Source organism: Rhizobium mongolense USDA 1844 (assembly GCF_000419765.1).
Classification (GTDB): Bacteria; Pseudomonadota; Alphaproteobacteria; order Rhizobiales; family Rhizobiaceae; genus Rhizobium; species Rhizobium mongolense.
This window is the reverse complement of sequence record NZ_ATTQ01000002.1, coordinates 114,220-170,597: the sequence shown is the minus strand read 5'-3', so window position 1 is coordinate 170,597 and position 56,378 is coordinate 114,220. Positions and strand designations below refer to the sequence as shown.

Genomic DNA, 56,378 nt, shown 5'->3' with positions numbered 1-56,378 from the left:
GATCTTGTTCACACCCGGCGTGCCGTTCGATGTCTGTGAAACGTTGTCCCTGATCAGGCCGGCAAGCGCGATCGAGCCGCCGGAGGGAAGCTCGACGGATGTCTCGGCAGAACGGCGCTGAAAAGTGGGCCGCGATCCCGAAGCGGACGCCGTCGGCTCCGATACATTCGTTGTGACTTCGAGACTGATGCGTCCCGAAGACAGAACCACGGGCTTGAAGGCCAGGTTGATGCCGTAGCTGTAAGGAACAATTGTCACGTTGCCGTCGTTGTCTGTTGTCGAAAACAGAATCTGGCCGCCGGAATTGAAGGTTGCGGCCTGACCGGAAATGGCGGTCAGGGTCGGTTCCGCCAAAGTTCTCACCACCTTCGCCTGTTCCAGGGCGCTCAGATATGTCGATATGTCGTATTTGCCGATCGAGCTCTTGAAAAGAGCGGCAAGTCCGCCGCCGACCGTCGCAGTGGCGCTATCCGTCGCAGGTGTTCCGAGTTGCGCTACGGTCATACCCGAGGAATTCGATACGAGATTGTCGAAGCCTAGCTGTTTCAGGATTTCGCGACGGACTTCGGCGATCGTCACCTTGAGCGTGACCTGATCCTCGCCCTCAATCTGCAGCAGGTTGACGACCTGCGATTCCTGGCGCGCCTCGGCGAAAAGCGCGACATCGCCCTGCTCTGCGCTACTGGCGGCCGTCTCGGTTCGCGTCGTCGCTTCGCCGCCCTTCAGAAATGCCAGGGCAAGGTCGGCGGCCTGCTTGGCATCCTGCGGCGTACGGACGGTGCCGGTCAGCACGATGTTGTCGGACACGATCTCGACCTTGATATTGGAGTCGACGATGAAGCGCTTCAGGTTCGTCTCGAGGCCAGAGACATCGCGTTCGATTTCGAGGTCGAGGCTCACAACCTCCTGGCCATCGCTCCCGAAAATGAAGATGTTCGTTTGGCCGACCTTCTTGCCGAAGAGATAGATACGGCGCGAGGTTCGCGTTACGGCATCCGCCATCGACGGATCGGAGACGAGGATATCATGTGCATCTTCGGGCAGGTCGACGACGAGTGCCTTGTTGAGACCGAGTTTCAGGCGGCGGTGGGCGCCGGGACCCGTCCGCGAGATCTGGATGACGCCCTCCGATTCCGCATGGGCAATCCCTGCGCCAACGAGTGGCGCGAAGGCAGGAGGGGTCAGCCCCGAAACGACGATCGCCAGTGTGAGAAAGCCTGCGAGGAAAGACTTGCTGCGCCGCATTGTGTTGACCATTAATTTCCCCTCACTCGGCCTTTGGCGCACTGCTGTCTGTGACGATCGAACCGGACTTGATGACCTGAACCAACGCGCTTCCATTGTCTCCATTCAGGAGATAATCAGCAGCGCTCGTGTCCTGCTCCTGCGCGTCGGCTACGGAACGCAAGGCAAGCGACAGCTTGTCGGCCATCTGCTGCGCGACCGTCAGAACCTTGGTTTGATCGGGCGTCAGTTCCAGGGTCGCCGTCGTGCCTACGACAGCCTTGGAACCATCGTCTTTCTCTTGGATCTGCTGATCGATGGCGAGAACGCGGACATTGCTCAGCACGGCCTCCGTCAGGAACTTGTCGCTTCCCTGCGCCCTGCGGACCATGATGACGTCGACACGGTCGTTCGGAAGGATGAAGCCGCCGGCGCCGGTTGCGACCGAGATTTCCGTCGCGACGGCGCGCTTGCCGGCCGGCAGAAGTGCAGAGAGGATGCGGCTGTTGGAATCGGCGATTTTTTCCGGCCGTATCGGCTCGCCTTCGAAGATCGGCAGGCGGACCACCGCGCCCAGCATGTCCTTGACCGCATCCGGCTTGTCGGCTTCGGTGATGAAGCCCTGTATGACACCGCCCCGCGGCCAGGGCATCCAGTGAACCGCCTTGTCGTCAATGCGGGCGCCGACCGGTAGATTGGCGCTCGAGACCAGCACATTGACCGTCGGTTCCTTTTCGACCACCGACTGAACCTGCGTGACGACACCGCCCCGCCCCGCAAGCTTCATCGCCAGTAGACCGGCGAGGCCAGCAGCGACGACGGCCACTGAAAGTATCATCAAACGGGCGGGCTTCATTATTCAGTCCTCGGGAGACGGCGTGTTCACCCCGAAGAATGCTCAGGAATTGGTGTAATTATAGTTAACGGAACACTTACATTTTAAGTTAACGGACGTTTAAACCGCCGTTACTTCAACGTTTCCAGCGCATTGGTCAGCATCGGCGAATAGGGAAATGCCATAAAACCGCCAATCGCGATTGCGATGCCGTAGGGGATTTTCTTTGCGAGCAGGAGTGAATTCGGAACAGGCAGGCCTATGGCTAGGATCGTGTTGGATCGCGATCGTATCATCAGAATGGCAAACGTCAGCAAGCCGCCGATCACGCCGACGCAGCAGATGAACAGGATCAAGCTTTGATTGAAGCCGAACCAGAGGGCGGTCGCTGTGAGAAGCTTCGCGTCCCCTCCGCCCATGACGTTCAAGGCAAAGAGCGCGAAACATCCGCAGAATACAGCAAGACCCGCAGCAAGATGCATGCCGATCACCGGAATTGGCATCCCCGTGAAAGGTGCGATGATCAGAAACGAAATGCTGAGAATGAGCGACACACGGTTGGGAATCGTCATCGAGATAAGATCGGCGAAGGCAGCAATCGCGAGACAGAGAGGGAAAACCACAAAAATTGCTGCTGCTGTCATCCGCGCCTCCTATGCCAAATAGGAAAAGGCTCACCGCTTCGAGCTGTGAGCCTGATCTCATCACTCATTGCCGCCGGCAACCATCACGGGATGGTGACGTTGCCCTTTGCGGCAGCACCGTTCATCGTCGCCGAGAGGTTGGTGAACGTGTTATTGAGCGTGCCGCCGAGGCTGGTGGCACCGGCGATGAGCGCTACGGAAATCAGCGCTGCGATCAGACCGTATTCGATTGCGGTCGCGCCGGATTCGTCCTTCAGAAAACGGCTAAAAAGCTTGGTCATGGTTACTCCTAACTCCAGTTGAGGTTCAGCACGTCCGCCAACTGTTGCCGTTGATCGGATGCCACAACCTAGCGAGGGGCTGTTTCAATCGGCTTAAGGAAGAGGGTTACCGGATCGTAAATGCTAAAGTAGAAACATCCATGGTAAGTATTACGTTACTCGGATATATTCAATTTTATCTATATTGCGAATCCTATAAAACATCGGTCTTCGGGATGCACCGAAACATTACATAGGCTGCGCCATTACAGATCACCATGCCTCACGAAACTCTCCTTACCTGACCCAATTTGGATAAACACGTGCCATCATCAGGCAGGGCCGGCAATTCTTAAAGCTTCATTCACCATTTTTTTCCATTCTGTCTTGAGATTTCTGCCGGACTCTGATCCGGATCCAATAAAGAGAACGCTATGCCATCGAGCGGCAAGACTATCTCCTTTACCGCGGCAGCAATCCTCGTGCTTTGCGGGCTTCAGGCTCCCGTGCGCGCCGAGGAAGACGTGCTGCGCGTCTATATGGATCACGCGCGTGTTTTGAAGCTCGACCGACCAGCCAGCAAAGTGATCATCGGCAATTCCAAGGTTGCCGACGCGACCGTTGCCGATCCAAAGACGATCGTGCTGACAGGCCGCAGTTTCGGAACGACCAATCTGGTGCTGCTCGATGCCGATGGCAATGCGATACTCGATGAGACCGTCCTCGTTTCCATCGACGAAGGCAACACGGTTCGCGTCTACCGGCAGACCGATCGCTCCGTCCTTTCCTGCACGCCGAACTGCGAACAACACACGCAGCAGAACAATGCGGCAGATGCCGGCGGCTGACGCAAGATCGTCGTCATCCGTTAAATTGTTGACCCGCCCTGAAACGGAAAATCAACGAACGCACTTTACGATCATTGCATGAACGTTCCATCGGATGGCGCCGTCGCGGCCAATGATCACCAGGCAGATAGAACCTGCACGCCGCCCGGCAGGCGGGGCGGATGGCGGACTTTTGCGCGCTCACGCGACGGATCGGCAGCGATAGAATTCGCACTGCTTGCCATTCCCTATTTCATGGTGATCTTCGCAATCCTGGAGACCTTCATCGCCTTCGCCGCGGAAGAACTGGTCTCCAACGCCGTCGACACCATGAGCCGCAAGCTGCGGACCGGACAGATCACCAATGTCGTCGGGCAGACGACCTATAAGGACCGGACGGCATTCCGGCAGGACTTTTGCGAGGAAGTCTCGATCCTGATCCAGTGCTCCGCCACCGAAATCGCCACGCCGAACAAACTTTGGCTCGATGTCCGTACATTCAGCAAGTTCTCCGATATCCCCGTCACCATTCCGATGAATGCGACAGGCCTCGATACGACAGCGATGCAATATTCACCCGGCGGCTCAAGCTCGATCAACATGGTTCGTGCCTACTATCACTGGCAGGTCGTCACCGATCTAGTCCGGCCCTATATCACCCCGTACCGCACAGCCGACGGATCGAGGCTGAACGACTACCTTATCGTCGCCACAGCCGCCTTCCAGAACGAGCAATACTGATGGCGGTGAGCAGAACCCTGATGCGGTTGAAAGAAAAGCTCCTCCGGCTCGGGCGCGATCGCAGCGGCGTTGGCGCAATCGAATTCGCCATCCTCTTTCCCGTCCTGGTGATGCTCTATATCGGCGCCTTCGAAATCACGATCGGACTGAGCGTCAGCAAACGCACCAGCCGCGCTGCCGGCTCGATCGCCGACCTGATCACGCAGCAGAAGAATGTGACCAGGAGCTCGCTGAGCGATATCAGTTCTCTTGCCGGCGCGATTTTCGCTCCCTTCGATTCGACCGGCATGCAGATCAAAGTCACCGGCATCACCATCGATGCCGGTGCCAATGCCAAGGTTCTATGGTCTTGGGCAAACGACGCGACGACGGCGCCCTACGCGGCAAATTCCACCGTGACGGGCGTTCCGACCGACATGCAGAAGGCAGATAGCTTTCTCGTGCGGGCCGATCTCAGCATCCCCTACAAGCTGTTCGCGTTCGGCCCCGATTTTCTTCCAGGCGACATGCAGGAAATCACCATCCACCGCACCTACTATTACCGCCAGCGGCAGGGCGACAATGTCGCTTGCAACGATTGCTGATCGCGATCCATTGAAATTTGCCAAGCCTGCGGCGGCATTATATGCCTGAGCAGAATTGCGGCTTCTTAGCCGCCTAGCTTGATGGTTTGCGATGGCACGTGCATTTCTCTTCGTTCTTGATTCCTTCGGCGTCGGCGGCGGGCCGGACGCGGCGCACTATGGCGACGAGGGTTCGGATACGCTTGGCCATATCGCGGAATTTTGCGCGGCCGGCGCTGCCGACAGGCAAGGCTTGCGGTCTGGCCCGCTTTCGCTTCCCAATTTGTCGGCACTCGGCCTGATGCAGATTGCCAAGACCGCGACCGGGCGCGCTCCAGCCGGCATGCCGGTTCCAGATAAAGTCTACGGAATTCATGGCTGCGCCAATGAGATCTCCCGTGGCAAGGATACGCCGTCGGGCCATTGGGAAATCGCGGGAACGCCGGTGACATTTGATTGGGGTTATTTTCCCACGGAAGGCGAGGCCTTTCCGTCGCAATTTATCGAGGCGCTCTGCAACGCGGCAGAGGTTCCGGGCATTCTCGGCAATTGCCACGCCTCAGGCACGCAAATCATCGCCCGGCTGGGCGAGGAGCATATCCGCACCGGCAAGCCAATCTGCTATACCTCGTCCGACTCCGTCTTTCAGGTCGCGGCACATGAGACGCATTTCGGTCTCGACCGGCTGCTCGGCTTTTGCCGCATCGCCCGCGCACTCCTCGACAGCCACAACATAGGCCGGGTGATCGCCCGGCCCTTCATCGGCGAAACTTCCTCAACATTCGAGCGCACCGGCAATCGCCGCGATTTCTCGGTGCCGCCGCCGGAGCCGACGCTGCTCGATCGTCTCGTCAAGGCGGAGCGCAAGGTTCATGCCATCGGCAAGATCGGCGATATCTTCGCGCATCAGGGTGTTTCAAGGGTCATCAAGGCGAATGGCAACGACGCCCTGATGGACGCGTCGCTCGCCGCAATGGAAGAGGCCAAGGACGGCGACCTCGTCTTCACCAATTTTGTCGATTTCGACATGGTCTATGGCCACAGGCGCGATGTGCCCGGCTATGCCGCCGCGCTCGAAGCCTTCGATGCGCGGCTGCCGGACGTGCACCGCAAGCTTGCCCCCGGCGATCTCGTCATCCTTACGGCCGACCACGGCTGCGACCCAACCTGGCGCGGCACGGATCATACACGCGAGCGCGTGCCGATCATCGCTTACGGTCCGGGGCTGAAGTCGCGCAATATCGGCATTCGCAGCACATATGCCGATATCGGCGAGACGGTTGCCCGGCATCTCGGCATCGCCGCCGGGCAGCATGGGAGAAGCTTTCTGTGACGTCACATTTGAAGAAGGTCGAGCTGCACTGCCATCTGGAGGGCGCGGCACCTCCGGCGCTGACAGAAGCCCAGGCGAGAAAATACAAGACCGACATCAGCGCTTATCTCCGCGACGGAGCATATGTCTGGCATGATTTTGCGAGCTTCCTCGAATGCTACGACAAGGTTTCCGAGGTCTACCAGACCGACGAGGACTATGGGCTTCTTACCGAGACCTATCTGCAGGAGCTTGCGGGGATCGGTACGATCTATAGCGAACTCATCGTTTCACCCGACCACGGCGAGCGTATCGGGCTTGGCGCAGATGCCTATATCGCCGGCATCTGCGAAGGCATTCGCCAGGCCAAGGCAAAGAATGGCATCGAAGCGCGGCTGATCGTCACCGGCGAGCGGCATTTCGGGCCTGAGCGCGTGATCGCGGCTGCGAAATACGCGGCCAAGGCCAACAACCCGCTGATCACCGGCTTCAACTTGGCCGGCGAGGAGCGCATGGGGCGCGTTGCCGATTATGCCCGCGCCTTCGATATCGCCCGCGACGCCGGTCTTGGCCTCACCATTCACGCCGGCGAAGTCTGTGGCGCCTTCAGCGTCGCCGATGCGCTCGACGTCGTGCGTCCATCGCGCATCGGGCATGGCGTTCGTGCGATCGAGGAAGCAGACCTCGTCAGGCGGCTTGCCGATCTCGGCACCGTTCTCGAGGTTTGCCCTGGCTCCAATATTGCGCTGAACGTCTTTCCCGATTTCGCTTCGCATCCCCTGCGCAAGTTCAAGGAAACAGGCGTTCGCGTGACAATCAGTTCAGACGATCCGCCCTTTTTTCATACTTCATTGAAGCGCGAGTATGAGCTCGCCGCCGATGCGTTCGGTTTCAGCGACAGCGAAATCAACGAGCTGACGCGGACCGGCATCGAAGCGGCTTTCGTCGATGAAGCAACCCGCATGGCGCTGCTCGCCCGGCTTTGAGCCGCCCGGGGCTTGAAGATCATGCCGTGAAAATCGCCTCCACTCTTGCAGTTGAGGCGCTTTCCATGAAAGAAACGTCCGATAAGAACAATTAAAGGAAGGCCAGGCCATGGAAGGCGTCATCGTCATCGATCACCCGCTTGTGCAGCACAAACTCACCATCATGCGGCGCAAGGAGACATCGACGGGCAGTTTCCGCCGGCTGCTCCGCGAGATTTCGACGCTGCTCTGCTACGAGGTGACGCGCGATCTCGAACTGACGATGGAAACCATCGAAACGCCGCTACAGACAATGGAATCGCCGATCCTGGAAGGCAAGAAACTCGTCTTCGCCTCGATCCTGCGCGCCGGCAATGGGCTGCTCGAAGGCATGCTCGATCTCGTGCCTTCTGCCCGCGTTTCCCATATCGGTGTCTATCGCGATCACGAAACGCTGCAGCCTGTGGAATATTACTTCAAGGCGCCGGAGGACGTGGCAGAACGTCTCATCATCGTCGTCGATCCGATGCTAGCGACCGGCAATTCCTCGATTGCCGCAATCGACAAGCTGAAGGAACGTGGCGCACACAATATCCGCTTCCTCTGCCTGCTCGCTGCTCCCGAAGGCATCAAGAATTTCCGTTCGGCGCATCCCGATGTGCCGGTCTTTACGGCAGCGATCGACAGCCATCTGAACGAAAAGGGCTATATCATGCCCGGCCTTGGTGATGCAGGCGACCGCATGTACGGTACAAAGTAACTTCAGCTCTCCTTTACCAAATCCAACGATATCGAAGGCCCGGAGCATTAATCCGGGCCTTTTTAACTTCGCCATTAGCGACTTATCAGCAATTGCGGCGTAGAGATCTTAAAGAGTCAAGCCCGCATGAGGCGTGGTTTAAACAGGCAGGATTTCTGTTTCATGCTCATGCGTATCGTCATTTTCGCGAGCATTATCGCCGCACTCGCCACGCAAGTCCCCTCCTTCTTCGAAGGCAACGACGGCCAGCCGACTACCGAGACCGGTTCGGCCAACATCGTCTCAACCGCGACCGACCAGCCTACGACACCCGCGCCGGTTCCCGCTAACGGCCGCATGCGTCTTCAGGCCAATGCGCAGGGGCACTATACAGGCGACTTCAAGATCAACGGCCGGCCCGTGAAGGGCCTGATCGATACCGGCGCGACCTATGTGGCGCTGAACGAAAGCCTTGCCCGCCGTCTCGGCTACAGTGCCAATCAGCTCGATTTCCAGTATGCCGTGAACACAGCCAACGGCCAGACCAAGGCCGCACATGTCACGCTCGATCGCATGGAGATCGGCGGCATCCGCGTGCAAGGCGTGGAAGCCTTCGTGCTCAAGGATGATGCGCTTTCGACGACTCTGATCGGAATGAGTTTCCTGAAGAAACTCGAGTCTTATTCCGTTGCCGACGGCTCACTGAATCTGAAGCAATAATCAAATGCGGCCGGAAATAACCGGCGGCAGCGAAGGCGCGTTGCCGCAGATGCGGTAGCTTGACGCGATCGAGGCTGCTGCCTTTTGCGCCGCCGCCTCGCTTGCAGCATGCACGATCGCGAGGGTATCGCCCTTCTCAACGCGCGTGCCGAGCGGCAGCAGAGCGGCAAATCCGACCCGATGGTCGATCTTGTCTGCCGGACGGCGGCGCCCGCCACCGAGATCGATAACGGTCATGCCGATCTCGCGCGCATTGCAAGCTGAAAGCCATCCGCTCTCACTGACGAGAACCGGCCTTTCGATCGGCGCTTTCACCAGATATTTTGCGGGCTTTTCGACAAAATCCGCCGGACCGCCCAGCATATGCACCATGCGGGCAAAAACCTCCTCCGCCTTGCCAGACGTCAGCGCCTCGCGGGCTTTCACTTCGCCATTTTTCAGAGACGGGCAAATACCGGAGCTCACCAGCATCTCGGCTGCGAGGGCCACAACGACGGTCTCGAGCCGGGTTCCAGCTTTTCTGCCGGCCAGGAAATCCAAGCAGTTCCATATCTCCACGGCGTTGCCTGCTGCGTCCGCCAGCGGCTGGTTCATATCGGTGATCAACGCGGAGGTCTTGATCCCTGCTCCATTTGCCACATCCACCAGAGATTGCGCCAGAAGCTTTGCCTGCTCGTGATCTGCCATAAAGGCGCCGTTGCCGGTTTTCACGTCGAGCACCAAGGTCTGAAGCCCAGCGGCGAGTTTCTTGGAGAGAATGGAAGCCGTGATCAGCGGAATGGAATCGACCGTCGCCGTGACATCACGCACGGCGTATAGTTTGCCGTCGGCAGGCGCCAACGAGCCCGTCTGTCCAATGATGGCGCAGCCGGCTTCGTTGACGACGTTGCGGAAAAGAGCAGCATCCGGCCTGATTTGATAGCCGGGAATGGATTCCAACTTGTCAAGCGTTCCGCCGGTGTGGCCTAGGCCGCGGCCCGAGATCATCGGTACCGCAAGACCGCAAGCAGCCGCAATCGGCGCCAGCATCAGCGAAACATTATCGCCGACGCCGCCGGTCGAATGCTTGTCGGCGATCGGATGATCGATCCCGGGCCACGTCAGCATGTCGCCGGAGCGCGCCATGGCGAGCGTCAGCGCAACGGTCTCCCCGCGCGACATGCCCTTGAACCAGACGGCCATCGCAAAGGCACCGATCTGCCCCTCTGATAATTCACCGGTGGAAAGGGCCGCAATGAACGACTGAATCTCATCCGTGGAAAGGACACCGCCATCCCGCTTTTGCCGGATGATCTCCTGCGGGATCATGCTCAATAGCTCGAGGCCTTGGCGGGCGCTGACTGGACGCCGCTGAGAACAGCGAGAATGTCATCGAGCAGACCGGAGGCCCCGAAGCGGAAAGTCGACGGCATCGGCCAATCCGGCGTCATGATCGTTTCGGCAAGGCTGAGATAAAGGGCGGCATCGGCGACGGAGCCAATGCCACCGGCCGGCTTGAAGCCCACCTTGCGGCCGCTGTGACGGATCGCGCGGATCATGATATCCGCAGCTTCGAGCGTCGCGTTCACGGCGACCTTGCCGGTGGATGTCTTGATGAAGTCCGCGCCCGCGTCGATTGCAAGTTCGGACGCACGGCCAATGAGGCCGGGGTCCTTGATCTCACCCGTCTCCAGGATGACTTTCAACAATGTGCCACCGGTGCATTCCGCACGCACCGCCGTCACCATGTCGATTACGGCCTTTTCGTTTCCGTCGCGGAATTTGCGGTAGGGAATGACCAGATCTATCTCATCCGCACCGTCCGCAATTGCCTCCCGCGTTTCAGCGGCGACATCGGCCACTTCCATATCGCCGGACGGGAAATTGACGACCGTTGCGATGCGGACCGGATGACCTTTGCCGAGAACCGTGCGGGCATGTGCCACGAAGCGTGGCCAGATGCAGATCGCGGCACTATTTCCGTAAGGCGTCTGCGCGCGGGCGCAAAGCGTATCGATCTGCTCTTGCGTGCAATCGTCCTTGAGATTGGTGAGATCAAGCAGCGACAACGCGACAGCTGCCGTTTCCTTCTGCGAGTGATTATTCATTATCGCTTCCTCCACCCGCAATCACGTCTTTCAAGATTGCGGCGAGACGCGCGCCGCCGACGGGCGCCATGTCCTTTGTTTCTTCGTGGCTGAGTTCAGAACCCGTCATGCCAGCTCCATAATTGGTGATTACCGAAGCTGCGGCAACCCTCAAACCCAGCATTCGGGCGATGATGACCTCCGGTACGGTCGACATGCCGACGGCATCCGCACCGAGAATCCGCGCCATGCGGATTTCCGCAGGCGTTTCAAAGCTTGGTCCCGAAAACCACATATAGACGCCGTGAAAGAGCTTGATGCCAAGCTTCTCGGCCGCCTTGCGCATGGACACGGAAAGGTCCCCATCATAGGCGCTCGTCATGCCGACGAAGCGGCGGTCGCTTTCTTCGCCGATCAGCGGATTCACGCCGGAATAATTGATGTGGTCGGTGATCTGCATCACCGAGCCCGGCGCCATCTCCTCAAGCAGCGAGCCTGCGGAATTGGTTAGGAATAGCGATTGCACGCCAAGGCCTTTCAGCACCTCGATCGGCAGCCGCATGGCGTTGGCATCGCCTTTTTCGTAATAGTGGACACGGCCCGACAGCATGACGACAGGCACGCCGCCGAGACGACCGGCGACGACCTCGCCCGCATGCCCGGAGACGGCGCTGACAGGAAAACCCGGCAGATCCCGATAGGGAATTCGCACCGCATCCGTCAGTTCGCTTACCAGCGAGCCAAGGCCCGAGCCGAGCACGATGCCGTGACGCGGCACAAGCCCACCGAGTTGGCCGACGAGCAGATCGATTGCGGCGTTCATCCGAGTTCGGTCTCGAAGCTGAAGGGAAGAAGCTCTTCCATCGTCATGGTCTTCTTCACGCCCATCTCATCGCAAAGATAAATCTTCGTATCCTTCGACGCAAATTCAGAAATCTTCTGCCGGCAGCCGCCGCAAGGCGGGCAAAGCGGCAGCTTCTCGGCGATGACTGCCATTTCGACGATTTTCTTCGCTCCGCCCATGATCATGGCGCTGATGGCCGTCGGCTCGGCACACCAACCCTGCGGAAAGGAGAGGTTTTCGATATTGGCGCCGGTATAAACCTTGCCGTCCTCGGCGCGGATCGCCGCACCGACCGGGAACTTGGAATAAGGTGCGTGGGCAAAGGCCATGGCACTGCGGGCGGCTTCGAAAAGGTCGTGTGACATGTTTTCAACGCTCCTTCGTATAGGGGACGCCACCAGCCTTCGGCGGAGTTGCAACGCCGATGAATCCAGCAAGCAAGATGCAGGTGAGAATATACGGCAAAGCCTGGAATATCTGAACCGGCACTGCGCCGATCAGCGGCACCTGCTTGCCCTGCATGAAGTTCGCCAGCGCATCGAGGAAGCCGAAGAGCAGACAGGCGAACATCACCGGCACCGGTTTCCATTTCGCAAAGACCAGGGCGGCAAGGGCGATATAGCCCTTGCCCGCCGACATATCCTTGATGAAGGCCGCCGACTGCGCGATCGCCAGATAGGTGCCCGAGAAGCCACAGAGAATACCGGCGCATATGACGGCACGATAGCGCAGCCAACTGACCGAGATACCGGCTGTGTCGACTGCTCCCGGATTTTCGCCGACGGCGCGAAGGCGCAGCCCAAAGCGCGTCCGGTAGAGGATCCACCAGGAAAGCGGAACTGCCAGGAATGCGAGATAGGTCAGGACGTTATTGCCGGAGATCACGTTCGAATAGAGGGGACCGATGACCGGAACCTCTCGCATCGCGTCTGCGCCCGGAAGCGTAATTGGCGAGAACCGGCTTGCCGGGGAGAGCTGCGGAGTGCGGCCGCCCTGACCGAACCAGGCCTGGCCAAGTACAATGGTGATACCGGCGATGAAGAAGTTGATGGCAACGCCCGAGATAATCTGATTGCCCCGATTGGTGATCGATGCAAAGCCATGCACCAAACTCAACGCGACAGAGCAGAGGATACCCGCGACGAGACCGAGCCAGGCCGAGTCGGTGATATATGCAACGCAGGCGGCGGCAAAGGCCGCGCCCAGCATCTTGCCTTCGAGACCGATGTCGAAGACGCCGGCGCGTTCGGAAAAAAGGCCAGCAAGGGCGGTAAAGATCAGCGGGATCGACAGTCGGATCGTCGAACTCAGAACGTTGATAAGGATGTCGTAGTAATCCATCGTCCGCCCCTCACTTGGCCTTGAACTGTTGGTAGACGCGGACGAGCGCCGGGCGGAACATATATTCGAGCGCGCCTGCAAAGAGAATGACCAGACCCTGAATCACGAGGATCATTTCGCGGGTAATGTTCGGCATCTCGAAGGAGATCCAGTCGCCGCCCTGATAGAGGATGCCGAAAAGGATCGCCGATAAGATGATCCCGACGGGATGATTGCGTCCCATCAGCGAGACGGCAATGCCGACGAAACCGGCGCCGCCGACGAACTCGACCTGCAGGCGGGCGGAAGAGCCCATGACCGGGTTCAGCGCCATCATGCCGGCCAGCGCGCCAGAGAGCAGCATAGCGATCATGACCGTGCGGGCATAGGGAATGCCTGCATAAGAGGCGGCAGTGGGGCTGACGCCCAGCGTGCGCATCTCAAATCCAAGCTTCGTTCGCCAGATGAGCAGCCAGACGAAATAGGCGGCGACAAGGGCGATGATGAAGGAAACATTGAACGGTGCGGCCCCGAGCTTCGCACCGAAGAGGTTCATCACCCCTCCGAGCTTCGGCAACTGGCCGCCTTCGAGGAAGGTGCGTGTTTCCGGCGCCATCTTGCCGGGGACGATCAGCACGTGGACCAGCAGGTAAACCATCAGCGCCGCACCGATGTAGTTGAACATGATAGTCGTGATGACGATGTGACTGCCGCGTTTTGCCTGGAGGAAGGCCGGAATGGATGCCCAGGCGGCGCCGAAAAGGCCGGCACCGACGACGGCAACCGGCATGGTGACATACCAGGGCACGAAGCGGTCGAGCGCCAGCGCAACCAGCGCACAGCCAAGTCCGCCGAGATAGGCCTGACCTTCCGAGCCGATGTTGAAGAGACCGGCGTGGATCGCAACCGCGACCGAAAGGCCCGTGAAAATGAAGCTTGTGGCGTAATACAGTGTGAACCCAATGCCTTCGCCGCTGCCGAGCGCACCCTCGATCAGCAGAGAAAGAGCACCAAGCGGACTTTCGCCGATCAGCCAGACGACAACGCCGGAGATCAGGAAGGCAACGATCAGGTTCAAAACCGGGATGAGACCGTAGGTGATCCAATTTGGAAGAGAAACGGAAGCAGTGCTCATTAAGGCCTCACGCGGCAATGCCGGCCATCATCAGGCCGAGGGTCTGTTCACCGGCATCGGGCGTCTTCTCGCCGACGACATGGCCGGCAAACATGACAAGGATACGGTCTGAAAGGGCGCGGATTTCATCGAGTTCGACGGAGACGAGCAGGATCGCCTTGCCCGCGTCGCGCATCTCGATGATGCGGCGGTGGATGAATTCGATGGCGCCGATATCGACGCCGCGTGTCGGCTGGCCAATAATGAGCACGGCAGGGTCGCGCTCGATTTCGCGGGAAACCACGATTTTCTGCTGGTTGCCGCCCGAGAAATTGGCGGTCTTCAGCCGCGGGTTCGGCGGGCGGATGTCGTATTTCTCGATCTTCTCCATGGCATCCTTGCGGATCGCATCGAGATCGAGTAGCGGGCCTCTGCTGTAGGCAGGCTTGCGGTGATAACCGAGAACCGAGTTCTCGTATTCCTCGAACTTCAGCACGAGACCCATATGGTGGCGGTCTTCAGGAATATGGGCTAGGCCCAGCTCGCGCAGCCGCGCCGCGTCGGCCTTGTCGATCGGCTGGCCATCAAGGAAAATCTCGCCGGAATGCGGCTTGCGAATGCCCGCGATCGCCTCCAGCAGCTCCGACTGGCCGTTGCCCGCAACGCCTGCAATGCCGACGATCTCGCCGGCCCGGACATCGAAGGAGACGTTGTCGACCATCGTCACGTCGCGATTGTCCTTGACTGTCAGGTTGCGGACCGACAGCAGCACATCGCCGGGCGTCGCCTCGCCCTTCTGGACGCGCAAAAGAACACGGCGACCAACCATGAGCTCGGCGAGCTCTTCGACCGTCGTTTCCGCGGTCTTACGGGTCGCGACCATTTCACCGCGGCGCATCACCGAGACGGTGTCGGTGATGGCCATGATTTCGCGCAGCTTATGCGTGATGAGGATGACGGTCTTGCCCTGGTCACGCAACACCTTGAGGATGCGGAACAGGTGGTCGGCTTCAGCCGGTGTCAGGACGCCGGTCGGCTCGTCGAGGATCAGGATTTCGGCGCCGCGATACATGGCTTTGAGGATTTCGACGCGCTGCTGCAGGCCGACCGGGAGCTGCTCGATCAGCGCATCCGGATTGACCTCGAGGCCGTATTCCTTCTCCAGCCGTTTCAATTCGGCGCGAGCAGACGCAACGCCCTTTGCCAGCAGTGCGCCGCCTTCGGCGCCGAGCATGACGTTTTCCAGGACCGTGAAATTATCGACCAGCATGAAGTGCTGGTGAACCATGCCAATACCGGTTGCGATCGCCGCCTGGCTGTCGCGGATGGTCACCGGCGTGCCGTTGACGCGGATTTCCCCGGCATCGGCGTGATAAAAGCCGTAGATGATCGACATCAACGTCGATTTACCGGCACCGTTTTCCCCGATGATACCGTGGATCGTGCCCTTGGCGACGGTAAGGTTGATGTCCTTGTTTGCGTGAACGGCACCGAATTTCTTATCGATGCCCACAAGTTCAATAGCGGGCGTGTCTGTCACTGCAGGCTCCAAATACGAAAAGGGCGTATGGCGGAAAAATCTGGCCGCCATACGCCCATCTCAGTCGCGGATCACTTCGGGCAAGAGTTGTCCGTCGTGTAATCGTGAACCTTGATGGTTCCTGCGATGATGTCGGCCTTTGCCTTGTCGACGGCGGCCTGCATTTCCGGCGTGATCAGCGGCTTGTTGTTGTCGTCGATCGCAGCGCCGACGCCGTCTTCCTTGACGCCGAGAGCCTGCACGCCACCGGTGAACTTGTCGTTCTTCGTATCGGTGTAGGCATTGTAGACGGCGAGATCGACGCGCTTGACCATCGAGGTCAGCACGGAGCCCGGATGCAGATGGTTCTGGTTGGAATCGACGCCGATCGAAAACTTCTTGTTGTCGGCAGCCGTCTGCAGAACGCCGAGGCCGGTCGCGCCTGCAGCGGCGTAAATGACGTCGGCGCCCTGGTCGATCTGGTTTTTGGTGAGCTCGCCGCCACGAACCGGGTCGTTCCACGCAGCACCGGTTGTGCCGGTCATGTTCTGAAAGACTTCGATGTCCGCCTTGACGGAGCGGGCGCCCTGCTCATAGCCGCATTCGAACTTGCGGATCAACGGAATATCCATGCCGCCGACGAAACCGACCTTACCGGTCTTGGAGGCCATGCCGGCGAGAACGCCGACGAGGAACGAACCTTCTTCTTCCTTATAGACGACCGAGCGGACATTCGGCTTGTCGACGACTGAATCAACGATGATGAACTTGGTGTCCGGGAATTCAGCAGCGACCTTTTCGATTGCCGAGGTCCATGCGAAGGACACGGCCACCACCGGGTTGAAACCGCGGCTTGCGAAATTGCGGATCGCCTGCTCACCCTGTGTGTCGCCGGTCGGCTCGAAGTCGCGATAGGCTATGCCGGTTTCAGCCTTGAACTTCTCAGCGCCATTATAGGCTGCTTCGTTGAAGGACTTGTCGAACTTTCCGCCAGTGCCGTAAACCAGAGCCGGCTTGACGTCGGCAGCGAGCGCCGTCGTGGACATCGCGGCCACGGCCAGGAAAGAAAGAAGGGTTTTTTTCATAGTGCAGCCCTATTGTTGCTATTTGTCTGGGTCCTCCCGCAAGCCTTTGGCAGGCATGTCTGCGGAACCACCGGCCTCCCCCCGGAGGCCTGGCTGCGCGCATCCTTGCATGGCTCAAGGAAAAATTCACGAGAAATTTTTCGGCTGGTAAAAATTCCGCGTAGATGCTGAAAATCAGTCCAGATGGGCTGATTTTTGCGCAAAATGAGCTGATAGAATGCGATTTTACTAACCAATCGGGCAGCTCATGCCCGTTCCGCCAAGACCGCAATAACCATCCGGATTCTTCGCCAGATACTGCTGGCAATAGTTCTCGGCATAGTAGAATTCACCTGCCGGAGTTCGGGGTGATCTTCGACGGGCGGCCGGCAGATTTGAGCGCCGTCTGGAACGTGTCGCGCACGCGCTATGCCATGGCTAGCTGTTGCGTCGTCGCCGTGGATACGGGCCTCAAAGCTAATACGCCAGGGCCCGCGCGTTTTGTTACGCGGTAAAGCGGCCCGCCACCGGCGGCTTCTTGTAGCCGATCATCCAAAGCAGCAGCGCGATCGCCAGAAAGACGGCAAAAGCGGGCTGCAGCATCAGCCATTGGAATACGAAGGCATAGAAGCGCGGGTGCACGTAGTAGGAAACGGACGACTGCAGTGCCAAAAGCGACGAAGGGCTCAATTCCTGCCAGGCATCGCCCATGGGTGTCACCACGACTGCCGACGCCGCAACGGATTGAATTGAATCGATCGTTCCTGCAATCACGGCTACAGCAAGCGCGACAAGGCTAGCCAAACGCAACAAGAAACGCATCAATACCTCCGACGCCCTACCGCCGGATTTTCCGGTCAGCCGCGCCATTCTCCACCCTAGCCAATAAATAATTATCTCACGGCCAAAGCGCAATGCACAGCGCGGGCGGAGTTTTATCGGAAGAAGTCAAAAAACTGTTAGATTTAGGTTGATCAGCGAAAATTCATCGGTATATATCGCGCCGTTCCGACGATTTGCTCCTCTCCGGGTGCGAAACGCAAATGGACAGGTGGCCGAGTGGTTGAAGGCGCACGCCTGGAACGCGTGTGTACGTGAAAGCGTACCGAGGGTTCGAATCCCTCTCTGTCCGCCATTTCTTAATAAAATCAAAGATTTCCTATTGTAGAGAGCGCGCCTCAAAGCGAATCTTCCTCCCAGCCGAAGACGCTTCTGCCGCCCCAGTCGGGTGAGTTTCGGAATTCGCCGGCGACGATCTCCTTGAGGTCTGGACCTGTGACATATCGTTCGAGCTGGCGGGACTGGTCGTCGAGACGTTTCAGCGCCTGCAGTTCCTCCTCGCGGCCGAGCCTGCCCTTCTGCACGGCCGACTTCATCACCTTGATCGTCTCATCATAGACTTTCAGCGGGACGGGAAAGGGATGCCGGTCCTTGCCGCCGTGGGCAAGCGAGAAACGCGCGGGATCGGAAAAGCGGCAGGGCGCACCATGAACCACTTCGGCAACCATCGCCAGCGCCTGTACCGTTCGGGCTCCGACCCCGCGCACGAGCAGAAGCTGCTCAAAATCCTCCGGTCCGCGGTCGGCGGCGGCTGCAAGATTGCCGTGCAGGCGCTTCATGTTGACGTCCTTTTCGCGAACGTCGTGATGGGCGGGCATGATGAGATGCGGCAGAAGCGGCTGGTCGGGCTGCGGCGCGGGCTTTGCGATATCGAGTGCCAGAGCTGCCGCTTCGCGCAAAATACGATCCGGACCGAGCGTTGCTAGAAGATCAAGCTGCCCGGTGCGCGAACGCTCAGCACGCCTGTCGGCCAGATTGATGATACTACCCTGGCTGCGGCCCTCGATTGCCGTGTGCGGCGAATTGACGAAGCTCTCGAGACCTTCCGAGAGCCAGTGATAACGCCGGGCCTGACGCTTGTCGCCATTCATGCCTTGCTGCACCACGACCCATTTGCCGTCATCCGTGACGATGAAGCCATGGAGATAGAGATCAAAGCCATCCTGAACGGCGGCGCTATCGACTTTCGCCACAAGCCTGCTTGCAGTCGCGAGCGCTCCGCCGTCGAAACCAACGCGGTCACCGATCGCAACGAGTTCGTCCGGCGTCTTGCGGGAATGCGAACCGCGGCCACCGCAGACATGCAGGCCAAGCTCGCTTGAAAGCGGAGTAAGCCCGCGCTTGAGGGCGCCGAGCACGCTGGTGGTTATGCCTGACGAATGCCAATCCATGCCCATCACGGCACCGAACGACTGGAACCAAAAGGGATGCGCGAGGCGCCGGAGCAGTTCATCCCGGCCATAATGGTGCACGACTGCTTCGGTGATCACGGCGCCGAGCTTCGTCATCCGCTCGCCGAGCCACTTCGGAACTCTGCCGCCATGCAATGGAAGATCGGCGCTGCCTGCTCTTTGTGCCATGCTGCGACTATAGCGCGACCGACGGCGTGAAGGAATGTTTTCCTTGGACACGCTTCGGCAAATAAAAAACGCCGGTTGCGGAGCAACCGGCGCCCTTGGGAGGAAAGCCTGAGGCTTAGGCAGCAGCCGAAGCGAAGCCGGAGGTCGGGACTTCCGATATCGTCTTCAGGACCTGCGAAGCGATCTGGTAGGGGCAGCCCTGCGAGTTCGGGCGGCGATCTTCCAGATAGCCCTTGTAGTCGTTCTTGACGAAGGAGTGCGGAACGCGGATCGATGCGCCGCGGTCGGCAACGCCATAGCTGAACTTGTTCCACGGGGCCGTTTCGTGCTTGCCGGTCAGGCGCAGATGGTTGTCCGGGCCGTAGACGTCGATGTGAGCCTGCAGGTTCTTGTCAAACTGCGCCATGAGCGCTTCGAAGTAGGCCTTGCCGCCGACTTCGCGCATAAACTTGGTCGAGAAGTTGCAATGCATGCCCGAGCCGTTCCAGTCCGTGTCGCCGAGCGGCTTGCAGTGGAACTCGATGTCGATGCCGTACTTTTCGCAGAGGCGGAGAAGCAGGTAGCGAGCCATCCAGATCTGGTCGGCGGCGCGCTTGGAGCCCTTGCCAAAGATCTGGAATTCCCACTGGCCCTTGGCCACTTCGGCATTGATGCCTTCGTGGTTGATGCCAGCAGCCAAGCAGAGGTCGAGATGCTCTTCAACGATTTCGCGAGCAACGCTGCCGACGTTCTTGTAGCCGACACCGGTGTAGTACGGGCCCTGTGGAGCCGGGTAACCCTGCTCCGGGAAGCCGAGCGGACGGCCATTTTCGTAGAAGAAGTATTCCTGCTCAAAGCCGAACCAGGCGTCTTCATCATCAAGGATGGTTGCGCGGCTGTTCGACGGATGCGGAGTGACGCCATCGGGCATCATGACTTCGCACATGACGAGAGCGCCGTTGGTACGAGCCGGGTCCGGGTAGACGGCAACAGGCTTCAGCACGCAATCGGAGCTGCGGCCTTCGGCCTGCATCGTGGAGGAACCATCAAAGCCCCAGAGCGGAAGCTGCTCAAGAGCAGGAAATGCGTCAAATTCCTTAATCTGCGTTTTGCCGCGCAGGTTCGGCGTCGGTGTGTAACCGTCGAGCCAGATGTACTCGAGCTTATACTTTGTCATTGGCCAGTCTCTCAAACGTAAGGGTGTGAGCAAATTCCGAAGCGACCGCTAAGCGCGTGCTTGATCACCACCGGATGCCAGATACCAAGCACGTGGCGTGCCAGTTTCGAGTAGGCATACGGGCTGCCATGAGACGCGCGGCGAGAATCAACCTTCAGACAATCGTCAACTTTCAACGAAAGCGAGGGTTTAGGGCCATGGAACTCATCGGCGCGCAGGACGTTTTTTTGATCTACACCTAACGCCTCAAAAAGATGCAGGCATTGCGGGGCATTTTATTCGTTTTATCAAATGCTTATGAATCCCACAGTTATTGGCGTTTTTTTAGGCGATTTGCGCAAATGATGTGCACTCTGCTACTATGAATACCCGGGCAACCGGTATGCGAAGATAATGGAAGGCAATTCGATGCCAGCAAATGTCCATCGCGAAACCGCGAAGATCTATCAGTTCCCAATAAAATTCCGCAGGTCGGACGAACGCTTTGGTGCCCGCCAGGCGCTCGACATCGATCCCGATGTCTGCGCCGCCGCCTTCGATACCTGGTACCACGAAGACGCCATCCGCGAAGCTGAAGAAAAGCGAAAACCGCAAGCCTGAATATCTGACCGACGCGGCGGGGGAACAAGCGGCCGCGCGGTCAGTTTGTCTTTCATGGCAAGGAACGGCACCATTCGTATCGGCATATCCGGCTGGACCTATGCGCCGTGGCGCGGAGTATTTTATCCTGAGGGCCTGCCGCAGAAGCACGAATTGCATTTTGCCGCGCGCAGTTTTGCCTCCATTGAAATCAACGGCACGTTTTACGGATTGCAAAAGCCTGACGCCTTCGCGCGCTGGCGGGAGGCGACACCGGACGGCTTTGTCTTCGCCGTTAAAGGTTCACGCTACATCACGCATTTGAAGCGGCTTCGCGATGTCGAGACGCCGCTTGCCAATTTCATGGCGTCCGGCCTCCTGCGGCTAGGGCCAAAGCTCGGCCCCATTCTTTGGCAGTTTCCGCCGACGATGAAATTCGACGCAAAACTTTTCGCGCGATTTCTGGCAATGCTACCGAAAGATCTGGATGACGCGGCAAAGCTTGCAAAGCGGCACGATGACCGGCTGAACGGCCGTGACTGGCTGGAAAGCGATGTGCAGCAGCCGCTTCGTCACGCGCTGGAAATTCGCCACGACAGTTTCTGCGCCAAGGAATTCATTGAACTGCTGCGTGAACATCACGTGGGGCTCGTCTGCGCCGACACGGTCCAGTGGCCGCTTCTGATGGATGTCACTGCCGACTTCATCTATTGCCGTCTTCACGGATCCGAGGAGCTTTATGTCAGCGGATACGACGATGCGACGCTCGATGTCTGGGCCAAACGTATCGCGGCATGGGCGCGCGGACACGAACCGGAAGATGCCAATCGCGTACTGCCGCCGCTCAAGGCCTCAACCAAAGGCCGTGACGTCTTCGTCTATTTCGACAATGACGTGAAGGTGCGCGCGCCAGCGGATGCACGCTCGCTTGCCGAGAGGCTTGGCGTTGCCACGCCATTTGCGGAGGCTGCCATGTCCACAAAATCACGCAGAAAAAGCCGGCGGAGCGAAAAGGAGGAGGCGAGGCCGCACTGGCCCTCCCCGTAACCTGTATCAGACGAGAACCGTCTGCTCAGTGCGGTCCTCCGCGCCGAAGAATTTGAGGTAACGCTCGACCTCTGCCGGGTCTCCGGTTGCCTTATGAGGATTGTCCGAGAGCTTGACCGCTGGGCGGCCGTTTGCCTCGCTGACCTTGCAGACGATCGAGATTGGGTTGAGGCCGGAAATTTCGGTCGGCGCGCAGCCCGCAAAATCGTTGGTCAGGTTGGTGCCCCAGCCGAAGCTCATGCGAACACGGCCCTCGAAATGCTTGTAGGTATCGATGATCGCGTCAACATCGAGTCCATCCGAGAAAATCAGCAGCTTCTGGCGCGGATCGCGGCTCATTTTCTTCCACCAATCAATGATCTTCTCGCCGCCCTCGATCGGCGGCGCACTGTCCGGGCGGAAGCCGGTCCAATCAGCGACCCACTCGGGCGCGTCGCGCAGAAAGGCCGCGGTGCCGAAGGCATCCGGCAGGACGATCAGCAGGTTGCCGCCGTAGAGCCTGTTCCAATCTCGCAGGATCTTGTAGGGCGCGTTGCGCAACTCGTCGTCGGTGTCGGCAAGCGCAGCGGCCACCATCGGCAGCTCGTGGGCGTTCGTTCCTACCGCTTCCAAATCGGAATCCATAGCGAGCAGTACATTGCTTGTGCCCGTGAAAGCCGGTCCGATACCTTCCTTCAGCGCCTCAACGCACCAGCGTTGCCACAGAAAGCTGTGGCGGCGGCGAGTGCCGAAATCGGAGATACGCAGGCCAGGCAATTCGCGCAGCCGCTCTACCTTTGCCCACATCTTGGCTTTGGCACGCGCATAAAGCACATCAAGCGTGAAGGGTCCGAGCGCCTTCATCGCCGAGCGCGAGCGCATCTCGTTGATAATGGCAAGCGCCGGGATTTCCCACATCGTCGTCTCTTTCCACGAGCCATGGAAATCGAGCACGTACTGGCCGTCCTTCTTTGACAGCTCGTATTCAGGCAGCTGGAAATGAGAAAGCCAGGCGAGGAACTCCGGCTCGAAAATCTGCGCGCGGCCATAGAAACTGTTACCGGCGAGCCAGATCATCTCCTTCTTGGAGAGCCGCAGCGTGCGGGCATGATCGAGCTGAGCGCGCAGTTCCCCCTCGTCAATCTCCTCGGCGAGACGGACGCGCTTGGTGCGGTTGATAAGCGTGAATGTGGTGCTGACATCCGGATAAAGCTTCCAGATCATTTGCAGCATCAGAAGCTTGTAGAAATCCGTATCAATGAGGCTACGGACGATGGGATCAAGCTTCCAGGCGTGATTGTAAACGCGCCTTGCAATATCTGTCTTGGCCATGCTCCATCCCGTCCCGATCCGGTCGGGTGCCGCAAAAGGCCAGCACACGACGACCGGCTCGTGCGCCTTCTTATCGAAAAATCAGCGGGTAATGTCCAGCGCAAATAAAAGCCCCGCCGCCGCAAGGCGGCAGGGCCTCGTTCGATGATCGCCTTGGACTCAAGCCTATTGCGCCGGCTGAGACGGCGCTGATGTGGCAGGCGTCACGGGCTCAGCGTTCGGTGCCGGCGGCTGCGTGTTCGGCGTCTCCGTGGGGACCGCACCGCCATTCTGCGTGGTTGGCGGCGCAGCCGGTGCCGGCGACTGGGACTGCATTTCCTGACCGGGCTGCTGTGGCGCTACTTCATCGGCTTCGCGGTTGCCCCAGATCTCGACCGGTATCCAAACAACGAATGCAAGAATGAGCGCAACGACCAGAACCATCAGGACGCGGGCACCGGTGCGGCCCTGCTTCGCCTTCACCGCAGAGATCTGCTCTTCGGCATGCCGCTTTCCATCGGCGTTTTCCCAGCGCTTTTCCATCTGATGAGCCATCTTCGTCTCCCTTCGATGTCTCGCGGGCCGTATGCCGGCCCGTCTCAGAACTGTCGTTAGGAGCAACGGATACGCGGCGGCATGGTTCCACCCCGCCTTAGTAGCCTGCCTTCCGGTCCACCACGAACTCCAGCGGCTCACCGCGCTCGTAGCGGGCAATCTGTGCCTCGACATAGCGGAAGAGCGCATTCTCTTCGGAGATTGCGGCATCATGCGGGGTTATGAAGACACACTCCAAACCCCAGAGCGGATCGTCCGCCGGGAGCGGCTCGACCTCGAATACATCGAGCGATGCGCCGCCGAGTACACCGCTTTCAATCGCCGCAACGATGTCGCGTTGCACCTGGCTCCTGCCACGGCCGGCATTGATGAAGACCGGCTTTCCGAGTGCGCCGCCCCGACGGAGCTTTGCAAACAGCCGCGCATCATAAAGACCCGTCGTTTCCGGCGTTAGCGGCAGCAGGCCGACGAGGAAATCGGTCTTCGACAGGAAGGTATCGAGTTCGCTCGCGTCGAAGGTTTCGATCCCATCAAGCCTTTTGCGGTTTCGCGACCAGCCAATGACGTTGAAGCCCATGACCTTCAGCTTGCGAACGGCATCCTGCCCCAATACCCCAAGCCCCATAACGCCAACGGTGATTTCCGCAGCTTCCGGCGGTGCCATCTGGCTCCAGATCCGATCGCGCTGATGCCGGTCATGCTCGCGCTGCTGGCGCAGGTGCATCAGGCACTGCAGCACCACCCATTCGCTCATGCGCACGGTCAGGCTGCTGTCGACGAAGCGAACGATCGGCACGTCCGGCAACCCCGAAAGGTTCATGAAGCTATCGACGCCGGCACCGCCCGAGAAGATGACCTTCAAGTTCGGTGCGCGTCCGAACAGGTCGACATCCGGTTTCCACAGCAACGCATAGTCGATTGCGCTCAAATCGCGGTTTTTGGCCGCCGGATCGGCAAGATTGATGCTGCCGCGATCCGGAAAGGCAGTTTTCAGAATACGGGCGATGCCTTCGGGGTTGAACTTCAAATCGATGAGAACAGGAGGTCTTGCGGGCATGATCTTTTTTTACTGCTGGACGGCAGGCGTGGGCACTGCCTCGATATTGAAAGCGGCTGCCATCAGCGCCTTGGTGTAGTCGTCTTTCGGCGCGCGGAAAATCTCTGCCGACGGCCCCTGCTCCACCACCTTGCCAAAACGCATGACGATGACGTCGTTGGCGAGCGCCTTGACGACCTTCAGGTCGTGGCTGATGAAGAGGTAGGCCAGATCGTGCTTCTTCTGCAGGTCGCGCAGCAGATCGACGACCTGTGCTTGGACGCTCATGTCGAGCGCCGATGTCGGCTCGTCGAGCATGACGAAGCGCGGCTTCAGCACCATGGCGCGGGCAATCGCGATACGCTGACGCTGGCCGCCGGAGAATTCGTGCGGATAGCGCCAGCGTGTCAGCGGGTCGAGGCCAACCTCTTCCAGCGCCCAGCAGACGCGCTGATCCCGCTCTTCATGCGACTGCGAGCGCTCATGCACTTTCAGCCCTTCCGCGATGATATCGCCGACCGACATGCGCGGACTGAGCGAGCCGTACGGATCCTGGAAAACGACCTGAAGCTGGTTGCGCAGCGGCCGCATTTCGGTGAACGAATAGTCCGCTATATCCTTGCCGACGAAACTGATGCGCCCCTTGGAGGAAATCAGCCGGGTGAGCGCCAGGCCAAGCGTCGTCTTGCCCGAGCCGGATTCGCCGACAACCCCGAGCGTCTGGCCGGCGCGCAGCGAGAGATCGATGCCGTCGACGGCCTTCACATGGTCAACGACCCTGCGCATCAATCCGGCCTTGATCGGGAACCAGACCCGGATATCGGAGCCCTCCATCACCAACGGCTTGGACGGATCGGCAACAGGTGGCTCGCCGCGCGGCTCTGCGGCGAGCAGATGGCGCGTGTAGTCATGCTTCGGATTGCTGAAGACCTCTTCGACCGTGCCCGTCTCGACAATCCTGCCTTTGGTCATGACACAGACGCGATCAGCGAATTTGCGGACAATGCCGAGATCATGGGTGATGAAGAGCAGCGACATGCCGTGCGCGCCTTTCAGCTTGCGCAGCAGGTCCAATATCTGTGCCTGGACCGTGACATCGAGCGCCGTCGTCGGCTCGTCGGCGATCAGCAGTTCGGGCCGGTTTGCGAGTGCCATCGCGATCATGACGCGCTGGCGCTGGCCGCCGGAGAGCTCGTGCGGATAGGCTTTCAGCCGTTTTTCCGGCTCGCGGATGCCGACTTGGTTCAAGAGTTCCAGCACCCGCGTGCGGGCCGCCTGGCCCGTCACGCCCTGGTGCAGATCGAGGATTTCGGCGATCTGCTTCTCGATCGTGTGAAGCGGATTGAGCGAGGTCATCGGCTCCTGGAAGATCATCGTGATGTCGTTGCCGCGCACCTCGCGCAGCGCCTTCTCCGATGCCTTGAGCAAATCCTTGCCCTTGAAGAAGATTTCGCCAGTCGGATGGCTTGCTGCAGGATAAGGCAAAAGCCGCAGGATGGAATTTGCGGAGACGGACTTGCCCGACCCGGATTCGCCGACCAGCGCGACGACCTCGCCTTTCTTGATGTCGAAGGAGATGCAGTCGACAGCCAGCGATGTTTCACCGCTTTGATGGAAGGCGACGGAAAGATCGCGGACGGAGAGAAGAGGTTCAGGCATCTGGCTCATGCGAAGGTCTTTCTCGGATCAAACGCGTCGCGCACGGCCTCGCCGACGAAGATCAGCAAGGAAAGCATGATCGACATGGTGAAGAAGGCCGCCAGCCCCAGCCATGGCGCCTGAAGATTGGCCTTGCCCTGGGCGATCATCTCGCCGAGCGATGGCGAGCCGGGCGGCATGCCGAAGCCCAGGAAGTCGAGCGAAGTGAGCGTCGTGATCGAGCCGGACAGGATGAAGGGCAGGAACGTCAGGGTCGCCACCATGGCGTTCGGCAGCATATGGCGCCACATGATCGTCCGGTTATTGACACCGAGCGCGCGGGCGGCACGGACATATTCGAAGTTGCGGGCGCGCAGGAACTCCGCGCGCACGACACCGACGAACCCCACCCAGGAGAAAAGCAGCATGATGCCGAGCAGTACAAAAAAGCCCGGCGGCAGGATCGCGGCGATGATCAGCAAGATGTAGAGCACAGGCATCGACGACCATATCTCGATAAAGCGCTGCAGAAGCAGGTCCGTCCAACCGCCGAAATAACCTTGCACGGCGCCGGCCGTCACGCCGACAATTGCCGAGCAGATGGTCAATGCCAGGCCGAAGAGCACGGAAACGCGAAAACCGTAGATGATACGCGCCAGCACGTCGCGCGCCTGGTCGTCGGTTCCAAGCCAGTTGAGATTGCCGTAGTTGCAATTGGGGTCGTTGACGCCTTGCGGATAGCCGGAGCAACGCTCCTCCTTGCTCATCAGCCAGAACGGCGGCGTCGGCGCGGAATGCGGGATGTTGGAATTCACCGATCGATATGAATAGTGGATCGGCGGCCAGATCATCCAGCCATTGGCTTTAATCTCATCGGCGATCACCTCCGAGCGGTAATCGGTTTCCGCCAGGAAGCCGCCGAACTTTTCCTCCGGATAATCCACCAGCACCGGAAACAGGATTTCACCCTTGTAGGATGCGATGATCGGCTTGTCGTTGGCGATGAATTCCGAAAACAGCGTCAGGACGAACAGCGCCATGAACAGCCAGAACGACCAGTAGCCGCGCCGGTTTGCCTTGAAATTCCGCCAGCGGCGAATGTTCGTTGGGGAAAGCAGGCCCTTGCGCGGTGGCTTGACCGGCGTGACGGGCGTCGGATTGGCAGCCGCATCCATCAGACATCCCTCCGCTCGAAATCGATACGTGGATCGATCCAGGTATAGATCAGGTCCGAAAGCAGGCTGACGAAAAGGCCGAGCAGCGAGAAGATGTAGAGCGTCGCAAAGACGATCGGGTAATCGCGGTTGACGACCGAGAGATAGCCGAGGCGGCCGAGTCCGTCGAGCGAGAAGATATTCTCGATCAGCAGCGAGCCGGTGAAGAAGGCGGAAATGAAGGCGCCCGGAAAACTGGCGATGACGATCAGCATGGCATTGCGGAAGACATGACCGTAGAGCACCTGGCGCTCATTCAACCCTTTGGCGCGGGCCGTCGTGACATATTGTTTCTTGATCTCCTCGATGAAGGAATTCTTCGTCAGCAGCGTCGTTGTCGCGAAAGCGGAAAGCGAGAGCGAGATCAGCGGCAGCGTCAGGTGCCAGAAATAATCGAGCGGCTTCTGCCACCAGGCGAGCTGGTCGAAATTGTCCGATACCAATCCCCGGAGCGGAAACCAATTGTAGAACGAGCCGCCGGCGAAAAGCACGATCAAGAGGATGCCGAACAAGAAGCTCGGCACGGCGTAACCAATGATGATGGCGCCGGACGTCCATACGTCGAAGGTCGAACCATCCTTCACCGCCTTGCGGATGCCGAGCGGAATGGAGATGGCGTATGAGAAAATCATGATCCAGATGCCAAGCGAAACCGAAACCGGCAGCTTTTCCTTGATGAGATCGAGCACCGAGGTATTGCGGAAGAAGCTCTCGCCGAAATCGAAACGGATGTAATTCCACATCATTTCCAGAAAGCGCGTCAGTGGCGGCTTGTCGAAGCCGAACTGCTTCTCGAGCTTGGCGATCAGCTCCGGATCGAGGCCTTGGGCACCGCGGTAACTGGAACCGCTGTCATCAAACTGCTGTGCGAGATCGCCGCCGCCGGAAATCCTTTGGTCGGCACTATCCGCCTGACCTGTCAGCTGCGCGATGACCTGTTCGACAGGGCCACCCGGCGCAAACTGAATGACGGTAAAGGAAATTGCCATGATGCCGACAATCGTCGGTATCATCAAAAGCAGGCGTCGAAGAATGTATGCTCCCATCAGCGCGCGGCCTTCCAGGTCTCGAAATTCATCAGGGTGCGCGTCGCATCAGGAGTCTTCAATCCGCCAGCCTTCCCGCCGGGCGCACCGGCTTTTCAGGGTTTTCCGAAGTGATTCGGGTGGTCCATTTGGAACCCAGCCATTCCGGCAATGCAACCCCGCTATTTTGCGTCCTTCGACCACCAGACATCCGGAAACGCGAGGGAGTAGGCCGGCAGCTCAGCCGGCCGTGTGATCGTGTTCCAATAGGCAATCCAATAGGTGTTGCGATAAAAGAGCGGGATGACATAGTGGTTGGCAAGCAGCACGCGGTCCATGGCCTTGATCGCCGCCACCTGTTCGTCGCGGTTCGGCGCGAAGATGATCATGCGAACAAGCGCGTCGACTGCCGGATTGGCAATGCCGGCATAATTGCGGGAGCCCTGCTGAGCAACCGAACCCGATCCCCAGTAGTCGGCTTGCTCGTTCCCCGGATTCATCGTCTCTGCCCAGACGTTCCAGATCATATCGTAGTCGAAGCTGCGCACCCGATTGGTATATTGCGAGGCATCGACGGTCCGCACCCGCGCGTCCACGCCGATCTTCTTGAGGTTGTTGACATAAGGCACGACCCAGCGCTCCAGCATCGGGCTGGACAGCAGGATCTCGAAACTCATCGGCTGGCCGGTCTTGGCATTGACCATGCGATTGCCCTTGAGGTTCCAGCCGGCCTCCTTGAAAAGCGCGATCGCCTTGCGCAGGTTGTCGCGGCTCTTCTGTGGATCGCCGCCGACCGGATTGCTATAGGGTGCGGTGAAGACTTCCGGCGGCACCTTGTCTTTCAAGCCTTGAAGAATCTCCCGTTCCCGGCCTTGCGGCAGGCCGGAAGCGGCAAGCTCGGTATTCCAGAAATAGCTGTCGATACGCTTGTAGCTATTGAAGGCGACCGTGCGGTTCAGTTCTTCGAAATCGAACCCGTAGTTCAGCGCCTCGCGCACCTTCTCGTCCTTGAAGAGGTCACGTCGCATGTTGGGCACCAGGGCCTGCAGAATGCCGGTGGCACGGAGCGGGTTGGCAACTTCCTCCTTCTTGACGCGGCCTTCCCTTACGGCCGGAAAATCGTATCCAGTCGCCCAGCGGCTTGCCTGCGTTTCCTGCCAGTAATCGACATTGCCGGAGCGGAAGGCCTCGAATTCCACGTCACGGTCGCCGAAATAGGTGTATGTGACCGAACGAAAGTTGTTCTGGCCGACATTCACATTAATGTCCTTTCCCCAATAATCATCCCGCAGCTCGTAGCTGATGGTGGAGCCCGCGGAAAAGGCAGCGATCTTGTACGGTCCCGACCCCATCACCGGCTCGAGCGTCGTCTTCGAAATATCCCGGGCCTTGCCGTCCGGGCCGGTTCCCTCCCACCAATGTTTGGGGACGACAACAAGCTGGCCTAGAATGTTGGGCAGTTCCTTGTTGTCTTTTTCATCGAAGGTGAACTTCACATCGCGATCGCCCACTTTTTCCGCCTTGACGACATGCTTGTAATAATTGGCCTGAAGCGGACTGAGTTCTTTTGTCTTATCGAAGCTGAAGATGACGTCTTCAGGCGTCACAGGCCGGCCATCCGCCCATTTCGCCTCCACGCGGAGCCGGAACGTCGCGCTCGATACGTCGTCAGGATAGGAAACGCCCTCCGCCAGAAGGCCATATGACGAGAGGACTTCGTCATCGGCGGACTTCAGTAAGGTTTCGAAGGACAATGCCAGCCCGATCGCAGCCTCGCCCTTCGCAAGCAGCGGGTTGAAGGTGTCAAAGGTGCCAGATGTCGAAAGCCTCAGATTCCCGCCTTTCGGTGCGTCCGGATTGACGTAATCGAAATGCTTGAAGCCGGGCTGGTATTTGAGTTCGCCTATCGTCGACGTGCCAATCCTGAAGTTCTGGTCTTGCGCTGAGGCTCCCAGTGGCAAGGAGATCAAGGCAACCAGAGCAACAAGCATACTTCTTTTCGACCACGCGATCGCCATTCACCAAACCCCGTTATTTTAGCTTTCTTCGAGAATACGGGAAATACAGGCAAAAAGCAGGAAAGTGTGACGTTTTCGTCCATCTCGCAAAATTTTGACTGGGTGCAAGCCCCAGAACACGGCTTCTCAAGCCGCCTTACGAACGTCCACCCGAACCTTGCTGCCAAAACATCGATTCACCAAAATTGCTTTTCACGGTAAGATTCGATGCAAATCACTCCGGCAGACATTCAGGATACCGCATGACATTCCGCCTTGCTCCGCCTTTCCAGACAATCGGCAGACTCGCTTTGGCGGGTATCATCGGTGCAAGCCTGATTGCGGGCGATGCGGGAGCACAGCAGAAACAGCCGAGTCCCGGCAGCGCCAAAGCGCTCTTCGGTTCGGCTTCCCTGCCCGCACAGGGCCCGGCCCAACCGATCGGCTTCTATTCGAAGGGGTGCATGCTGGGCGGCGTTGCCTTGCCCGTGGATGGTCCGACGTGGCAGGCGATGCGCCTTTCCCGAAATCGCCGTTGGGGCGATCCGGCGATGATTGCACTGCTTGAGCAATTGTCGCGCGATGCGCAGCAGAAGATCGGCTGGCCGGGGCTTCTGGTCGGCGATATTGCCCAACCTCGCGGCGGGCCGATGTTCAACGGCCACGCCTCGCATCAGATCGGCCTCGATGCCGACGTCTGGCTGACGCCGATGCCTTCACGCCGGATGACAGCACAGGAGCGCGAAGATCTTCCCTTCACCACGACGCTGCAGAAGGGGAAGTTCCTGACAATCGACCCCAAGGTCTGGACGCAATCCCACGCCAAACTGCTGATGCTTGCGGCAAGCTATCCCGAGGTAGAGCGCATTTTCGTCAACCCCGCAATCAAGAAAAAGATGTGCGATACCTGGACGGGTGACCGCACGAACCTCGGCAAGCTGCGCCCGATATACGGCCACGATTCGCATTTCCACATTCGTATGAAATGCCCGCCAGGCGCTGCGGCCTGCAAGCCGCAGGCGCCAATTACCGACGGCGATGGCTGCGGCAAGTCGCTGGCCTGGTGGTTCACCAAGGAGCCGTGGGCCGCACCAAAGCCCAATGCCCGGCCACCTAAGCCCCCGCGCGAAATGATGGTGTCCGATCTTCCGAAATCTTGCGCCGCCGTTCTGGATGCGCCGGCCGCTGCATCCATGGCGGCGACTAATGGCGGCTCGGCTGCAACCGCCCTGACAGCAGCACCGGCCGTACCGGAAGCGGCCGGGGACCTTCTTCCTGCCGTCGGCCCTGTTCCCACCGACAAGCCCTTGGTGCAATGAGAGTGGAAATGCTTGTTTTTCAGATCGTGGGCTTGGTATAGAAGCGGCCAAATCGATTGAATTCACGGGATGGAGGTTCTTTTTCATGGCCGGCGGCAAATGCCTCGCATTGATTGCGCATGACCAGAAGAAGAATGAGATGGCGGAATTTGCCCGCCGCAACAAAGACCAGCTTTCCAAATGGAAGATCGTGGCAACCGGAACAACCGGCGGCCGCGTCCTCGATGCGGTGCCCGATCTCGATGTCACCCGGCTGAAGAGTGGGCCGCTCGGCGGTGATCAGCAGATCGGTGCATTGATTTCGACCGGTGAAGTCGGCGCACTTATCTTTTTTGTCGATCCATTGACGCCAATGCCGCATGATGTTGACGTGAAGGCATTGATGCGGCTTGCGATCGTTTACGATATTCCAATGGCGCTGAACGAAGCGACTGCCGAAAAACTCATCCCCACTCTGCACGCCTAGACACGGAACCGGCTATGTCCATGCTCAACACCAGCGATGCCCACCTGCCTTTTCCGATCCTGATTGGCGATATCGGCGGAACGAATGCGCGCTTCTCCATTCTAGCGGACGCCTCGGCCGAGGCTGTCAATTTCCCGAACGTTCGCACAGCCGATTTCGGAACCATCGATGAAGCGATCCTGAAGGGCGTTTTTGCAAAGACGCACATGCGCCCGCGTGCGGCTATTCTCGCCGTTGCCGGCCCGATCAACGGCGATGAAATTCCGCTGACCAATTGCGACTGGATCGTCCGTCCTCATACGATGCTTGAAGGTCTCGGCATCGAGGACGTGATTGTCATCAACGACTTCGAGGCGCAGGCACTGGCGATTTCCGCGCTCGGTGAGAACGATCGCGAGCGCATTGGCGCCGCATCCGGAGAACTTGTCGCTTCCCGTGTTGTGCTCGGTCCCGGAACCGGCCTCGGCGTTGGCGGGCTCGTGCACGCGCAAGGCTCATGGATTCCCGTGCCGGGCGAAGGCGGCCATGTCGATCTCGGACCACGCAGCAAGCGCGACCTGGAAATCTTCCCATATATCGAGACTATCGAGGGCCGCGTCGCGGCCGAGCAAATCCTTTGCGGACGCGGCATCGTCAATCTCTACCGCGCGATATGCAAGGCGGACGGGATTGATTCCAAATACCACGATCCAGCCGATATCACCTCCCATGCGCTTACTGGAACCGACAAGACGGCCGTGGAGACCATCTCGCTTTTTTCAACTTACCTCGGCCGGCTCGCGGGCGATCTGGCGATGATCTTCATGGCCAAGGGCGGCGTCTATCTTTCAGGCGGCATCTCGCAGAAGATCCTGCCGGCATTGAGGCGGTCGGAATTCCGCGCCGCGTTCGAGGACAAAGCGCCGCACTCGCACTGGCTGAGGGCTATTCCGACTTATGTGGTGACTCACCCGCTTGCAGCCCTCGCCGGGCTTTCCTTCTATGCTCGCCAGCCCGCAAGCTTCGGGGTCTCAACCGAGGGCCGCCGCTGGCGCCGATAGTGCCGCTCTAGCCAAAAGCCCGCCAACTCTTTATAGAGCCGCCCCAAGCGCGCGGCTCATCTGGCGCACGTAGTCCGAGACAGGAAGCTCTATTTTTGGAATCGTCCGCGAACAAGAAGCGCACCGTCAGCAGCGATACCATCACCGGCGTCTTGAAGCGCATCATCGCCGAAAACGGCCGTGATCATATTGGGGGCTATGCTTTCGCGATCTGCTGCCTCGTTGTTGTCGCACTTTCGACTGCGTTCACCGCCTGGATCATGAAGGTAATCATTGACGAAGCCTTCGCCAATCGCCGTGCGGATATGGTCTGGATCATTTGTCTTGCGATCTTCATCGCATTCGTACTGCGTGGCTTTGCGAGCTACGGCCAAGCGGTGGCTCTATCTAGGATCGGAAACAACATCGTGGCGCGCTACCAGCGGCGCCTTTATGCCCACCTGATGACGCTCTCCGTCGGCTTCTACAACGAAGCCCGTTCGGCGCACATCGCAGCGCAAGTCAGCCAGAATGTCGGCGGCATCCGCGATGTCATGAATCTGACCATCACGTCGACTGCGCGAGACCTGCTCACGTTCATCGCGCTGCTCGGCGTGATGGTTTTTCAGGATCCGCTGCTCAGTCTTGCAGTCTTCATCCTGGCTCCGCCACTCCTGTACGGCTTGCGATATCTTTCCAAGCGACTGCGTCAGGTGACCAGGGAAGCGATTCATCTCAACAGCCACGTCTTGGGCGCAATGCAGGAAACGATCCAGGGAATTGCGATCGTCAAAGCCTTCACAATGGAGGGCGAACTGGTACGCAAGCTCAACAAGCTTGTCGGGGCTGCGGAAAACCGCGCAAATCGGATCGCGCGCCTCTCGGAGCGCAATGCGCCGATGACGGAGACCTTCGCCGGCTTCGCCGTCGCCAGCATCCTTGCCTATGCCGCTTACCGTTCGATCTATCATAACGTGCCGCCGGGTGCATTCTTCTCCTTCGTAACGGCCTTGCTGCTCGCCTACGATCCGGCTCGCCGCCTTGCAAGACTGCAGGTTCAGCTGGAGCGCGCCGTCGTCAATGCCCGCATGATCTACGAACTGCTCGACATGGAACCGCGTCAGCGCGATCTTCCTGATGCCAAGCCGTTGAATGTGACGAATGCCCGCATCGAATTCCGTGACGTATCCTTTGCTTACAGTGCCGATCCGATCCTCAACGACGTGAGTTTTGTTGCAGAGGGCGGTAAGACGACGGCGCTTGTCGGCCCTTCCGGTGCCGGCAAATCAACGGTCATCAATCTCATTCCGCGCTTCTTCGACCCGAAGAGCGGGCAGATTTTCATCGATGGCCAGGATATTGCACACGTCACCAAACAGTCGCTTCGCCAGCAACTCGCCTATGTGTCGCAACAGCCGTATCTCTTCGAAGGCACGATCCGCGAAAACATTCGTTATGGGCGGCCGGAAGCGACGGACGCCGAGGTGGAAGAGGCCGCCCGCCTTGCCTATGCCCATGAATTCATCCTCGCGCAACCCAACGGCTACGATACACCTGTCGGCGAAAACGGCGTGACGCTTTCAGGCGGCCAGCGCCAGCGACTGTCGATCGCCCGGGCGCTCGTCCGGAAAGCGCCGATCCTCCTTCTCGACGAGGCTACATCGGCACTCGATACGGAATCCGAAGCGGCCGTGCAGAGGGCGCTCGATGAAGCAATGACCGGCCGCACCGTCGTCGTCATCGCCCATCGTCTTTCGACGGTCGTACGTGCCGACAAGATGGTCGTGATGCAGCAGGGCCGTGTCGTCGAAGAAGGCAATCACGAGACGCTTGCGAAGCGCAACGACGGACTTTACGCTCGCCTCAACAATCTTCAGCGGCCCGCCGCCTCGGATTCTTTTTGACACGGATTATGAACTGACATGAGCGATGCTGCGATGAAGCTGGTAGTGGTTGGGGCAGCCGGTCGCATGGGACAAACGCTGATCCGGCTTATCGATTCCATGGAAGGTGTCACGCTGCATGCGGCCGTGGCCCGGCCCGGCTCGCCATTCGTTGGCAAGGATGCAGGCGAAATCGCAGGCCTTGGACCAAACGGCGTCACCATTGGGGACGACCCTCTCGCGGCCTTTCTTCATGCCGACGGCGTCCTGGATTTTACAACGCCCGGGACGACAAACGAATTTGCTGCACTGGCCGCTCAGGCGCGCATCGTCCATGTCATCGGCACCACCGGGTGTTCGGATGCGGATAATGCCAAGATCGCGGCAGCATCGCGTCATGCGCGTATCGTGAAATCGGGCAATATGAGCCTTGGCGTGAACCTTCTCAGCGTTCTCGTGGAGCAGGCTGCACGAGCGCTCGATGCTGCCGATTGGGATATCGAAATCCTCGAAATGCACCACAAGCGCAAGGTCGATGCGCCGTCGGGCACCGCACTGCTTCTGGGAGAAGCTGCCGCCAAAGGCCGGAATATCGACCTGTCGTCGCAATCCGTCCGCGTCCGCGACGGCCATACCGGCGCGCGCGAGACGGGTACGGTCGGTTTTGCAACGCTGCGCGGCGGTTCGGTGATCGGCGAACATTCCGTTCTCTTCGCCGGAGAAGGCGAGATTGTATCAATGTCGCACAGCGCCGCTGACCGCTCGATCTTCGCGCGCGGCGCCATCAAGGCGGCGCTCTGGGCGCGCGACAAGAAGCCCGGCTTTTACTCCATGCTCGACGTGCTCGGGCTCTCCTCACATTGATCTCATTAAGGAGGCATATTTCATGAGCGGCACCCTCGTCCTCGTTCGCCACGGCCAGAGCGACTGGAACCTGAAAAATCTCTTCACCGGCTGGAAGGATCCGGATCTCACGGAACTCGGTATCGAAGAAGCCAATACGGGAGGGCAGGCGCTTGCCGACTACGACATAAAATTCGATATCGCCTTCACGTCGGCGCTCGTGCGCGCGCAGCACACGTTGACGCTCATTCTCGACAAAATCGGCCAGCCGGACCTCAAGACGATCCGCAACCAGGCACTGAACGAGCGCGATTACGGTGACCTCTCAGGCCTCAACAAGGACGATGCCCGTGCCAAATGGGGCGAGGAGCAGGTTCATATCTGGCGGCGTTCCTACGACGTCCCGCCTCCTGGCGGCGAAAGTTTGCGCGACACCGGCGCGCGCGTCTGGCCTTACTATCTCACCGAGATTTTGCCACGCGTACTGCGCGGTGAAAAAGTGCTCGTCGCCGCCCACGGCAACTCGCTGCGTTCGCTGGTCATGGTGCTGGACCGCCTGACCAAGGAACAGATCCTGGCGCTCAACCTCGCGACCGGCGTTCCCATGGTTTACAAGCTCAATGCCGACTCCACCGTCGCTTCCAAGGAAGTGCTCGGCGATATGTCCGGGGCGCATTAAGCCTTAAACACCTTATTCAAAAGCCGGGCTCGCTGCCCGGCTTTTTCATTTCAATGCTCTATCGTGAACTGCACCCTGTCGGCTGCAAACCGGCTGATCGAATACTGAACCGGCACGCCGTCAAGATCGGTATTCATTGCCTTGGCGATGAGCAGGATGGCGCCCGGCGTCAATTCGAGCGTGCCGATGTCGTGTGAATCGGCGTGAGCGGCGGTAATCTCGGTCGTTGCGCGGACGTAATCCGGCAGGCCGAGTTCGGCAAAGGCCTTGGTGATCGATTCCGTCTTGCGATAGACTTCGTCTATACCGGCAAACCGGTCGGCCGGAAACCATGTCGTTGCGCAAGATACCGGCCGCTTGTCGGCCAGACGCAATGTTTCGAGACGGATCACCGCCGTCCCGGACTTCAGCCTTAGCCAGCGCGCAACGTCAGCATCAGCCCTCTCTTCCGCATGGTCGAGCAGCAGGCCCCGCATCTCGCGCGCCTGAGCGCCAATACCGGCGGTGAAGCGCGTACGCCGCGTGATCGGGAAATTCAGCCTCTCCTTCCGCTCGATCAGGGTGCCGCGGCCCTGCACTGCGCGCACGATGCCTTCCTGAGCAAGGGCGGCAAGTGCGCTTCTGACCGTATGACGATTGACGCCGAATTGCAGCGCCAGGACAGTTTCCGGCGGCACCATGCCGGTCTCGTCATAAGCCCCGGCACTGATTGCGTCGCGAATACGGTCCGCGATCTGGCGCCAGAGCGCCACGCCCGTTTGTCTCTGTACCTGGTTTAGTCCGGCCATTCGTTCCCGCCCTGCACTTTCACTTGAGTGATGTCACACGCTTGTCACGTCCTCACCTTAAGGCTACAAATACCTTGTATGGTTGTCTATATCAATAGACATTTAAAGGAACGGCGATGACATCAGCGAAACAGAAGAGCCTTGCGACCCAGCCAGAGATTGACCGCAAGCGCGTTGCCGATCTTCTCGCGCGGGCTGAACGGCACGAACTCGTTGAAGCCTTTGACGCACTCATTGAAAAGCCAGCGGTTCAACCGGTGCGCGGGCCGGAAACCGGTCTCGTGATGGTGCGCGGCCGCATCGGCGGCGGCGGCGCCCCCTTCAATCTTGGCGAGGTCACCGTTACGCGCGCAACAATACGGCTTGGTTCCGGCGCCGTGGGTCATGCGCAGGCGCTCGGCACCGACCGCGAAAAGGCAAGGCTTGCCGCGATCTTCGACGCACTGTGGCAGGACGATGCGATGAAGGATTTCGTCGAGGAGAGGCTGCTTTCGCCCATCACGGCGCGGATCGCTGGGGTCGATCGGCGCAAGGCGGACGAGACGGCGGCGACACGGGTCGATTTCTTCACCATGGTGCGCGGAGACGACTGATGAGCCTCAAGACAGAAGCCCTGACGGGTGGTTTTTCCGAACCCGTTTTCCACACCCAAAACGTCTTCAAGGCCATGATGGATGGCATGGCGCGCCCCGGCACGATCCAGACCATCGCGCCCGAAGTCGCGCCACCTGCGCCACTTGGCATAGCCGCAGGCGCAATTGCGCTGACGCTGTGCGACCATGATACACCGGTCTGGCTATCTTCCGGGCTTGCGAAATCCGCAACGCTCGATTGGCTTGGCTTTCACACCGGCGCGCCCGTGGTGCCGGAAAAGGCTGAAGCCCGCTTTGCCTTTATCGAGCACGGCGTGACGCTTTCCTCGTTCGGACTCTTTGCCTTAGGCACGCAGGAATATCCTGATCGCTCGACGACGCTGATCGTCGAACTTGCAGGACTCGAAGGCGGCCGCCAGCTGGCCTTGACAGGCCCCGGCATTCAAAGCGTGAACGAGATTGCGCCTATCGGCCTGCCGGAGACGTTCCTGCGGCTCTGGACGGAAAATCACGCCCTCTTTCCGCGTGGCATCGACCTCGTGCTGACGGCAGGCAGCCGTTTCCTCTGCTTGCCGCGCACCACCAAGATCATCGCAACGGAGATGTGAGCCATGTATGTTGCCGTCAAAGGGGGTGAGGCCGCCATCGAGAATGCCCATCGCCTGCTTGCCGACCGCCGTCGCGGCGACCGCTCGCTGCCTGCGATCGGTATCGACCAGATCGTCGCACAGCTGGCGCTTGCCGTCGATCGTGTCATGGCGGAAGCCTCGCTCTACGACCGCACGCTCGCCGCACTTGCCGTCCGTCAATCGCGCGGCGACATAATCGAGGCAATTTTCCTGCTGCGCGCCTATCGCACGACGCTGCCACGCTTCGGCTATTCGAAACCGCTCGACACCGCGGCGATGAAGATCGAGCGCCGCGTTTCGGCGACCTACAAGGATTTGCCTGGCGGCCAGCTTCTCGGTCCGACCTTCGACTACACGCACCGACTGCTCGATCCTTCGCTGCTTTCCGACGAGACCGTTGAAGAACCGGCGCAACGCCCTGCTGAAGCCGGCCGCATCATGCGCGTGTCGGAGATTCTTGGCCAAGAAGGGCTGATCGAGGCCGACGGCGATATGCCGGTGGACCACGAGATCGGTGACCTGACCCGTGAACCGTTGGAGTTTCCGATGAGCCGCGACCTTCGCCTGCAGGCGCTCGCCCGCGGCGATGAGGGCTTCCTCCTGGCACTCGGCTACTCCACGCAACGGGGCTACGGCCGCAATCATCCCTTCACGGGGGAAATCCGCATCGGCGAGGTCGAAGTGGAATTTTACGTTCCCGAACTCGGCTTTGCCGTGTCGCTCGGCGTGATCCAATTGACGGAATGCCAGATGGTCAATCAGTTCAAGGGTTCGGCCAAGGCACCGCCGCAGTTCACGCGCGGCTATGGCCTCGTCTTCGGCCAAAGCGAACGGAAGGCGATGTCGATGTCGCTGGTCGATCGCGCGCTACGCGCCGAAGAGCTCGGGGAAGACATCACGGCGCCGGCACAGGACGAGGAATTCGTCATTTCTCACTCCGACAATGTCCAGGCGACCGGCTTCGTCGAGCATCTGAAATTGCCGCACTACGTGGATTTCCAGGCCGAACTGGACCTTGTCCGCCGCATGCGCCGCGACTTCGAAGCGAACCGTGCCGGCGGCGACACCATCAAGGAGGCCGCCGAATGAGCGATCTTGCCAACTACAACTTCGCCTATCTCGACGAACAGACCAAGCGGATGATCCGCCGCGCCATCCTGAAGGCGATCGCGATTCCCGGTTATCAGGTGCCTTTTGCTTCGCGCGAAATGCCCATGCCCTATGGTTGGGGCACCGGTGGGGTGCAGGTGACCGCTTCGATCATCGGGCCGGACGACGTCCTCAAGGTCATCGACCAGGGCGCCGACGACACCACAAACGCTGTCTCCATCCGCGCCTTCTTCCAGAAGGTCGCAAACGTCGCGGTGACCACCCACACCAAAGATGCGACGATCATCCAGACGCGCCACCGCATCCCGGAAGAACCGCTCGGAGCCAACCAAGTGCTCGTCTACCAAGTGCCGATCCCCGAACCGCTCCGCTTCCTCGAGCCCCGCGAAACCGAAACGCGAAAGATGCATGCGCTAGAAGAATACGGCCTCATGCATGTGAAGCTCTATGAGGACATCGCCCATAACGGCCGCATCTCCAAGACATATGCCTATCCGGTGAAGGTCGCCGGCCGCTACGTGATGGATCCTTCGCCGACGCCGAAATTCGACAATCCGAAAATGCATCTATCGGGCGCGCTTCAGCTCTTCGGGGCCGGCCGCGAGAAACGGATCTATGCCGTGCCGCCCTATACTGAAGTCGTCAGCCTCGATTTCGAAGACTACCCTTTCGAGATCCAGCGCTTCGGCAAACCCTGCGCTCTTTGCGGCGCGGAGGATGTCTATCTCGACGAAGTGATCCTTGACGACAAGGGCGGACGGATGTTCGTCTGCTCCGATACCGACCATTGCGAAGACCGTCGCGAGCAGGGACATGCAGGCGAGATGCTTGCGCCGAAGGAGGCTGCGGAGTGACCGACACCCCTCTCCTCAAAGTCAACGACGTTTCGAAATTCTATGGCAATCGTATCGGCTGCCGGAATGCCTCTTTCGAGCTCTGGCCGGGCGAAGTGCTGGCCGTCGTCGGCGAGTCCGGTTCCGGCAAAACGACGCTACTCAATTGTATCTCGACGCGCCTGATGCCGACCACCGGCAGCGTCGAATATCATATGCGCGACGGAAACTATCGCGATCTCTACCGCATGAACGAGGCAGAGCGTCGCTTCCTGATGCGCACCGATTGGGGTTTCGTGCACCAGAATCCGGCCGACGGCCTGCGCATGACGGTGTCGGCCGGCGCCAATGTCGGCGAACGGCTGATGGCGATCGGCGACCGGCACTATGGCAAAATCCGCTCGACTGCCATCGACTGGCTGGAGCGTGTCGAAATCGACGCCGGCCGCATCGATGATCAGCCCCGCGCTTTTTCGGGCGGCATGCGCCAGCGCCTGCAGATCGCTCGCAATCTCGTCACCAGCCCGCGGCTCGTCTTCATGGACGAACCGACCGGCGGCCTCGACGTCTCGGTTCAGGCGCGCCTGCTCGATCTGGTTCGCGGTCTCGTCAATGATCTCGGCCTTTCGGCCATCATCGTCACGCACGACCTCGCCGTCGCGCGTCTGCTCTCGCATCGCATGATGGTGATGAAGGATGGCTATGTCATTGAGCACGGTCTGACCGATCGGGTGCTCGATGACCCGCGCGAGCCCTACACGCAATTGCTCGTCTCATCGATCCTGCAGGTCTGAAAGGCAACAATCATGGCAACGCCCCTCGTCGTTTCCGAAGTCTCGAAGAGCTTCACCATGCATTTGCGCGATGGCATCAAGCTGCCGGTCATCTCCGATGTCGCCTTCTCCGTTGCTGCCAGCGAATGCGTCGTGCTTGGCGGCCCTTCGGGCATCGGCAAGAGTTCCCTGCTCAAGATGATTTACGGCAACTACGCCGTCGACACCGGCCAGATCCTGATCAGCCACAAGGGCCGGGTTGTCGATCTTGCCGCTGCGGACCCGCGCACCGTTATCGATGTCCGCCGTCATACGCTCGGCTATGTCAGCCAGTTCCTGCGCACCGTGCCGCGCGTTGCCGCGATCGATGTCGTTGCCGAACCACTGGTTGCTCGCGGAGAGGCCGCAGCCGGCGGCCGCGAAAAAGCGGCAGCACTGCTTGAAAAGCTCAATCTTCCCGAAGCGTTATGGCAACTGCCGCCTGCGACTTTCTCGGGTGGCGAGCAGCAGCGCGTCAACATCGCTCGGGGTTTTATCACAGAGCATACGGTGCTGCTGCTCGATGAGCCGACCGCTTCTCTCGATGCAACAAATCGCGCCGTTGTCGTCAGCATGATCGCGGAGAAAAAAAGGGCGGGCGTTGCCGTTCTCGGCATATTCCATGACGAGGAGGTGCGAGAGGCGGTCGCCGATCGCATCCTCGACGTCCAGCAGTTTTCGCCGCGCAAGGCGGTTGCAGCATGAGCCGGAAGCTTGGCGAAACGCCCTATATTCATGAGACAGCCTCCGTCAGCGATGCCACACTTGGCCGTTATACGGAAATATCCGAACGCTGCCGGATCAGTGAAGTCGAATTCGGCGATTATTCTTACATCATGCAGGACGGCTCCATCTGGTGCGCGACGATCGGTAAGTTCGTAAATATTGCCGCCGCCGTTCGCATCAACGCGACCAACCATCCGACATGGCGTGCGACGTTGCATCACTTCACCTATCGCGCCGCGGACTACTGGCCGGATGCAAATATGGAGAGCGAGTTCTTCGAATGGCGACGCTCCAACCGCGTCGTCATCGGCCATGACGTCTGGATCGGCCACGGGGCCACCATCCTGCCCGGCGTCACCGTCGGCAATGGTTCGGTGATCGGTGCTGGCGCAGTCGTCTCGAAAGATGTCGCACCCTACACGATCGTCGGCGGCGTTCCCGCAAAGCTTATCCGTGAACGCTTCCCCAAGGAAATCGGTGAGCGGATGGACAAACTTGCCTGGTGGGACTGGGAGCATTCAAGGTTGCGCGCAGCGCTCGAGGATTTCCGGGCGCTGTCGGCCCAAGGCTTCCTTTGCCGGCATGAGGGCTAAAACTCTGTTCACAACGGCGCAGGCAAGGCCTGCTGAAAGTTCTATGTCGCCGCTTGATCATCATTCCGTCACGGAAATCTTTTAGCCGGGGAGCTTGCTTGCAGTCCGTCGCCAAATCGCTGACATTGCGGCTCTGCTCGACCATTTTTTCAGGACAAAAACTTTGCGCTACGCCCTTTATTTCACGCCGCCAAAGAACGATCCCCTGACTGGCGCTGCCTCAATCTGGCTTGGGCGCGACGCGTTTGCGGGCGAAACTTATCCGGCTCCCGAGGAAGATGGGATGCCGGCTGCAGAGCAGTTCGAGCTGACAGCCGATCCGCGCCGTTACGGCTTTCATGCGACTATAAAGGCGCCTTTTGCGCTTGCCTCTTCGGTCAACGAGAGAGACCTGATGGCTGTCGTCGAGGATTTCACCGGCCGTACACCGGCATTCGAAATCCCCGAACTTGTCCTCGGGCAGATCGGCCGCTTCTTTGCGCTCGTTCCAGGTTTTCTGCATGCGCCGCTTCAGGATTTCGCGGCAAGCGTGGTAAAGTCCTTCGAGCCGTTTCGCGCAGCGCTTTGCGAGGCCGATATTGCAAGGCGAAAGCCTGAAAAATTGACGGAAAGCCAGCGCGCCAACCTTACGCGCTGGGGTTATCCCTATGTGATGGAGGATTTCGGTTTCCACATGACGCTGACCGGCCAGGTGCCGGAAGAGCGCTCAGCACTGATGAAATCGATCCTGGAGAAGCGTTTTGCCGCCTTCATCGGTCGGCCGCTTTCCATTTCCGGCCTCGCGGTCTTCACAGAAGAAGAGCGCGGCGGGCCGTTCAAGATTCATTCCTGGCTGCCGCTTGCTGGCGCCAAACGCTGAGAGATCCGCAGATGACCACAGAGACAGTCCTTTCCAACGCCCGCATCGTTCTTGAAGACGAGATCGTCAATGGCTCGCTTTTGATCCGCGACGGCAGGATTGCCGATATCTCAGAAGGCAATTCGGCAAACGGAGAGGATTTCGAAGGCGATTACCTCATCCCCGGCCTCGTCGAACTCCATACCGACCATCTGGAAGGCCACTATTCGCCTCGCCCGGGCCTGCGCTGGAATAAGACGGCGGCCATCCAGGCCCACGACGCCCAGATCGTCACCTCCGGCATCACCACTGTTTTCGACTGCCTGCGCATGGGCGCGGACGAGGACGGTGGCTTTGAACACGGCGAAATGCGCGAGATGGCTGACGCCATCCAGAAGGCCGAGCAGGAAGGCCGGCTTCGCGCGGAACACCTGATCCACCTGCGCTGCGAAGTCTCGGCCGACAACGTGCTGGCGCATTTCGCGGACTTCGAGGACGATCCCTATGTCCGCCTCGTTTCGCTGATGGACCACGCGCCGGGCCAGCGTCAGTTCCAGACGATGGATCAGTACGTCTTCTACTATCAGAAGAAGCGCGGCCTTTCGGACGAGGAGTTCGCGCGCTTCATCGAAAAGCGCCTCGGCGAATCCGCTCGCAATTCGACTCCGCACCGCACCGCGATCGCCAAGGTCTGCAAGGAGCGTGGTATCACCGTTGCGAGCCACGACGATGCGACACTTGCCCATGTCGACGAGGCGATTGAAAACGGCGTGCGCCTTGCGGAGTTTCCAACGAGCTTCGACGCCGCCAAGGCATCGCACGCGCATGGGATGAGTGTGCTGATGGGCGCTCCCAATGTCGTGCGCGGCAAGTCTCACTCAGGCAACATCGCCGCTCGCGATCTTGCAGAGCGCGGCGTCCTCGACGTGCTCTCTTCCGATTACGTGCCGCTCAGCCTGCTTTATGCACCCTTCATTCTTGCCGACGAGGTGGAGACCATTTCGTTGTCCAAGGCCATCGCGATGGTGACCGCCACGCCCGCGCGCACCGTCAGCCTCAATGATCGCGGCCGAATCGACACCGGCCTTCGTGCCGATCTTGTCCGCGTCTTCCGCGACGAGGGCGTGCCGGTGACCCGTTCCGTCTGGCGCGAAGGGCGCCGGGTCGCATGATCCCCCCGCACGAGCCACACTTGGTACCCGGCACTGAGCGAGGTATCATGGTCGTTGTCGTCGGCCCGAGCGGCGCCGGCAAAGACACGCTGATAAACCTGGCGGCAAAGCATTTTGCCGGCCGTCCCGAGGTGCATTTCGTCCGCCGCGTCATCACACGGGACCGCGATGCCGGCGGCGAGGATCATCTGTCCGTTTCCGACGGAGGCTTCGTCTCTATGGAGCAATCCGGCAACTTCGCCGTATGGTGGGAAGCGCATGGCCTGAAATACGGCATTCCAGCAGAAGTTTCCGTCGCGCTCGCCAAGGGACATTTGGTAATCGCCAACGGCTCACGCTCGGCACTCCATCTCTTCCATGCCGTTTTTCCCCGCCTCAAGGTCATCAACGTGACCGCCCGCCCGGAAGTGCTGGCAGGCCGCCTCGAAGCTCGCGGCCGCGAGACTCACGAAGACATTATGGCCCGCCTCGCCCGCGGCCCACTGACCGTACGCGGCGACTACGACGTCACCGAACTTGACAACAGTAGCTCGCTAGAAGAAGCCGGGCGCAAGATCATCGAGACACTCAACGACTTCCTCACGAAGATTGGTTAGCCGGCTTTATTCTTCGCGCCCCGACACGATCTCACGTTTGCCGACATGGTTCGCGGGGCCGACGAGGCCTTCCTTTTCCATGCGCTCCACAAGCGATGCCGCGCGGTTGTAGCCGATGCCAAGGCGGCGCTGGATGTAGGAGGTCGAGCACTTCTTGTCGCGCAGCACGACCTTGACCGCCTGATCGTAAAGCTCGTTGCCATCCTCGGATGCAATCGCGCTCTTGTCGAAGACGGCGCCCTCTTCCGGCTCGGCATCCTCCTCTTCGTCAGCCGTGACCGTCTCCAGATACTCCGGACGGCCCTGCGTCTTTAGATGCGCGACGACCTTTTCGACTTCGAGGTCGGAGACGAACGGGCCGTGCACACGGGAAATCCTGCCGCCACCTTGCATGTGCAGCATGTCGCCCTGGCCAAGCAGCTGCTCGGCGCCTTGCTCGCCAAGGATCGTGCGGCTGTCGATCTTCGATGTGACCTGGAAGGAGATGCGGGTCGGGAAATTCGCCTTGATGGTGCCGGTGATGACATCGACCGACGGACGCTGCGTCGCCATGATGAGATGGATGCCGGCGGCGCGCGCCATCTGGGCCAGGCGCTGGATCGCGCCCTCGATCTCCTTGCCGGCGACCATCATGAGGTCGGCCATTTCGTCGACGATGACGACGATATAGGGCATCGGCGTCAGGTCCATTTCCTGCTGCTCTTCGATCGGCACACCTGTGCCCTTGTCGAAACCGGTCTGGACCATGATGTGGACCGTCTCGCCCTTTTCGCGGGCCTGTGCGACACGGCCGTTGTAGCCGTCGATGTTGCGCACGCCGAGGCGCGACATTTTGCGGTAGCGCTCCTCCATCTCGCGCACCGCCCATTTCAGCGCCATCACGGCCTTCTTCGGATCGGTGACGACCGGCGTCAATAGGTGCGGGATGCCGTCATAGACGGACAGTTCTAGCATCTTCGGATCGACCATGATGAGACGGCACTGTTCCGGCGTCATGCGATAGAGCAGCGAGAGGATCATCGTGTTGATGGCGACGGATTTGCCGGAACCGGTGGTGCCGGCCACCAGCAGGTGCGGCATCTTCGCAAGCTCGGCGATCACCGGCTCGCCGCCGATCGTCTTGCCGAGGCCGAGCGCCAGCTTGTAGCCGCTTTTCTCGAAATCCTGGCTCTCGATCATCTCGCGGAAATAGACCGTCTCGCGCATCGCGTTCGGCAATTCGATGCCGATGACATTACGGCCCGGCACGACGGCGACACGGGCCGACAGCGCCGACATGGAGCGGGCTATATCGTCGGCAAGGCCAATGACGCGCGACGACTTTACTCCGGGTGCAGGTTCGAATTCGTAAAGCGTTACGACCGGACCCGGGCGGACATGGATGATCTCGCCCTTGATGCCGAAGTCCTCCAGCACACTTTCCAGCAGCCCGGCATTCTGCTCGAGCGTTTCCTGCGGCATGATCTCGCCACAACGCTCCGGTGGTTCCTGCAGCAGGGAGCGCGGCGGAAACTCGTAACCGGATGGATCGATATTCGCCGGGATTGTCTTCTGCGTTACAGCCCGCGGTGCGGGCGCCAGGGGTGCAGCGGCCTGCACGCGAACCGGCATCGGCGCGATCGGCTGCGTTTTCGCGGTCACCGGTGCGGCGGCCGGACGGGCTGCCGGAGCCACGTTCGATATAGACTTTACGGGCGCTGGAGCGGCCGTGGCCGCGGCTGGTGCGTCGAGCTTCTGCGGTCTCCCTCCCGGGCGCCATTCCATCACGCGGAAGTGTGAGATGATCGATTCCGGCGTGACCTCAACCTTCGGCAGGAAAGCAACTGGGAGGGTAATCGGGGCCGCAGTCGCTTCCTCGAAGGCCATGACTTCCCAGAAGGCGAAATCGGAAATGTCGGTCAGCTCGGACGAAGCGCGATATTCCGGCTCGACCTGAATTTCGGCGACATGTTTGGGATGATCGATCTCGGACACGGATGGAGCGGCTTCCGGCAGATAGATGTCGAACGGCACGTCAACCATCATCGGGGCGCTTGGCTCGAGATCAACAGCCGGCCCTTCGCTGACGGTCTCCTCGCGAAACGGCTGTTCCGATTCGGCCGGCGTGCGGCGTTTACTGATCAGGTTTTCCGGCGTGCGGGTAAAACGCACGTTCGGTGCAAGCGAGAAATTGCTCTGCCAAACCGGCGCTGCGGGAGCGACACTCATGTCATCGCCCGCATGCTGTACGTCTATTTCCGACGAAAAATCACCGGCATCCGTCAAATTCGTTCTGGGAAAACGCATGCGACCCGCTGCTCACTCAATTTCTGACCCAACCGGATTAGAAAATGAAGGTTAACAAGTTCCTTCCAGCCGCATCTAAACGGCACACCTCTCGAACGAAAAACGTAGGATTGCCAATGCGTTAAGTCATCAAGAAAAATCTTTGAGACCGGAAGGAGGAAGCGCTCAGTGCGCTTGGTCCCAATTGGTGGCGGCGCGCGCATCCACCTTCAACGGCACGCGCATCTCAAGCGCCGGCATGGCGGCGTTTTCCATGACGGAAACAATGATCGGCATCGCCTTTTCGACGTCGGTATCCTCGACTTCGAAGATCAGTTCATCGTGCACCTGCAGCAGCATGCGCACCCGATCCGCAAGGCCGGCTTCGGCGAGTGCCGGTTCGATCTTGATCATTGCCCGGCGGATGACATCGGCTGCCGAGCCCTGGATCGGTGCGTTGATCGCAGCCCGCTCGTTGAAGGCGCGCACCGAAGGATTGGAGGAGCGGATTTCCGGATAGTTGATTCGCCGCCCGAAGATCGTTTCGACATAGCCCTTGTCGCGCGCCATCTGTTTGCGGCTGTCCATATAGTCGCGAATGCCGGGGAAGCGCTCGAAATATTTCTTGATGTAGTCACCCGCTTCCGAGCGCTCGATCGAGAGCTGGTTGGCAAGGCCAAAGGCGGAAATGCCGTAGATGATGCCGAAGTTGATCGCCTTGGCGCGGCGGCGCACTTCGGCCGGCATACCATCGACAGGAACGCCGAACATTTCGGAGGCCGTCATCGCGTGAATATCGATGCCTTCGGCAAAAGCCTGGGTCAGCTGCGGAATTTCCGCGACATGCGCGAGCACGCGCAGTTCGATCTGGCTGTAATCGGCCGAGATCAGCTTATGCCCGGGCGTGGAGATGAAAGCCGTGCGGATTTTGCGGCCTTCCAGCGTTCGCACCGGAATGTTCTGCAGGTTCGGCTCGGACGACGAAAGACGCCCTGTCGTCGTCGAAGCCAGCGAATAGGAGGTGTGGACGCGCTTCGTCTGCGGATGCACGTAACCCGGCAGCGCATCGGTATAGGTGGATTTCAGCTTGGTCAGTTGGCGCCAATCGACGATCTTGCGCGGCAGCTCGAAACCCGCGCCGGCAAGATCTTCCAGCACACTTGCCGAGGTCGACCACTGCCCGGTTTTCGTCTTGCTGCCCCCAGCAAGCCCCAGCTTGCCGAAGAGGATGTCGCCAAGCTGCTTCGGCGAGCCGATCGTGAACTTCTCACCCGCCAGCGCATAGATTTCGTCCTCCAGGCGCGCAGCGCCTTGTGCCAGTTCACCGGAAAGGCGGGACAGGATCTGACGGTCGACCGTGATGCCGCGTTCTTCCATGCGCGCCAGTACCGGCAGCAGCGGGCGCTCCAGACGCTCGTAGACAGCCGTCAGCTTTGCTGCGGCAAGTCTTGGCTTCAGCACCATCCAGAGCCGCAATGTCACATCGGCGTCTTCAGCAGCGTAATGCGTAGCACGGTCGATATCGACAAAGTCGAACGTCACATTCGCCCTGCCGCTTCCTGCGATATCCTTGTAGGCAATCGGCTTATGGCCGAGGAATTTCTCTGAGAGCGAGTCCATCCCGTGCGCGCCGGTGCCGGCGTCGAGCACGTAGGACATCAGCATCGTATCGTCGAAGCTCTTTGTCTCGACGCCATATCGCTTCATCAGCAGATAATCATATTTCAGGTTCTGCGCGACCTTGAGGACGGACTCGTCTTCGAGCAGCGCCTTCAGCCGCGGCAGCGCGTCCCGCATCGGTATCTGATTGTCCGCAAGCCCGCCGCCAAGTAGATCGCCGACGCCGTTCTTATGGCCGATCGGCAGATAGGCGGCGCGGGTCTTGACGCCCGCCGGGTTCTTGTCGTTATCGGCAATCGCCATCGAGAATCCGACCAGCTCCGCCTGCATCGCATCAAGCGACGTGGTTTCAGTTTCGAAGGCGACCAGGCCGGTTGCCCGCGCATCGCCAATCCATTTGTCAAGTGTCGCGAGATCGCGGATCGTCACGTAGCTAGAATGATCAAATGGCAGCGCTGCAAAGGCTTCGGCGCGCGCCTTGGCAAGTTCGGCGGGCGCAAAGCCTTTGCCGGCGGGCTTGGCCTTGACGGGAATCGGAACGGCAGCCCCCTCGACATCCGGGATGCCGCCCGCAACCGGCTCCGGTTCAACGGCATCGAGATCGGGGCCGTGTGCAGCAGTACCCCACTCGACTTTTACGTCGGACGCCTCGATGACACTGGCATCGCAATTGCACGCCTCCGCCACACGGCGCGTCAGCGTCGTGAATTGCAGCGCCTTCAGGAAGCCGATCAACTTCGGGCCGTTCTGCACTTCGAGAACGAGGTCGTCCAGACCAAGCACCAGCGGCACATCAGATCGCAGCCGAACCAATTCGCGCGAGAGCCTTGCCTTGTCGGCATTCTCGAGAATCGCCTGGCGGCGCTTTTCCTGCTTGATCTCATGCGCACGGTCCAGCAGCGTGTCGAGATCGCCATATTCTCCAAGAAGCTGCGCGGCGGTCTTCGGGCCGATACCGGGAATACCCGGAACATTATCGACCGAATCGCCGGTCATAGCCTGCAGGTCGATCATCTTTTCGGGCGCTACGCCCCATTTCTCGATGACGTCCGGGATGCCGATCTGCTTGTCCTTCATGCTGTCGTACATGTGGATGTTCGGCGTTACGAGCTGCATCAGATCCTTGTCGGAGGAGACGATCGTCACATCGGCGCCGGTCGCTTCCGCCTGCCGGGCATAGGTAGCGATGATATCGTCGGCCTCGAACCCCTCGGTCTCGATGCAGGGCAGGTTGAAGGCGCGCGTCGCCTCGCGGATCAGCCCGAATTGCGGTATCAGCTCATCCGGCGGTGCAGAGCGATTGGCCTTGTAGGCATCATATAAATCCTTGCGGAAGGTCTTTGCCGAGTAGTCGAAGATAACCGCAAGATGCGTCGGCGTGACGCCGACGGAGGTGTCACGCGCATCGGTCAGCAGCTTCCAGAGCATATTGCAGAAGCCAGAGACTGCGCCGACCGGCAAGCCGTCGGACTTGCGCGTCAGCGGCGGCAGGGCGTGAAACGCCCGGAAGATGAAACCCGAACCGTCAATAAGGAAAAGATGATCGCCTTTTTTCATGGCTGCATGGATAGCGTGGCGGGATGGAAACGTCCATTGCACATGCAGTTTGCGGTACTATTTATTGCTGACCCATGGCCTTCGAAAAAGAGTTACCTATGGAAACGCACAGGTTCGCGGCCGCCTATGCCGTTCCTTGCCAGCTCCTACGCGCTGGGTGACGGCCTTACGGCTGTCTTTCGCAAAGGGCTCTTCGCGCTGGTTTTCCTGCTGGCGATCAAGGGTCTGCCAACTTTTTTCCGCAGCGCCTGGATCGCACGCGAAGCTTCGGTGTCCAGACAGAACTTCAGCTGCTGAACACCCTATTTCTTTCCACCTTTATTAATATCGATCGGCCCTTGCGAGGCACTTGGCATCATTGCGCTGAACTGCGCCCTTGGAGGCATGAGCAATTTGATTGCCGGATGGAACCTTGCGTTCTTCTGGAATGATTGCCGGAGGGCGCGGGAATAATGCTTCACCGAACTGTTACCAATTTGTAATTGTCGGCTCGGCCTGCTTCCCTTGAAAAACCACATTCCCGGTCACAAATCAGGTCTACCGGCGTTTGATCGCGCCGAGGGTCTGATTACCGGCTTGTCCCCCGCCGCATCAGGCTTGGACAAAGGCCTTATCCCCCTCTCCGGGCCTTTGTCCCCATTTTCAAGCCGCCATGGCCAACCTCCAGGCCATGGCGGCTTTGTTTTTTGGCGAAGATGCACATTTATGAAGCTAAAGGACAAGTTTTGATCCATCGCATGCGATTTGTTGCATTGTTTCGCGTCAGTTTTTGAGCCTAACTGCAATCATGGGATTTAACAGGATGGATTCGGGAGCATACCTTGCCAGCCAGTTGGCCAAGGGTTTTGCCCGCTCGCTGCAGCAGCGCGCGGCGGGACTTGGTTTTTCTCCCGGGCAATTCCCGATCCTTCTCGAACTTTGGGCGGAAGACGGCCTCACGCAGAAGCAATTGCTCGAACGCGTCGATATCGAACAGGCGACGATGGCAAATACGCTTGCGCGCATGGCGCGCGATGGCCTGATCGAGCGCCGCCCCCATCCTTCAGACAAGCGAGCGCAACTGATCTTCCTGACGCCCAACGCGCGGGCCATCGAAGATGAAGCGGTCAAGATCGCACGTGAAGCCGATCTGGCGCTTTTCCAAGGCTTCAAGACCTTCGAACGCGAACTGATGCTGGAATATATCCGCCGCCTCCTCGAAAACGCCAAGAAAATCTAACCGTCTACGCCCTCCCTTGTTTCGATTTTTCTTCCTCGAAACGTCCCCGCCTTTGGTCTATCGTCCCGCCGAATCTCGAAAGGAGTCGGAAATGACAGACGTAACCCCGGTGCTTTCACGCGCCGATCAGAACCTCGGTTCAAGCCTGGACAGATTGTTCGAGTTGCTGCGTATCAAATCGATCTCGACTGACCCGGCGTACAAAGCCGAGTGCCGCACGGCTGCCGAATGGCTGGTCGCCTATTTGAACACACTGGGTTTCGAAGCTTCCGTTCGCGATACTCCCGGTCACCCGATGGTCGTTGCGCATCATGCCGGCGCCAGCGCGGATGCGCCGCATGTGCTGTTCTACGGCCACTACGACGTTCAACCGGTCGATCCAATCGAGCTTTGGGAAAACGATCCCTTCGAGCCAGCCGTCAAGGACATGGGTAATGGCCGCAAGATCCTGACGGGCCGCGGCACCGCAGACGACAAGGGCCAGCTCATGACCTTTGTCGAAGCTTGCCGGGCCTATAAAGAGATCAGCGGCGCGCTTCCTTGCCGCGTCACCATCCTTTTCGAGGGCGAAGAGGAATCCGGCTCGTCGTCGCTCAAGCCCTTTCTGGAGGCAAATGCGGCAGAACTGAAGGCCGACTATGCGCTTGTCTGCGATACCGGCATGTGGGACCGCGAGACCCCGGCGATTGCTGCTGCCCTTCGCGGCCTTGTCGGTGAAGAAGTCGTCGTGACGGCGGCCGACCGCGATCTGCATTCCGGGCTTTTCGGCGGCGCGGCAGCGAATCCGATCCATGTCCTGACAACAGCGCTTGCCGGTCTCCACGACGAAACCGGCCGCATAACACTCGAGAATTTCTATGAAGGCGTCGAGGAAACGCCTGCAAACGTCAAGGCCTCATGGGAAAAGCTCGGCCAGACCGCTGAGGACTTACTGGGCCAAGTCGGCCTTTCGGTGCCGTCGGGTGAAAAAGGCCGCTCCGTTCTGGAACTCACCTGGGCGCGCCCCACGGCTGAAGTGAACGGCATATGGGGCGGCTATACCGGCGAGGGCTTCAAGACAGTGATTGCCGCCAAGGCGTCGGCCAAGGTTTCCTTCCGCCTCGTCGGCAAACAGGATCCGGCAAAGATTCGAGAGACGTTCCGAAACTATATCCGCTCGAAGATTCCGGCCGATTGCTCTGTCGAGTTCCATCCCCATGGCGCTTCGCCGGCAATTCATCTTGCCTATGATTCTCCGGTGATCACGAAAGCGAAGAACGCGCTTTCCGACGAATGGCCCAAGCCCGCCGTCGTTATCGGCATGGGCGGCTCGATCCCGATCGTCGGCGATTTCCAGAGAATGCTCGGCATGGAATCGCTGCTCGTCGGCTTTGGCCTTGCAGATGACCGGATCCATTCGCCCAACGAGAAATACGAACTCGCCTCCTACCACAAGGGCATCCGTTCCTGGGTGCGCATCCTCGACGCATTGGCCGCTTGAACAAAAAAGCGTGCCTCGCGATGATTTACGCGGGCACGCATTCAGATAAAAACAAAGGCCGGATAACCCGGCCTTCATCGTCCGCTTCGCTTCAATGCCAGTACATCCGTGGTCAAGGAAAAGCGGACTCTGCAGCCAAGATTGGTCCCGAAAGGTTAACGCGCCGTGAAGGCCACCAGCAGTCGGAATGATATGGAAAACGGCAAGCGCTTGAGGCGCGCACAGCATCCACTTGGCTGCGATCTGTTGAGCGACAAATCGGAAGCCGCTCCGTCACTTTCAAGGCCCGGAGCCAGATTCTTCCGTTCAACCTGCGTTCATGCAACACGCGCTATAAACCATTGAAAGACAAGACGAATGGTTGCCGGCTAACAAAAGCCGGCAAGCCTCCGACTATGCCCGGAACCGGCAAAAGCCGGAGTAAAAACAAATACCGGATGTGGCATGACGCTGCCTCCCAGGGAGTTGAAAACGTGAAACGCACCCTCTTAAAAATTGCCGCGACCGGTATGCTCTTGTTTGCTCCGGCGATCGCTCAAGCGGCAGAAGGCTTCGCGACGACGAACGTCAATATGCGGGCGGGTCCAAGCACAGAATATCCGGCTGTCACCGTAATTCCGGCCGGCGAATCCATCGAAATCTACGGCTGCCTTGCCGACGTGCCATGGTGCGACGTGGAGTTCTACGGCGGCCGTGGCTGGGTGCACGGCGGATATATCCAGGCACTTTATCAACAGCGCCGCGTTTATGTCGGGCCTCAATATTATCGCCCGCTCGGTATTCCCGTCGTTGTCTTCAGCTTCGGCAACTATTGGGATCGTTACTACCGCGACCGTGACTTCTATCGCGACCGCGATCGCTGGCGCCGCGGACCGGACTTCTATCGTGACTCGGATCGCCGTGAAAGACGCCGGGACTTTGACGATCGTCGGGATCGCATGCCGGATTTCGATCGCGCGCCCAACCGCAGGCCTAATGTCGACAGGCAGCCGGACTTTGACCGTGATCTGCGCAGCGGCGGCGATCGCGATCGCGATCGCCGGAACTTCGAACGTCGAAACGATGATGACAATCGCGTCATCCGCCGCGGCGACGACAATCGTAACCGCAGCGATCGTGACCGCGACCGCCGGAACTTCGAACGTCGAGGCGATGATGGCAGTCGCGTTCGTGGCGACGACAATCGTAACCGCCGAAGTGGCGACAACGACCGCCGGAACGTCGAGCGTGGAGACGATGACGGCAATAATCGCGTCCGCGGCGACGACAATCGTAACCGCCGAGGTGGTGAGAATGACCGCCGGAACTTCGAACGTGGAGGCGATGACGGCAATAGTCGCGTTCGTGGCGACGACAATCGTAACCGCGGCGGTGGTGACAATGACCGCCGCAGGCAGCAGCGAGGCGCCTGCCAACCGGGCGATCCGGGTTGCCGGAACTAACGTGGCCCAGGGGCGGCAGAGATGCCGCCCTTTCTTTTGCGATAGGCTGCATAGAAAAAGCCCGACGCTCCAAGACGGAGGCGCCGGGCCTGATTTCGATCGGCCGTGTTGAGGGGAGACGACCGATCCGTAACGGGACTTGAGGGCTGTCCCGCTTTAAAGGAAACTGGCGGGACAGCTAAAGGTTCCACATTACCAAACAGAAGCTTTTCGATCAGAGCCTGCTACGAGTTCACGCATCGCTGCAAACGGACCGTGCAGCATTTTCAGGCGGCTTTCCTCCATCTTGCTCAGCCGATGCTGCCGGGCAAACTCGTGGATGCTCCAGATCTCGCGAAGACAGGTCTCGTCTATTCTCTTTAGGTCAATGCTCATATTAAATGCCTAGCTACTATGCTTTTTGCTTTTTTCTTCGGCGTAAGGTGGCGCGATATATGTCAGTTTCGTGACAACCGCAACGAATGGCAGCCATGCGCAAACGGCAGGGCTGACGCGCCGTCGAGACCGCTTGCCGGCAGTCTTAACCACCCCTTAAATCGCCGTATTTAAAGTCCACCCGGAGGATTGCGCAAAGAGCGCTTGCGACATTTGGGTGCGGCCGGTTCACGATGGCAGGTAGGGGCAGATCACGCGATAGAATCGAACCGTCCTTCAGCGGCCGTAGCCGCTTTGAAGAGGACGACGATTTCTCGCTGGATGACGACGATCGTATCGCGGGCCGACGCGGAACCAAACGTTCTTCCTCGGACGCAACACGACCCCGCGCACCCGACAGGAAAAGGCGCAGCAGACGCGAGCCGCCGGAACGCCAGGATGGCGGTCTCTTCAGCTTCATCCGCCGCGTGGTCTACTGGTGCATCGTTCTTGGTATCTGGGCCGGCATCGGCGCAGCTGGGCTGGTTTTCTACTACGGCTCGCGCATGCCGAGCGCCAGCACCTGGGCGATCCCTGACCGGCCGCCGAACGTCAAGATCACATCTGTCGATGGCAGCGTGATTGCCAATCGCGGCGCCACCGGCGGCGAGGCGCTATCGCTCGATCAGATGTCGCCCTACATCCCTGAAGCGATCATCGCGATAGAAGACAAGCGCTTCTACTCGCATTTCGGCGTCGACCCGATGGGGCTTGCCCGCGCCGTCGTCAACAACCTGACGGGCCAACCGATTCAGGGTGGCTCCACCT

54 protein-coding genes, 1 tRNA gene and 2 pseudogenes (2 of these 57 only partly in view) are annotated in these 56,378 nt (G+C 59.5%); 31 read left to right on the top strand and 26 right to left on the bottom strand.

Annotated elements, in window-relative coordinates:
* The 4 genes from A3C3_RS0103925 to A3C3_RS0103910 form a co-directional block, all read right to left on the bottom strand.
* Window positions 1-1,257, bottom strand: the 5' portion of a protein-coding gene (locus A3C3_RS0103925) for a type II and III secretion system protein family protein (protein ID WP_022713314.1). Its footprint begins 249 nt before the window's first position; the window shows 1,257 of its 1,506 coding nt (coding positions 1-1,257); the start codon lies at window positions 1,255-1,257; its stop codon lies off the left edge, out of view.
* 10 nt (window positions 1,258-1,267) lie between these two features.
* Window positions 1,268-2,080, bottom strand: a complete 813-nt coding sequence (gene cpaB, locus A3C3_RS0103920) for a Flp pilus assembly protein CpaB (protein ID WP_022713313.1) — start codon at window positions 2,078-2,080, stop codon at window positions 1,268-1,270.
* A 110-nt stretch (window positions 2,081-2,190) separates the two neighbouring features.
* Window positions 2,191-2,703, bottom strand: a complete 513-nt coding sequence (locus A3C3_RS0103915; RefSeq protein ID WP_022713312.1) for an A24 family peptidase — start codon at window positions 2,701-2,703, stop codon at window positions 2,191-2,193.
* An 83-nt stretch (window positions 2,704-2,786) separates the two neighbouring features.
* Window positions 2,787-2,984 carry a Flp family type IVb pilin gene (locus A3C3_RS0103910; RefSeq protein WP_022713311.1) on the bottom strand — a complete coding sequence of 66 codons (198 nt, stop codon included), beginning with the start codon at window positions 2,982-2,984 and terminating at the stop codon, window positions 2,787-2,789.
* A 413-nt stretch (window positions 2,985-3,397) separates the two neighbouring features.
* On the opposite strand from A3C3_RS0103910, the gene A3C3_RS0103905 reads away from it, so the two are divergent.
* The 7 genes from A3C3_RS0103905 (at window position 3,398) to A3C3_RS0103875 (ending at window position 8,830) form a co-directional block, all read left to right on the top strand.
* Window positions 3,398-3,811, top strand: coding sequence for a pilus assembly protein N-terminal domain-containing protein (locus A3C3_RS0103905; protein ID WP_022713310.1), 414 nt, complete (start codon window positions 3,398-3,400; stop codon window positions 3,809-3,811).
* A 78-nt stretch (window positions 3,812-3,889) separates the two neighbouring features.
* Entirely contained in the window at window positions 3,890-4,531 is a 642-nt protein-coding gene (locus A3C3_RS0103900) for a TadE/TadG family type IV pilus assembly protein (protein ID WP_022713309.1), read from the top strand.
* Window positions 4,531-5,115, top strand: coding sequence for a TadE/TadG family type IV pilus assembly protein (locus A3C3_RS0103895; RefSeq protein WP_028739381.1), 585 nt, complete (start codon window positions 4,531-4,533; stop codon window positions 5,113-5,115). The genes A3C3_RS0103900 and A3C3_RS0103895 overlap by 1 nt, the downstream gene beginning before the upstream one ends.
* Window positions 5,116-5,206: 91 nt before the next feature.
* The gene (locus A3C3_RS0103890; protein WP_022713307.1) at window positions 5,207-6,427 is read left to right on the top strand and encodes a phosphopentomutase; all 1,221 of its coding nucleotides are present in this window, start codon (window positions 5,207-5,209) and stop codon (window positions 6,425-6,427) included.
* Window positions 6,424-7,392, top strand: a complete 969-nt coding sequence (locus tag A3C3_RS0103885) for an adenosine deaminase (RefSeq protein WP_022713306.1) — start codon at window positions 6,424-6,426, stop codon at window positions 7,390-7,392. The genes A3C3_RS0103890 and A3C3_RS0103885 overlap by 4 nt, the downstream gene beginning before the upstream one ends.
* Window positions 7,393-7,501: 109 nt before the next feature.
* The gene (upp, locus tag A3C3_RS0103880) at window positions 7,502-8,131 is read left to right on the top strand and encodes a uracil phosphoribosyltransferase (protein ID WP_022713305.1); all 630 of its coding nucleotides are present in this window, start codon (window positions 7,502-7,504) and stop codon (window positions 8,129-8,131) included.
* Between the two features lie 126 nt (window positions 8,132-8,257).
* Window positions 8,258-8,830: a TIGR02281 family clan AA aspartic protease gene (locus A3C3_RS0103875; RefSeq protein WP_028739380.1), complete on the top strand. Its 573-nt coding sequence runs from the start codon at window positions 8,258-8,260 to the stop codon at window positions 8,828-8,830.
* On the opposite strand, the gene deoA is transcribed toward A3C3_RS0103875, so the two are convergent.
* The 10 genes and pseudogenes from deoA to A3C3_RS0103830 all read right to left on the bottom strand — a co-directional run bounded on the left by deoA (window position 8,831) and on the right by A3C3_RS0103830 (window position 17,579).
* On the bottom strand, window positions 8,831-10,138 hold the full coding sequence (gene deoA / locus A3C3_RS0103870; protein ID WP_022713303.1) for a thymidine phosphorylase: 1,308 nt from the start codon (window positions 10,136-10,138) through the stop codon (window positions 8,831-8,833).
* A 2-nt stretch (window positions 10,139-10,140) separates the two neighbouring features.
* Entirely contained in the window at window positions 10,141-10,917 is a 777-nt protein-coding gene (deoC, locus tag A3C3_RS0103865; RefSeq protein ID WP_022713302.1) for a deoxyribose-phosphate aldolase, read from the bottom strand.
* Window positions 10,910-11,719, bottom strand: a complete 810-nt coding sequence (locus tag A3C3_RS0103860) for a purine-nucleoside phosphorylase (RefSeq protein ID WP_022713301.1) — start codon at window positions 11,717-11,719, stop codon at window positions 10,910-10,912. The genes deoC and A3C3_RS0103860 overlap by 8 nt, the downstream gene beginning before the upstream one ends.
* Entirely contained in the window at window positions 11,716-12,105 is a 390-nt protein-coding gene (locus A3C3_RS0103855; RefSeq protein ID WP_022713300.1) for a cytidine deaminase, read from the bottom strand. Before A3C3_RS0103855 ends, A3C3_RS0103860 begins: the two co-directional genes overlap by 4 nt.
* Window positions 12,106-12,109: 4 nt before the next feature.
* Window positions 12,110-13,081 carry an ABC transporter permease gene (locus A3C3_RS0103850; RefSeq protein ID WP_022713299.1) on the bottom strand — a complete coding sequence of 324 codons (972 nt, stop codon included), beginning with the start codon at window positions 13,079-13,081 and terminating at the stop codon, window positions 12,110-12,112.
* Window positions 13,082-13,091: 10 nt separating this feature from the next.
* Window positions 13,092-14,195 carry an ABC transporter permease gene (locus A3C3_RS0103845; RefSeq protein ID WP_022713298.1) on the bottom strand — a complete coding sequence of 368 codons (1,104 nt, stop codon included), beginning with the start codon at window positions 14,193-14,195 and terminating at the stop codon, window positions 13,092-13,094.
* A gap of 7 nt (window positions 14,196-14,202) precedes the next feature.
* Window positions 14,203-15,714, bottom strand: coding sequence for an ABC transporter ATP-binding protein (locus tag A3C3_RS0103840; protein WP_028739379.1), 1,512 nt, complete (start codon window positions 15,712-15,714; stop codon window positions 14,203-14,205).
* A 71-nt stretch (window positions 15,715-15,785) separates the two neighbouring features.
* Window positions 15,786-16,778: a BMP family lipoprotein gene (locus A3C3_RS0103835; RefSeq protein ID WP_022713296.1), complete on the bottom strand. Its 993-nt coding sequence runs from the start codon at window positions 16,776-16,778 to the stop codon at window positions 15,786-15,788.
* A 228-nt stretch (window positions 16,779-17,006) separates the two neighbouring features.
* A pseudogene (locus tag A3C3_RS48410) lies at window positions 17,007-17,178 on the bottom strand (peptide-methionine (S)-S-oxide reductase); the annotation flags it as partial.
* 83 nt (window positions 17,179-17,261) lie between these two features.
* Window positions 17,262-17,579, bottom strand: coding sequence for a hypothetical protein (locus A3C3_RS0103830; RefSeq protein WP_022713295.1), 318 nt, complete (start codon window positions 17,577-17,579; stop codon window positions 17,262-17,264).
* Between the two features lie 223 nt (window positions 17,580-17,802).
* Here A3C3_RS0103830 and A3C3_RS0103825 point away from each other — a divergent pair.
* Window positions 17,803-17,892 (top strand) — tRNA-Ser (locus A3C3_RS0103825).
* A gap of 43 nt (window positions 17,893-17,935) precedes the next feature.
* Here A3C3_RS0103825 and A3C3_RS0103820 read toward each other — a convergent pair.
* Together A3C3_RS0103820 and A3C3_RS0103815 are read right to left on the bottom strand one after the other, a co-directional pair.
* Window positions 17,936-19,177, bottom strand: a complete 1,242-nt coding sequence (locus A3C3_RS0103820) for a DUF763 domain-containing protein (RefSeq protein WP_022713294.1) — start codon at window positions 19,175-19,177, stop codon at window positions 17,936-17,938.
* Window positions 19,178-19,292: 115 nt separating this feature from the next.
* Window positions 19,293-20,333: a glutamine synthetase beta-grasp domain-containing protein gene (locus A3C3_RS0103815; RefSeq protein WP_022713293.1), complete on the bottom strand. Its 1,041-nt coding sequence runs from the start codon at window positions 20,331-20,333 to the stop codon at window positions 19,293-19,295.
* Window positions 20,334-20,741: 408 nt separating this feature from the next.
* Here A3C3_RS0103815 and A3C3_RS0103805 point away from each other — a divergent pair, with 408 nt between their 5' ends.
* Together A3C3_RS0103805 and A3C3_RS0103800 are read left to right on the top strand one after the other, a co-directional pair.
* Window positions 20,742-20,933 (top strand): DUF2735 domain-containing protein, encoded by a 192-nt coding sequence (locus tag A3C3_RS0103805; protein WP_028739378.1) that lies wholly within the window; start codon window positions 20,742-20,744, stop codon window positions 20,931-20,933.
* 54 nt (window positions 20,934-20,987) lie between these two features.
* Complete coding sequence (locus A3C3_RS0103800; RefSeq protein ID WP_022713290.1) at window positions 20,988-21,959, top strand: DUF72 domain-containing protein; 972 nt, start codon at window positions 20,988-20,990, stop codon at window positions 21,957-21,959.
* A 6-nt stretch (window positions 21,960-21,965) separates the two neighbouring features.
* On the opposite strand, the gene pncB is transcribed toward A3C3_RS0103800, so the two are convergent.
* The 7 genes from pncB to A3C3_RS0103765 all read right to left on the bottom strand — a co-directional run bounded on the left by pncB (window position 21,966) and on the right by A3C3_RS0103765 (window position 30,735).
* Window positions 21,966-23,270 carry a nicotinate phosphoribosyltransferase gene (gene pncB, locus A3C3_RS0103795; RefSeq protein WP_022713289.1) on the bottom strand — a complete coding sequence of 435 codons (1,305 nt, stop codon included), beginning with the start codon at window positions 23,268-23,270 and terminating at the stop codon, window positions 21,966-21,968.
* A gap of 165 nt (window positions 23,271-23,435) precedes the next feature.
* Entirely contained in the window at window positions 23,436-23,804 is a 369-nt protein-coding gene (locus A3C3_RS0103790) for a flagellar basal body-associated FliL family protein (protein WP_022713288.1), read from the bottom strand.
* Window positions 23,805-23,901: 97 nt separating this feature from the next.
* Window positions 23,902-24,861 (bottom strand): 2-hydroxyacid dehydrogenase, encoded by a 960-nt coding sequence (locus tag A3C3_RS0103785; protein ID WP_022713287.1) that lies wholly within the window; start codon window positions 24,859-24,861, stop codon window positions 23,902-23,904.
* A gap of 9 nt (window positions 24,862-24,870) precedes the next feature.
* Window positions 24,871-26,508, bottom strand: coding sequence for an ABC transporter ATP-binding protein (locus A3C3_RS0103780; RefSeq protein ID WP_022713286.1), 1,638 nt, complete (start codon window positions 26,506-26,508; stop codon window positions 24,871-24,873).
* Entirely contained in the window at window positions 26,505-27,653 is a 1,149-nt protein-coding gene (locus A3C3_RS0103775; protein WP_022713285.1) for an ABC transporter permease, read from the bottom strand. The genes A3C3_RS0103780 and A3C3_RS0103775 overlap by 4 nt, the downstream gene beginning before the upstream one ends.
* Window positions 27,653-28,738 carry a microcin C ABC transporter permease YejB gene (locus A3C3_RS0103770; protein ID WP_022713284.1) on the bottom strand — a complete coding sequence of 362 codons (1,086 nt, stop codon included), beginning with the start codon at window positions 28,736-28,738 and terminating at the stop codon, window positions 27,653-27,655. The genes A3C3_RS0103775 and A3C3_RS0103770 overlap by 1 nt, the downstream gene beginning before the upstream one ends.
* Before the next feature lie 161 nt (window positions 28,739-28,899).
* Window positions 28,900-30,735, bottom strand: coding sequence for an extracellular solute-binding protein (locus A3C3_RS0103765; protein ID WP_022713283.1), 1,836 nt, complete (start codon window positions 30,733-30,735; stop codon window positions 28,900-28,902).
* 242 nt (window positions 30,736-30,977) lie between these two features.
* Here A3C3_RS0103765 and mepA point away from each other — a divergent pair, with 242 nt between their 5' ends.
* The 6 genes from mepA to A3C3_RS0103735 all read left to right on the top strand — a co-directional run bounded on the left by mepA (window position 30,978) and on the right by A3C3_RS0103735 (window position 36,923).
* Complete coding sequence (gene mepA / locus A3C3_RS0103760; protein ID WP_022713282.1) at window positions 30,978-32,033, top strand: penicillin-insensitive murein endopeptidase; 1,056 nt, start codon at window positions 30,978-30,980, stop codon at window positions 32,031-32,033.
* Window positions 32,034-32,118: 85 nt separating this feature from the next.
* A complete protein-coding gene (locus A3C3_RS0103755) occupies window positions 32,119-32,499 on the top strand; it encodes a methylglyoxal synthase (protein WP_022713281.1) in 381 nt (126 codons plus the stop codon).
* Window positions 32,500-32,513: 14 nt separating this feature from the next.
* Window positions 32,514-33,539 carry a glucokinase gene (locus A3C3_RS0103750; RefSeq protein ID WP_022713280.1) on the top strand — a complete coding sequence of 342 codons (1,026 nt, stop codon included), beginning with the start codon at window positions 32,514-32,516 and terminating at the stop codon, window positions 33,537-33,539.
* 95 nt (window positions 33,540-33,634) lie between these two features.
* Window positions 33,635-35,422 carry an ABC transporter ATP-binding protein gene (locus tag A3C3_RS0103745; protein WP_022713279.1) on the top strand — a complete coding sequence of 596 codons (1,788 nt, stop codon included), beginning with the start codon at window positions 33,635-33,637 and terminating at the stop codon, window positions 35,420-35,422.
* An 18-nt stretch (window positions 35,423-35,440) separates the two neighbouring features.
* Complete coding sequence (dapB, locus tag A3C3_RS0103740) at window positions 35,441-36,265, top strand: 4-hydroxy-tetrahydrodipicolinate reductase (protein WP_022713278.1); 825 nt, start codon at window positions 35,441-35,443, stop codon at window positions 36,263-36,265.
* A gap of 22 nt (window positions 36,266-36,287) precedes the next feature.
* Window positions 36,288-36,923, top strand: a complete 636-nt coding sequence (locus A3C3_RS0103735; RefSeq protein ID WP_022713277.1) for a 2,3-bisphosphoglycerate-dependent phosphoglycerate mutase — start codon at window positions 36,288-36,290, stop codon at window positions 36,921-36,923.
* A gap of 50 nt (window positions 36,924-36,973) precedes the next feature.
* On the opposite strand, the gene phnF is transcribed toward A3C3_RS0103735, so the two are convergent.
* Window positions 36,974-37,711 carry a phosphonate metabolism transcriptional regulator PhnF gene (gene phnF, locus A3C3_RS0103730; RefSeq protein WP_022713276.1) on the bottom strand — a complete coding sequence of 246 codons (738 nt, stop codon included), beginning with the start codon at window positions 37,709-37,711 and terminating at the stop codon, window positions 36,974-36,976.
* Between the two features lie 116 nt (window positions 37,712-37,827).
* Between phnF and phnG the strand changes: the two genes are divergently transcribed.
* The 10 genes from phnG to phnN all read left to right on the top strand — a co-directional run bounded on the left by phnG (window position 37,828) and on the right by phnN (window position 45,613).
* Window positions 37,828-38,304 carry a phosphonate C-P lyase system protein PhnG gene (phnG, locus tag A3C3_RS0103725; protein WP_022713275.1) on the top strand — a complete coding sequence of 159 codons (477 nt, stop codon included), beginning with the start codon at window positions 37,828-37,830 and terminating at the stop codon, window positions 38,302-38,304.
* On the top strand, window positions 38,304-38,912 hold the full coding sequence (gene phnH, locus A3C3_RS0103720) for a phosphonate C-P lyase system protein PhnH (RefSeq protein ID WP_022713274.1): 609 nt from the start codon (window positions 38,304-38,306) through the stop codon (window positions 38,910-38,912). The genes phnG and phnH overlap by 1 nt, the downstream gene beginning before the upstream one ends.
* A gap of 3 nt (window positions 38,913-38,915) precedes the next feature.
* The gene (locus A3C3_RS0103715; RefSeq protein WP_022713273.1) at window positions 38,916-40,022 is read left to right on the top strand and encodes a carbon-phosphorus lyase complex subunit; all 1,107 of its coding nucleotides are present in this window, start codon (window positions 38,916-38,918) and stop codon (window positions 40,020-40,022) included.
* Complete coding sequence (locus A3C3_RS0103710; protein ID WP_022713272.1) at window positions 40,019-40,897, top strand: alpha-D-ribose 1-methylphosphonate 5-phosphate C-P-lyase PhnJ; 879 nt, start codon at window positions 40,019-40,021, stop codon at window positions 40,895-40,897. Before A3C3_RS0103715 ends, A3C3_RS0103710 begins: the two co-directional genes overlap by 4 nt.
* Window positions 40,894-41,670 carry a phosphonate C-P lyase system protein PhnK gene (gene phnK / locus A3C3_RS0103705; RefSeq protein WP_022713271.1) on the top strand — a complete coding sequence of 259 codons (777 nt, stop codon included), beginning with the start codon at window positions 40,894-40,896 and terminating at the stop codon, window positions 41,668-41,670. The genes A3C3_RS0103710 and phnK overlap by 4 nt, the downstream gene beginning before the upstream one ends.
* A 12-nt stretch (window positions 41,671-41,682) precedes the next feature.
* Window positions 41,683-42,393: a phosphonate C-P lyase system protein PhnL gene (gene phnL / locus A3C3_RS0103700; protein WP_022713270.1), complete on the top strand. Its 711-nt coding sequence runs from the start codon at window positions 41,683-41,685 to the stop codon at window positions 42,391-42,393.
* Window positions 42,390-43,007 (top strand): DapH/DapD/GlmU-related protein, encoded by a 618-nt coding sequence (locus A3C3_RS0103695; RefSeq protein ID WP_022713269.1) that lies wholly within the window; start codon window positions 42,390-42,392, stop codon window positions 43,005-43,007. The genes phnL and A3C3_RS0103695 overlap by 4 nt, the downstream gene beginning before the upstream one ends.
* A gap of 163 nt (window positions 43,008-43,170) precedes the next feature.
* Window positions 43,171-43,866 (top strand): DUF1045 domain-containing protein, encoded by a 696-nt coding sequence (locus A3C3_RS0103690; protein ID WP_028739377.1) that lies wholly within the window; start codon window positions 43,171-43,173, stop codon window positions 43,864-43,866.
* 11 nt (window positions 43,867-43,877) lie between these two features.
* Entirely contained in the window at window positions 43,878-45,017 is a 1,140-nt protein-coding gene (locus A3C3_RS0103685) for an alpha-D-ribose 1-methylphosphonate 5-triphosphate diphosphatase (protein WP_022713267.1), read from the top strand.
* Window positions 45,014-45,613, top strand: coding sequence for a phosphonate metabolism protein/1,5-bisphosphokinase (PRPP-forming) PhnN (gene phnN / locus A3C3_RS0103680; protein WP_028739376.1), 600 nt, complete (start codon window positions 45,014-45,016; stop codon window positions 45,611-45,613). Before A3C3_RS0103685 ends, phnN begins: the two co-directional genes overlap by 4 nt.
* 6 nt (window positions 45,614-45,619) lie before the next feature.
* Here phnN and A3C3_RS0103675 read toward each other — a convergent pair whose 3' ends face one another.
* Both A3C3_RS0103675 and polA read right to left on the bottom strand, forming a co-directional pair.
* On the bottom strand, window positions 45,620-47,899 hold the full coding sequence (locus tag A3C3_RS0103675) for a DNA translocase FtsK (protein ID WP_022713265.1): 2,280 nt from the start codon (window positions 47,897-47,899) through the stop codon (window positions 45,620-45,622).
* A 165-nt stretch (window positions 47,900-48,064) separates the two neighbouring features.
* Window positions 48,065-51,055: a DNA polymerase I gene (gene polA / locus A3C3_RS0103670; protein WP_022713264.1), complete on the bottom strand. Its 2,991-nt coding sequence runs from the start codon at window positions 51,053-51,055 to the stop codon at window positions 48,065-48,067.
* Here polA and A3C3_RS44980 point away from each other — a divergent pair.
* The 5 genes and pseudogenes from A3C3_RS44980 to A3C3_RS0103640 form a co-directional block, all read left to right on the top strand.
* On the top strand, window positions 51,038-51,352 hold the full coding sequence (locus A3C3_RS44980; RefSeq protein WP_145611925.1) for a hypothetical protein: 315 nt from the start codon (window positions 51,038-51,040) through the stop codon (window positions 51,350-51,352). The genes polA and A3C3_RS44980 overlap by 18 nt on opposite strands.
* A 505-nt stretch (window positions 51,353-51,857) precedes the next feature.
* Window positions 51,858-52,274, top strand: coding sequence for a MarR family winged helix-turn-helix transcriptional regulator (locus A3C3_RS0103660; protein WP_022713262.1), 417 nt, complete (start codon window positions 51,858-51,860; stop codon window positions 52,272-52,274).
* Between the two features lie 91 nt (window positions 52,275-52,365).
* Window positions 52,366-53,754: a M20/M25/M40 family metallo-hydrolase gene (locus A3C3_RS0103655; RefSeq protein WP_028739375.1), complete on the top strand. Its 1,389-nt coding sequence runs from the start codon at window positions 52,366-52,368 to the stop codon at window positions 53,752-53,754.
* 473 nt (window positions 53,755-54,227) lie between these two features.
* Window positions 54,228-54,914 (top strand): annotated as a pseudogene (locus tag A3C3_RS43180) (SH3 domain-containing protein); the annotation flags it as partial.
* 890 nt (window positions 54,915-55,804) lie between these two features.
* Window positions 55,805-56,378, top strand: the 5' end (the start) of a protein-coding gene (locus A3C3_RS0103640; RefSeq protein ID WP_022713258.1) for a transglycosylase domain-containing protein. 1,712 nt of this gene lie beyond the right edge of the window; only the first 574 of its 2,286 coding nucleotides appear in the window; it begins with the start codon at window positions 55,805-55,807; its stop codon lies beyond the right edge, outside the window.

Excerpts from the sequence above, each read along its gene's own strand:
- cpaB (WP_022713313.1), bottom strand. The coding sequence starts at position 2,080 with ATGAAGCCCGCCCGTTTGATGATACTTTCAGTGGCCGTCGTCGCTGCT.
- A3C3_RS0103915 (WP_022713312.1), bottom strand. The coding sequence starts at position 2,703 with ATGACAGCAGCAGCAATTTTTGTGGTTTTCCCTCTCTGTCTCGCGATT.
- A3C3_RS0103910 (WP_022713311.1), bottom strand. The coding sequence starts at position 2,984 with ATGACCAAGCTTTTTAGCCGTTTTCTGAAGGACGAATCCGGCGCGACC.
- A3C3_RS0103905 (WP_022713310.1), top strand. The coding sequence starts at position 3,398 with ATGCCATCGAGCGGCAAGACTATCTCCTTTACCGCGGCAGCAATCCTC.
- A3C3_RS0103900 (WP_022713309.1), top strand. The coding sequence starts at position 3,890 with ATGAACGTTCCATCGGATGGCGCCGTCGCGGCCAATGATCACCAGGCA.
- A3C3_RS0103895 (WP_028739381.1), top strand. The coding sequence starts at position 4,531 with ATGGCGGTGAGCAGAACCCTGATGCGGTTGAAAGAAAAGCTCCTCCGG.
- A3C3_RS0103890 (WP_022713307.1), top strand. The coding sequence starts at position 5,207 with ATGGCACGTGCATTTCTCTTCGTTCTTGATTCCTTCGGCGTCGGCGGC.
- upp (WP_022713305.1), top strand. The coding sequence starts at position 7,502 with ATGGAAGGCGTCATCGTCATCGATCACCCGCTTGTGCAGCACAAACTC.
- A3C3_RS0103875 (WP_028739380.1), top strand. The coding sequence starts at position 8,258 with ATGAGGCGTGGTTTAAACAGGCAGGATTTCTGTTTCATGCTCATGCGT.
- deoA (WP_022713303.1), bottom strand. The coding sequence starts at position 10,138 with ATGATCCCGCAGGAGATCATCCGGCAAAAGCGGGATGGCGGTGTCCTT.
- deoC (WP_022713302.1), bottom strand. The coding sequence starts at position 10,917 with ATGAATAATCACTCGCAGAAGGAAACGGCAGCTGTCGCGTTGTCGCTG.
- A3C3_RS0103860 (WP_022713301.1), bottom strand. The coding sequence starts at position 11,719 with ATGAACGCCGCAATCGATCTGCTCGTCGGCCAACTCGGTGGGCTTGTG.
- A3C3_RS0103855 (WP_022713300.1), bottom strand. The coding sequence starts at position 12,105 with ATGTCACACGACCTTTTCGAAGCCGCCCGCAGTGCCATGGCCTTTGCC.
- A3C3_RS0103850 (WP_022713299.1), bottom strand. The coding sequence starts at position 13,081 with ATGGATTACTACGACATCCTTATCAACGTTCTGAGTTCGACGATCCGA.
- A3C3_RS0103845 (WP_022713298.1), bottom strand. The coding sequence starts at position 14,195 with ATGAGCACTGCTTCCGTTTCTCTTCCAAATTGGATCACCTACGGTCTC.
- A3C3_RS0103835 (WP_022713296.1), bottom strand. The coding sequence starts at position 16,778 with ATGAAAAAAACCCTTCTTTCTTTCCTGGCCGTGGCCGCGATGTCCACG.
- A3C3_RS0103830 (WP_022713295.1), bottom strand. The coding sequence starts at position 17,579 with ATGCGTTTCTTGTTGCGTTTGGCTAGCCTTGTCGCGCTTGCTGTAGCC.
- A3C3_RS0103820 (WP_022713294.1), bottom strand. The coding sequence starts at position 19,177 with ATGGCACAAAGAGCAGGCAGCGCCGATCTTCCATTGCATGGCGGCAGA.
- A3C3_RS0103815 (WP_022713293.1), bottom strand. The coding sequence starts at position 20,333 with ATGACAAAGTATAAGCTCGAGTACATCTGGCTCGACGGTTACACACCG.
- A3C3_RS0103805 (WP_028739378.1), top strand. The coding sequence starts at position 20,742 with ATGCCAGCAAATGTCCATCGCGAAACCGCGAAGATCTATCAGTTCCCA.
- A3C3_RS0103800 (WP_022713290.1), top strand. The coding sequence starts at position 20,988 with ATGGCAAGGAACGGCACCATTCGTATCGGCATATCCGGCTGGACCTAT.
- pncB (WP_022713289.1), bottom strand. The coding sequence starts at position 23,270 with ATGGCCAAGACAGATATTGCAAGGCGCGTTTACAATCACGCCTGGAAG.
- A3C3_RS0103790 (WP_022713288.1), bottom strand. The coding sequence starts at position 23,804 with ATGGCTCATCAGATGGAAAAGCGCTGGGAAAACGCCGATGGAAAGCGG.
- A3C3_RS0103785 (WP_022713287.1), bottom strand. The coding sequence starts at position 24,861 with ATGCCCGCAAGACCTCCTGTTCTCATCGATTTGAAGTTCAACCCCGAA.
- A3C3_RS0103780 (WP_022713286.1), bottom strand. The coding sequence starts at position 26,508 with ATGAGCCAGATGCCTGAACCTCTTCTCTCCGTCCGCGATCTTTCCGTC.
- A3C3_RS0103775 (WP_022713285.1), bottom strand. The coding sequence starts at position 27,653 with ATGGATGCGGCTGCCAATCCGACGCCCGTCACGCCGGTCAAGCCACCG.
- A3C3_RS0103770 (WP_022713284.1), bottom strand. The coding sequence starts at position 28,738 with ATGGGAGCATACATTCTTCGACGCCTGCTTTTGATGATACCGACGATT.
- A3C3_RS0103765 (WP_022713283.1), bottom strand. The coding sequence starts at position 30,735 with ATGGCGATCGCGTGGTCGAAAAGAAGTATGCTTGTTGCTCTGGTTGCC.
- mepA (WP_022713282.1), top strand. The coding sequence starts at position 30,978 with ATGACATTCCGCCTTGCTCCGCCTTTCCAGACAATCGGCAGACTCGCT.
- A3C3_RS0103755 (WP_022713281.1), top strand. The coding sequence starts at position 32,119 with ATGGCCGGCGGCAAATGCCTCGCATTGATTGCGCATGACCAGAAGAAG.
- A3C3_RS0103750 (WP_022713280.1), top strand. The coding sequence starts at position 32,514 with ATGTCCATGCTCAACACCAGCGATGCCCACCTGCCTTTTCCGATCCTG.
- dapB (WP_022713278.1), top strand. The coding sequence starts at position 35,441 with ATGAGCGATGCTGCGATGAAGCTGGTAGTGGTTGGGGCAGCCGGTCGC.
- A3C3_RS0103735 (WP_022713277.1), top strand. The coding sequence starts at position 36,288 with ATGAGCGGCACCCTCGTCCTCGTTCGCCACGGCCAGAGCGACTGGAAC.
- phnF (WP_022713276.1), bottom strand. The coding sequence starts at position 37,711 with ATGGCCGGACTAAACCAGGTACAGAGACAAACGGGCGTGGCGCTCTGG.
- phnG (WP_022713275.1), top strand. The coding sequence starts at position 37,828 with ATGACATCAGCGAAACAGAAGAGCCTTGCGACCCAGCCAGAGATTGAC.
- phnH (WP_022713274.1), top strand. The coding sequence starts at position 38,304 with ATGAGCCTCAAGACAGAAGCCCTGACGGGTGGTTTTTCCGAACCCGTT.
- A3C3_RS0103715 (WP_022713273.1), top strand. The coding sequence starts at position 38,916 with ATGTATGTTGCCGTCAAAGGGGGTGAGGCCGCCATCGAGAATGCCCAT.
- A3C3_RS0103710 (WP_022713272.1), top strand. The coding sequence starts at position 40,019 with ATGAGCGATCTTGCCAACTACAACTTCGCCTATCTCGACGAACAGACC.
- phnL (WP_022713270.1), top strand. The coding sequence starts at position 41,683 with ATGGCAACGCCCCTCGTCGTTTCCGAAGTCTCGAAGAGCTTCACCATG.
- A3C3_RS0103695 (WP_022713269.1), top strand. The coding sequence starts at position 42,390 with ATGAGCCGGAAGCTTGGCGAAACGCCCTATATTCATGAGACAGCCTCC.
- A3C3_RS0103685 (WP_022713267.1), top strand. The coding sequence starts at position 43,878 with ATGACCACAGAGACAGTCCTTTCCAACGCCCGCATCGTTCTTGAAGAC.
- phnN (WP_028739376.1), top strand. The coding sequence starts at position 45,014 with ATGATCCCCCCGCACGAGCCACACTTGGTACCCGGCACTGAGCGAGGT.
- A3C3_RS0103675 (WP_022713265.1), bottom strand. The coding sequence starts at position 47,899 with ATGCGTTTTCCCAGAACGAATTTGACGGATGCCGGTGATTTTTCGTCG.
- A3C3_RS44980 (WP_145611925.1), top strand. The coding sequence starts at position 51,038 with ATGATCGCCTTTTTTCATGGCTGCATGGATAGCGTGGCGGGATGGAAA.
- polA (WP_022713264.1), bottom strand. The coding sequence starts at position 51,055 with ATGAAAAAAGGCGATCATCTTTTCCTTATTGACGGTTCGGGTTTCATC.
- A3C3_RS0103660 (WP_022713262.1), top strand. The coding sequence starts at position 51,858 with ATGGATTCGGGAGCATACCTTGCCAGCCAGTTGGCCAAGGGTTTTGCC.
- A3C3_RS0103655 (WP_028739375.1), top strand. The coding sequence starts at position 52,366 with ATGACAGACGTAACCCCGGTGCTTTCACGCGCCGATCAGAACCTCGGT.